This window comes from Clostridium sp. BSD9I1 (genome assembly GCF_900185645.1).
In the GTDB taxonomy this organism is placed as follows: domain Bacteria; phylum Bacillota; class Clostridia; order Clostridiales; family Clostridiaceae; genus Clostridium_AK.
On record NZ_FYAM01000023.1, the window covers coordinates 864,337 to 922,007 of the forward strand.

Annotated in this window: 61 protein-coding genes, 1 other RNA gene and 1 riboswitch (2 of these 63 only partly in view); of the genes, 19 read left to right on the forward strand and 43 right to left on the reverse strand. The window is 31.5% G+C overall.

The features are described from left to right. The 6 genes from rsxA to BSD9I1_RS11805 form a co-directional block, all read right to left on the reverse strand. Positions 1-361 carry the 5' portion of an electron transport complex subunit RsxA gene (gene rsxA / locus BSD9I1_RS11780; protein ID WP_186430474.1) on the reverse strand. It extends 215 nt beyond the left edge of the window, so 361 of the gene's 576 nt are visible here — the first part of the coding sequence; the start codon lies at positions 359-361; its stop codon lies beyond the left edge, outside the window. Between the two features lie 53 nt (positions 362-414). Then, a complete protein-coding gene (gene rsxE, locus BSD9I1_RS11785; protein WP_207755315.1) occupies positions 415-1,011 on the reverse strand; it encodes an electron transport complex subunit RsxE in 597 nt (198 codons plus the stop codon). Positions 1,012-1,022: 11 nt separating this feature from the next. After that, positions 1,023-1,592: an RnfABCDGE type electron transport complex subunit G gene (locus BSD9I1_RS11790; protein WP_186430475.1), complete on the reverse strand. Its 570-nt coding sequence runs from the start codon at positions 1,590-1,592 to the stop codon at positions 1,023-1,025. 1 nt (position 1,593) lies between these two features. After that, positions 1,594-2,523, reverse strand: coding sequence for an RnfABCDGE type electron transport complex subunit D (locus BSD9I1_RS11795; RefSeq protein ID WP_186430476.1), 930 nt, complete (start codon positions 2,521-2,523; stop codon positions 1,594-1,596). Between the two features lie 30 nt (positions 2,524-2,553). Further along, the gene (gene rsxC / locus BSD9I1_RS11800; protein ID WP_035308800.1) at positions 2,554-3,873 is read right to left on the reverse strand and encodes an electron transport complex subunit RsxC; all 1,320 of its coding nucleotides are present in this window, start codon (positions 3,871-3,873) and stop codon (positions 2,554-2,556) included. Positions 3,874-4,166: 293 nt separating this feature from the next. Next, positions 4,167-5,009: a PhzF family phenazine biosynthesis protein gene (locus BSD9I1_RS11805; RefSeq protein ID WP_186430477.1), complete on the reverse strand. Its 843-nt coding sequence runs from the start codon at positions 5,007-5,009 to the stop codon at positions 4,167-4,169. Positions 5,010-5,158: 149 nt separating this feature from the next. On the opposite strand from BSD9I1_RS11805, the gene BSD9I1_RS11810 reads away from it, so the two are divergent. Next, positions 5,159-5,932, forward strand: a complete 774-nt coding sequence (locus tag BSD9I1_RS11810; RefSeq protein WP_186430478.1) for a threonine/serine exporter family protein — start codon at positions 5,159-5,161, stop codon at positions 5,930-5,932. Beyond that, positions 5,933-6,388: a threonine/serine exporter family protein gene (locus BSD9I1_RS11815; RefSeq protein ID WP_186430479.1), complete on the forward strand. Its 456-nt coding sequence runs from the start codon at positions 5,933-5,935 to the stop codon at positions 6,386-6,388. It abuts the gene before it with no gap. A 10-nt stretch (positions 6,389-6,398) separates the two neighbouring features. Here the strand turns inward: BSD9I1_RS11815 and BSD9I1_RS11820 are convergent, their stop codons facing one another. After that, a complete protein-coding gene (locus BSD9I1_RS11820; protein WP_035308808.1) occupies positions 6,399-6,668 on the reverse strand; it encodes a metal-sensitive transcriptional regulator in 270 nt (89 codons plus the stop codon). 148 nt (positions 6,669-6,816) lie between these two features. Between BSD9I1_RS11820 and BSD9I1_RS11825 the strand changes: the two genes are divergently transcribed. Further along, positions 6,817-7,293: a DUF4883 family protein gene (locus tag BSD9I1_RS11825; RefSeq protein WP_186430480.1), complete on the forward strand. Its 477-nt coding sequence runs from the start codon at positions 6,817-6,819 to the stop codon at positions 7,291-7,293. Positions 7,294-7,650: 357 nt separating this feature from the next. Here BSD9I1_RS11825 and BSD9I1_RS11830 read toward each other — a convergent pair whose 3' ends face one another. From BSD9I1_RS11830 to BSD9I1_RS11870, 9 genes are all read right to left on the reverse strand, one after another. Then, positions 7,651-9,066 carry an aminopeptidase gene (locus tag BSD9I1_RS11830; protein ID WP_373419351.1) on the reverse strand — a complete coding sequence of 472 codons (1,416 nt, stop codon included), beginning with the start codon at positions 9,064-9,066 and terminating at the stop codon, positions 7,651-7,653. A gap of 94 nt (positions 9,067-9,160) precedes the next feature. Continuing rightward, positions 9,161-10,102, reverse strand: a complete 942-nt coding sequence (locus BSD9I1_RS11835; protein WP_186430482.1) for a magnesium transporter CorA family protein — start codon at positions 10,100-10,102, stop codon at positions 9,161-9,163. A gap of 5 nt (positions 10,103-10,107) precedes the next feature. After that, positions 10,108-10,659: a 5-formyltetrahydrofolate cyclo-ligase gene (locus tag BSD9I1_RS11840; protein ID WP_186430483.1), complete on the reverse strand. Its 552-nt coding sequence runs from the start codon at positions 10,657-10,659 to the stop codon at positions 10,108-10,110. Beyond that, positions 10,649-11,578, reverse strand: coding sequence for an HPr(Ser) kinase/phosphatase (hprK, locus tag BSD9I1_RS11845; RefSeq protein ID WP_186430484.1), 930 nt, complete (start codon positions 11,576-11,578; stop codon positions 10,649-10,651). The genes BSD9I1_RS11840 and hprK overlap by 11 nt, the downstream gene beginning before the upstream one ends. Before the next feature lie 145 nt (positions 11,579-11,723). Next, on the reverse strand, positions 11,724-12,695 hold the full coding sequence (gene glpX, locus BSD9I1_RS11850; protein ID WP_035308818.1) for a class II fructose-bisphosphatase: 972 nt from the start codon (positions 12,693-12,695) through the stop codon (positions 11,724-11,726). 252 nt (positions 12,696-12,947) lie between these two features. Next, a non-coding RNA gene (ssrS, locus tag BSD9I1_RS11855) (6S RNA) lies at positions 12,948-13,145 on the reverse strand. A 52-nt stretch (positions 13,146-13,197) separates the two neighbouring features. Next, the gene (locus BSD9I1_RS11860; RefSeq protein ID WP_186430485.1) at positions 13,198-13,758 is read right to left on the reverse strand and encodes a flavodoxin family protein; all 561 of its coding nucleotides are present in this window, start codon (positions 13,756-13,758) and stop codon (positions 13,198-13,200) included. A 25-nt stretch (positions 13,759-13,783) separates the two neighbouring features. Then, positions 13,784-14,182: a hypothetical protein gene (locus BSD9I1_RS11865; RefSeq protein ID WP_186430486.1), complete on the reverse strand. Its 399-nt coding sequence runs from the start codon at positions 14,180-14,182 to the stop codon at positions 13,784-13,786. A gap of 46 nt (positions 14,183-14,228) precedes the next feature. Then, positions 14,229-15,401 carry an FprA family A-type flavoprotein gene (locus BSD9I1_RS11870; protein WP_186430487.1) on the reverse strand — a complete coding sequence of 391 codons (1,173 nt, stop codon included), beginning with the start codon at positions 15,399-15,401 and terminating at the stop codon, positions 14,229-14,231. Positions 15,402-15,699: 298 nt separating this feature from the next. Between BSD9I1_RS11870 and BSD9I1_RS11875 the strand changes: the two genes are divergently transcribed. From BSD9I1_RS11875 to BSD9I1_RS11900, 6 genes are all read left to right on the forward strand, one after another. Then, positions 15,700-16,836: an aldo/keto reductase gene (locus tag BSD9I1_RS11875; protein WP_186430488.1), complete on the forward strand. Its 1,137-nt coding sequence runs from the start codon at positions 15,700-15,702 to the stop codon at positions 16,834-16,836. Between the two features lie 103 nt (positions 16,837-16,939). Beyond that, the gene (locus BSD9I1_RS11880) at positions 16,940-17,233 is read left to right on the forward strand and encodes a hypothetical protein (protein WP_035308830.1); all 294 of its coding nucleotides are present in this window, start codon (positions 16,940-16,942) and stop codon (positions 17,231-17,233) included. Positions 17,234-17,399: 166 nt separating this feature from the next. Beyond that, on the forward strand, positions 17,400-17,630 hold the full coding sequence (locus BSD9I1_RS11885) for a hypothetical protein (protein ID WP_186430489.1): 231 nt from the start codon (positions 17,400-17,402) through the stop codon (positions 17,628-17,630). Continuing rightward, positions 17,611-17,925, forward strand: coding sequence for a YbjQ family protein (locus BSD9I1_RS11890; protein ID WP_186430490.1), 315 nt, complete (start codon positions 17,611-17,613; stop codon positions 17,923-17,925). The genes BSD9I1_RS11885 and BSD9I1_RS11890 overlap by 20 nt, the downstream gene beginning before the upstream one ends. Before the next feature lie 68 nt (positions 17,926-17,993). After that, complete coding sequence (locus BSD9I1_RS11895) at positions 17,994-18,467, forward strand: MarR family transcriptional regulator (protein WP_186430491.1); 474 nt, start codon at positions 17,994-17,996, stop codon at positions 18,465-18,467. 156 nt (positions 18,468-18,623) lie between these two features. After that, complete coding sequence (locus BSD9I1_RS11900; protein WP_186430492.1) at positions 18,624-19,883, forward strand: MFS transporter; 1,260 nt, start codon at positions 18,624-18,626, stop codon at positions 19,881-19,883. A 555-nt stretch (positions 19,884-20,438) separates the two neighbouring features. Here BSD9I1_RS11900 and BSD9I1_RS11905 read toward each other — a convergent pair. The 18 genes from BSD9I1_RS11905 to BSD9I1_RS11990 all read right to left on the reverse strand — a co-directional run bounded on the left by BSD9I1_RS11905 (position 20,439) and on the right by BSD9I1_RS11990 (position 37,201). Beyond that, positions 20,439-20,936 (reverse strand): ECF transporter S component, encoded by a 498-nt coding sequence (locus tag BSD9I1_RS11905; protein ID WP_186430493.1) that lies wholly within the window; start codon positions 20,934-20,936, stop codon positions 20,439-20,441. A gap of 194 nt (positions 20,937-21,130) precedes the next feature. Then, positions 21,131-21,454 carry an energy-coupling factor ABC transporter substrate-binding protein gene (locus BSD9I1_RS11910; RefSeq protein ID WP_186430494.1) on the reverse strand — a complete coding sequence of 108 codons (324 nt, stop codon included), beginning with the start codon at positions 21,452-21,454 and terminating at the stop codon, positions 21,131-21,133. After that, a complete protein-coding gene (locus BSD9I1_RS11915; protein WP_186430495.1) occupies positions 21,454-22,206 on the reverse strand; it encodes an energy-coupling factor ABC transporter permease in 753 nt (250 codons plus the stop codon). The genes BSD9I1_RS11910 and BSD9I1_RS11915 overlap by 1 nt, the downstream gene beginning before the upstream one ends. Before the next feature lie 69 nt (positions 22,207-22,275). Then, positions 22,276-23,097 carry an energy-coupling factor ABC transporter ATP-binding protein gene (locus BSD9I1_RS11920; protein WP_035308844.1) on the reverse strand — a complete coding sequence of 274 codons (822 nt, stop codon included), beginning with the start codon at positions 23,095-23,097 and terminating at the stop codon, positions 22,276-22,278. A 12-nt stretch (positions 23,098-23,109) separates the two neighbouring features. Next, entirely contained in the window at positions 23,110-24,012 is a 903-nt protein-coding gene (gene cbiQ / locus BSD9I1_RS11925) for a cobalt ECF transporter T component CbiQ (protein WP_186430496.1), read from the reverse strand. Positions 24,013-24,214: 202 nt separating this feature from the next. After that, positions 24,215-24,384, reverse strand: a riboswitch (cobalamin riboswitch). Between the two features lie 191 nt (positions 24,385-24,575). Continuing rightward, entirely contained in the window at positions 24,576-24,971 is a 396-nt protein-coding gene (locus BSD9I1_RS11930) for a hypothetical protein (protein WP_035308848.1), read from the reverse strand. Positions 24,972-25,229: 258 nt separating this feature from the next. After that, the gene (locus BSD9I1_RS11935) at positions 25,230-25,874 is read right to left on the reverse strand and encodes a V-type ATP synthase subunit D (protein ID WP_035308854.1); all 645 of its coding nucleotides are present in this window, start codon (positions 25,872-25,874) and stop codon (positions 25,230-25,232) included. 14 nt (positions 25,875-25,888) lie between these two features. Further along, complete coding sequence (locus tag BSD9I1_RS11940) at positions 25,889-27,280, reverse strand: V-type ATP synthase subunit B (protein WP_035308857.1); 1,392 nt, start codon at positions 27,278-27,280, stop codon at positions 25,889-25,891. Continuing rightward, entirely contained in the window at positions 27,273-28,991 is a 1,719-nt protein-coding gene (locus BSD9I1_RS11945; protein ID WP_242966481.1) for a V-type ATP synthase subunit A, read from the reverse strand. The genes BSD9I1_RS11940 and BSD9I1_RS11945 overlap by 8 nt, the downstream gene beginning before the upstream one ends. A gap of 72 nt (positions 28,992-29,063) precedes the next feature. After that, positions 29,064-29,378 (reverse strand): V-type ATP synthase subunit F, encoded by a 315-nt coding sequence (locus tag BSD9I1_RS11950; protein ID WP_186430498.1) that lies wholly within the window; start codon positions 29,376-29,378, stop codon positions 29,064-29,066. Further along, positions 29,365-30,366: a V-type ATP synthase subunit C gene (locus BSD9I1_RS11955; RefSeq protein WP_186430499.1), complete on the reverse strand. Its 1,002-nt coding sequence runs from the start codon at positions 30,364-30,366 to the stop codon at positions 29,365-29,367. Before BSD9I1_RS11955 ends, BSD9I1_RS11950 begins: the two co-directional genes overlap by 14 nt. Positions 30,367-30,381: 15 nt before the next feature. Beyond that, entirely contained in the window at positions 30,382-30,987 is a 606-nt protein-coding gene (locus tag BSD9I1_RS11960) for a V-type ATP synthase subunit E (protein ID WP_186430500.1), read from the reverse strand. 44 nt (positions 30,988-31,031) lie between these two features. Continuing rightward, positions 31,032-31,538 carry a V-type ATP synthase subunit K gene (locus tag BSD9I1_RS11965; RefSeq protein WP_186430501.1) on the reverse strand — a complete coding sequence of 169 codons (507 nt, stop codon included), beginning with the start codon at positions 31,536-31,538 and terminating at the stop codon, positions 31,032-31,034. A 12-nt stretch (positions 31,539-31,550) separates the two neighbouring features. Next, the gene (locus BSD9I1_RS11970) at positions 31,551-33,518 is read right to left on the reverse strand and encodes a V-type ATP synthase subunit I (RefSeq protein WP_186430502.1); all 1,968 of its coding nucleotides are present in this window, start codon (positions 33,516-33,518) and stop codon (positions 31,551-31,553) included. Then, positions 33,505-33,831 (reverse strand): ATPase, encoded by a 327-nt coding sequence (locus BSD9I1_RS11975; protein WP_186430503.1) that lies wholly within the window; start codon positions 33,829-33,831, stop codon positions 33,505-33,507. The genes BSD9I1_RS11970 and BSD9I1_RS11975 overlap by 14 nt, the downstream gene beginning before the upstream one ends. 302 nt (positions 33,832-34,133) lie before the next feature. Then, on the reverse strand, positions 34,134-35,828 hold the full coding sequence (locus BSD9I1_RS11980; RefSeq protein ID WP_186430504.1) for a B12-binding domain-containing radical SAM protein: 1,695 nt from the start codon (positions 35,826-35,828) through the stop codon (positions 34,134-34,136). Positions 35,829-35,856: 28 nt separating this feature from the next. Continuing rightward, a complete protein-coding gene (locus BSD9I1_RS11985) occupies positions 35,857-36,357 on the reverse strand; it encodes a hypothetical protein (RefSeq protein ID WP_035308870.1) in 501 nt (166 codons plus the stop codon). A 103-nt stretch (positions 36,358-36,460) separates the two neighbouring features. Continuing rightward, positions 36,461-37,201 (reverse strand): zinc dependent phospholipase C family protein, encoded by a 741-nt coding sequence (locus BSD9I1_RS11990; RefSeq protein ID WP_035308872.1) that lies wholly within the window; start codon positions 37,199-37,201, stop codon positions 36,461-36,463. Positions 37,202-37,510: 309 nt separating this feature from the next. Between BSD9I1_RS11990 and BSD9I1_RS11995 the strand changes: the two genes are divergently transcribed. Together BSD9I1_RS11995 and spoVB are read left to right on the forward strand one after the other, a co-directional pair. Further along, positions 37,511-38,758: a dicarboxylate/amino acid:cation symporter gene (locus tag BSD9I1_RS11995; RefSeq protein WP_186430505.1), complete on the forward strand. Its 1,248-nt coding sequence runs from the start codon at positions 37,511-37,513 to the stop codon at positions 38,756-38,758. Positions 38,759-38,890: 132 nt separating this feature from the next. Next, positions 38,891-40,384: a stage V sporulation protein B gene (gene spoVB, locus BSD9I1_RS12000; protein ID WP_186430506.1), complete on the forward strand. Its 1,494-nt coding sequence runs from the start codon at positions 38,891-38,893 to the stop codon at positions 40,382-40,384. A gap of 76 nt (positions 40,385-40,460) precedes the next feature. Here the strand turns inward: spoVB and BSD9I1_RS12005 are convergent, their stop codons facing one another. Beyond that, complete coding sequence (locus BSD9I1_RS12005) at positions 40,461-41,003, reverse strand: recombinase family protein (RefSeq protein ID WP_186430507.1); 543 nt, start codon at positions 41,001-41,003, stop codon at positions 40,461-40,463. A gap of 181 nt (positions 41,004-41,184) precedes the next feature. On the opposite strand from BSD9I1_RS12005, the gene BSD9I1_RS12010 reads away from it, so the two are divergent. The 4 genes from BSD9I1_RS12010 (at position 41,185) to fetB (ending at position 44,693) form a co-directional block, all read left to right on the forward strand. Continuing rightward, entirely contained in the window at positions 41,185-42,624 is a 1,440-nt protein-coding gene (locus tag BSD9I1_RS12010; RefSeq protein WP_186430508.1) for a SulP family inorganic anion transporter, read from the forward strand. 202 nt (positions 42,625-42,826) lie between these two features. Then, positions 42,827-43,267 carry a MarR family winged helix-turn-helix transcriptional regulator gene (locus tag BSD9I1_RS12015; protein WP_186430509.1) on the forward strand — a complete coding sequence of 147 codons (441 nt, stop codon included), beginning with the start codon at positions 42,827-42,829 and terminating at the stop codon, positions 43,265-43,267. Between the two features lie 14 nt (positions 43,268-43,281). Then, positions 43,282-43,938, forward strand: a complete 657-nt coding sequence (locus BSD9I1_RS12020) for an ATP-binding cassette domain-containing protein (protein WP_186430510.1) — start codon at positions 43,282-43,284, stop codon at positions 43,936-43,938. Then, positions 43,935-44,693 carry an iron export ABC transporter permease subunit FetB gene (fetB, locus tag BSD9I1_RS12025; protein WP_186430511.1) on the forward strand — a complete coding sequence of 253 codons (759 nt, stop codon included), beginning with the start codon at positions 43,935-43,937 and terminating at the stop codon, positions 44,691-44,693. The genes BSD9I1_RS12020 and fetB overlap by 4 nt, the downstream gene beginning before the upstream one ends. Before the next feature lie 124 nt (positions 44,694-44,817). Here the strand turns inward: fetB and BSD9I1_RS12030 are convergent, their stop codons facing one another. The 5 genes from BSD9I1_RS12030 to BSD9I1_RS12050 all read right to left on the reverse strand — a co-directional run bounded on the left by BSD9I1_RS12030 (position 44,818) and on the right by BSD9I1_RS12050 (position 51,256). After that, positions 44,818-46,425, reverse strand: coding sequence for a polysaccharide biosynthesis protein (locus tag BSD9I1_RS12030; RefSeq protein ID WP_186430512.1), 1,608 nt, complete (start codon positions 46,423-46,425; stop codon positions 44,818-44,820). Between the two features lie 25 nt (positions 46,426-46,450). Further along, positions 46,451-47,425 (reverse strand): RluA family pseudouridine synthase, encoded by a 975-nt coding sequence (locus tag BSD9I1_RS12035; RefSeq protein WP_186430513.1) that lies wholly within the window; start codon positions 47,423-47,425, stop codon positions 46,451-46,453. 4 nt (positions 47,426-47,429) lie between these two features. After that, complete coding sequence (locus tag BSD9I1_RS12040) at positions 47,430-48,620, reverse strand: M20 family metallopeptidase (RefSeq protein ID WP_186430514.1); 1,191 nt, start codon at positions 48,618-48,620, stop codon at positions 47,430-47,432. A 171-nt stretch (positions 48,621-48,791) separates the two neighbouring features. After that, entirely contained in the window at positions 48,792-49,091 is a 300-nt protein-coding gene (locus BSD9I1_RS12045; RefSeq protein WP_186430515.1) for a hypothetical protein, read from the reverse strand. A gap of 158 nt (positions 49,092-49,249) precedes the next feature. Further along, positions 49,250-51,256, reverse strand: coding sequence for an ATP-dependent helicase (locus BSD9I1_RS12050; protein ID WP_186430516.1), 2,007 nt, complete (start codon positions 51,254-51,256; stop codon positions 49,250-49,252). Between the two features lie 134 nt (positions 51,257-51,390). On the opposite strand from BSD9I1_RS12050, the gene BSD9I1_RS12055 reads away from it, so the two are divergent. Further along, a complete protein-coding gene (locus tag BSD9I1_RS12055) occupies positions 51,391-52,875 on the forward strand; it encodes a nicotinate phosphoribosyltransferase (RefSeq protein WP_186430517.1) in 1,485 nt (494 codons plus the stop codon). A gap of 75 nt (positions 52,876-52,950) precedes the next feature. Here BSD9I1_RS12055 and BSD9I1_RS12060 read toward each other — a convergent pair whose 3' ends face one another. Beyond that, positions 52,951-53,175, reverse strand: a complete 225-nt coding sequence (locus tag BSD9I1_RS12060) for a hypothetical protein (protein WP_035308898.1) — start codon at positions 53,173-53,175, stop codon at positions 52,951-52,953. Between the two features lie 226 nt (positions 53,176-53,401). Between BSD9I1_RS12060 and BSD9I1_RS12065 the strand changes: the two genes are divergently transcribed. Continuing rightward, on the forward strand, positions 53,402-53,746 hold the full coding sequence (locus BSD9I1_RS12065) for a hypothetical protein (protein WP_186430518.1): 345 nt from the start codon (positions 53,402-53,404) through the stop codon (positions 53,744-53,746). A gap of 252 nt (positions 53,747-53,998) precedes the next feature. Here the strand turns inward: BSD9I1_RS12065 and BSD9I1_RS12070 are convergent, their stop codons facing one another. Beyond that, positions 53,999-54,595 carry a CoA pyrophosphatase gene (locus BSD9I1_RS12070; protein WP_186430519.1) on the reverse strand — a complete coding sequence of 199 codons (597 nt, stop codon included), beginning with the start codon at positions 54,593-54,595 and terminating at the stop codon, positions 53,999-54,001. Positions 54,596-54,733: 138 nt separating this feature from the next. Here BSD9I1_RS12070 and BSD9I1_RS12075 point away from each other — a divergent pair, with 138 nt between their 5' ends. Continuing rightward, entirely contained in the window at positions 54,734-56,002 is a 1,269-nt protein-coding gene (locus BSD9I1_RS12075; protein WP_186430520.1) for a D-alanyl-D-alanine carboxypeptidase family protein, read from the forward strand. Between the two features lie 36 nt (positions 56,003-56,038). Here BSD9I1_RS12075 and BSD9I1_RS12080 read toward each other — a convergent pair whose 3' ends face one another. Further along, on the reverse strand, positions 56,039-57,166 hold the full coding sequence (locus tag BSD9I1_RS12080) for an aminopeptidase (protein ID WP_186430521.1): 1,128 nt from the start codon (positions 57,164-57,166) through the stop codon (positions 56,039-56,041). Between the two features lie 121 nt (positions 57,167-57,287). On the opposite strand from BSD9I1_RS12080, the gene BSD9I1_RS12085 reads away from it, so the two are divergent. Then, positions 57,288-57,671 carry the 5' end (the start) of an MBL fold metallo-hydrolase RNA specificity domain-containing protein gene (locus tag BSD9I1_RS12085; RefSeq protein WP_186430522.1) on the forward strand. It continues 1,002 nt past the right edge of the window, so 384 of the gene's 1,386 nt are visible here — the first part of the coding sequence; its start codon is at positions 57,288-57,290; the stop codon falls past the right edge of the window.

Consider the following 57,671-nt stretch of genomic DNA (forward strand, 5'->3'; position numbering starts at 1 on the left):
TAAGAGCCATACCAAGTACGGCACAGTTTGTAGTTATAAGTGGTAAGAATATACCTAAACTCTTGTAAAGGTCAGGGCTCATCTTCTTTATAACCATTTCAACAAACTGAACTAAAGATGCTATAACTAGTATAAATGCTAGTGTTGATAAATATGATAATCCTAGTGGTATTAATATAAATCTTTCAACTAAGAAAGTCATCATTGCTGCTAATACCATAACGAAAGTAACCGCAGCTCCCATACCTGCTGATGTTTCTACCTTCTTAGAAACTCCAAGAAATGGACATATTCCTAAGAATCTAGATAAAACGAAGTTATTAACTAATAGTGCACTTATAAATATAGTAAATATACTCATTTTTCTTCCGACACCTTCCTTTTTTTAGAGTAAGGACTGAAGGCAAAGCTAAATTATTTAGCTTTTGCCTTCTTTAATTTTCTATTGTTTAATAGAGCCATAAGTATTCCAAGTGTAATAAATGCACCTGGCGCAAGTACCATTATTAAAGCAGGCTGAAACGCTGCAGGTGTAACTTGAACGTTAAATACCTTTCCTGTTCCAAGTAGCTCTCTTATTAATCCTAGTACAGTTAATGATACTGTGAATCCAAGTCCCATACCTAATCCATCAAATAAAGCTGCTCCTACTCCGTTCTTAGAAGCATATGCCTCTGCTCTACCAAGTATAATACAGTTAACAACTATAAGTGGTATAAATATACCAAGTGATTTATTTAATGCTGGTAAATATGCTTGAAGTACAAATTGAAGTACTGTAACAAACGTAGCAATTACAGTTATAAAAGCTGGTATACGTATTTCTCCTGGAATTATCTTTCTAAGTGCAGAAATAGCCATATTAGTTCCTATTAAAACTGCAGTAGTAGAAAGTCCCATACCAAGTCCATTTATAGCACTGGATGTAACTGCTAGTGTTGGACACATACCAAGAACTTGCATGAAAGTTGCATTTTCTTTTATTATACCATTATATAATCTTTCACTCATTAATCCCACGATTAGTTTCCTCCTTTCAAGTTAGCATCAAAGAATTTAATAGCCTCATTAACTCCAGATGTAACTGCTCTTGAAGTTATTGTTGCACCAGTAATTGCTTCTATTTGATTATCTGATGATGGTGCTGCCTTTACAACTGTTAATTCTTTTGCTGGTTTTCCTGAAAATTGTCCAGAGAACTTTGGTTCTGGAGCAAGCGCACCAAGACCTGGAGTTTCTGCATGTTCTAATATCTTAATTCCGGAAACTTTTCCATCTGTAGTTATTCCAACCATTGTTTTAACAGCTCCCGCATATCCTTTAGGTGATACTGTTATAGTATATCCTTTTACATCTGCTCCTGATTTTCCTTCAGTTACAGATGAAATTGTTCCTGTAAATTCAACTCCAGTTTTATCAACAAATTCTGTTGCTTCTGGAAGTATTGCTTTATTTGCTTCATCAACTGCTTTTTTAGCTTGAACAGCTATTGGTTCTTTAGTTACTTCACTTATACCGCCAAGTATAAGTCCACATATTGCAGCTATAGCTAACAATACTAAACCTAATTTTAAACTGCTATTCTTCTTCATTTTATTTCTCCTTTCCAAAAGTTCTTGGAACTGTCCATCTCTCAATAAGTGGAACGAACAAGTTCATTACTAGTATTGAATAGGATACACCTTCTGGATATCCACCAAATATACGGATAAGACCAGTAATTACTCCACAACCAATACCAAATATTATTCTACCACGTGGTGTAATTGGAGAAGTTGCATAATCTGTTGCCATGAAGAATGCTCCAAGCATTAATCCACCTGCAAATAATTCATATACAGGGTTTGCAGATCTTCCTGCAATTGCAGTCATAATGAAAGTAGTAGCTATAAATGTAACTGGAGCTCTCCAATCAATTATTCTTTTAGCAAATAAGTAAGCTGCACCAAGAATTATTGCTAGTGCTGAGGTTTCACCAATACATCCACCAACATTTCCTATAAATACATTCATTAAGCTAGGTGCTTGACCAGTTGCTTCAATTCCTTTTAAGAAAGCAAGTGGTGTAGCTGTTGTTGATCCATCTAATGTCCAAGTAGTCATTGCTACTGGCCAAGATGCAAGTAAAAACGCTCTTGCAAGTAATGCTGGATTTACGATATTTTGACCTATTCCACCGAAAAATTGTTTACCTATTATAATTGCAACGAAGCCACCAATCACTGGCAACCAAAGTGGAACGGATGCTGGTAAGTTGAATGCTAATAATAATCCTGTTACAACGGCACTTAAATCACTTATAGTTACTTTTCTATGAGTAGCCTTCTGCCATATATATTCAGCAGCTACACAAGAAAGTACTGAAGCAAGTATTACTAAAAGTCCCTGAAGTTTAAAGAAGTATACTCCTGCAGCAGTCGCTGGAAGTAAAGCTATAACAACATCTCTCATTATGCTCTGAGTTGTATCTTTCGCACGTATATGTGGAGATGAAGATACGGTATACATTGTTGTTTCGGACATTTATATTCACCTCTTATTTAAATTTTTAATTTATTTCTTTTTTGGAGTTTTACAAACGACCTTTTTACCGGAACGTATTCTTTGTAATAAATGACGTCTTGCTGGACAAGTAAATGAACAACAACCACATTCTATACAATCTCTTCCATCATATTGATCGAACATTTCATAGTTCTGCATGGAAGCTGATGCTGCAAGTGTTGTTGGCATTAAGTTCATAGGACAAACTTGTACACACTTTCCGCAATTTATACAGTTAGATTCTTCTTCTACAGTTGCTACCTTTTTAGTTAAGCAAAGTATTCCTGAGCTTCCCTTTGTTGCTGGAGCATCTAAAGTATACATTGCAATTCCCATCATAGGACCACCAGATATTATCTTAGTTGGTTCTTCTACAAATCCACCAGCAAATTCTACTAGTTCTTTCATTGAAGTTCCAATTTTAAATCTGATATTTTTTGGTTCTTTTATTGCATCACCAGTTACAGTTACAACTCTTGAAGTAAGTGGCTTACCATTTACTACAGCATTGTATATTTCATAAATTGTATCAACATTTTGTACAACACATCCTGCATCTGCTGGAAGTGCGCCTGATGGTACTTCTCTCTTTGTTAAAGAATAAATTAACTGTTTTTCAGCTCCTTGAGGATACTTAGTTTTAACAGCTTTTACTTCTATTCCTGTTCCTTGTGCTGCATCACTCATAGCTTTTATAGCATTTGGCTTATTATCTTCTATTCCTATATAGCCTTTTGCACCTGGGAATAACTTTAGAACTATTTTTAATCCTTCTATTATTTCCTTAGTGTACTCAAGCATCATTCTGTGGTCACAAGTTAAATATGGTTCACATTCTGCAGCATTTACTACTATGAACTCTATTTTCTTGTCAGCTGGTGGCATAAGTTTTACATGAGTTGGGAATGTAGCTCCACCCATACCTACTATACCTGCTTCTTTAATGATTTCAATTATTTCTTCTTTTGATAACTTTGCATAATCAGCATTTGGCTTTATTGTATCTACTTCTTCATAAAGTCCATCGTTTTCAATAACTACTGCTGAAATCTTAGCTGCGTTAAAGTTTGATACTTGCACAATATTCTTAACAGTACCAGATACACTGCTGTGAATATTTGCAGATACAAATCCTTTAGCTTCTCCTATTTTTTGTCCTACTAAAACCCTATCACCTTTTTTCACTAGTGGTTCAGCAGGTGCACCAATGTGCTGTGACATTGGTATAACAACGTCTCCCTTTGGTAAATACTCTTCTATTTGTTTGTTTTCTGTATAATGTTTACCATGAGGGGGATGTACTCCGTTTTTAAAAGTTAATAATTCCATAAAGACCCTCCATTCTTTAAATTCTATATGAAATACAATATAAACATTAAGTTTTTTGAGCACACAAATACTCATTTATATACTAATTTGTTCCGCGAAATATGTCAATAGTTTTTGAACAACTTTTAAATTAGTTCATTGGATACATAGGCAATACTTCTCAGACATAATATTATTCTGCAATAATGTGTAAATTCCTCTCCAAATAATGAAAATGAATAATTTTTTTTGTCGTTTCAAATGTATGAATAGTAACTAACTTAAGATTATTTCGACAATTGCATAATACCCATTTATATCTCAATATGCTTTTCATCATACAGCACAGCTGATCCGCCTATATAAGAAATGCCTTCTTCTATTTTTACATCTACTATACCTGGCTTGTCTAATATATATCCCTGTTCTACACTAAAAACTTCTATTTCTTCATCATAAAACTTACTTAAATAAATTCCTAGTGCCCCGGCTGCCACCCCTGTAATTGGATCTTCAGGTATACCAAACAATGGATTAAACTGCCTTGCATGTATAAGATTATTTTTATCTAATACATCAAAGGTAAAAGGATAAAATCCTTTAGAATTTGTTATACGTGATATTTCCTTTAACTTTTCAAAGTCTGGTTTTATATCGAAAAGCATATCTCGATTTTTAAGAGGTATAATTATTTTAGGTGTTCCTACAGATATTACTTTAATAGGAAGGTTTTCCTCCTTATTTTCATAAGGTATATTAAACGCTTCAAATATTATGCTTTCTTCTATACAAATATCATTTATAAAAGGCTTTGATTGCTCCATATAAATTTTAGAGTTATTAATAAATACTTTTAATTTACCAGCCTTAGTATGCATATATACCTCTGATTCTTCGACTTCATTTAATACTTGCATACAGTGAAAAGCTGCTATAGTTCCATGACCACATAAGTTGGTTTCAACTTCTGGAGTAAAATACTTAAGCTCAAAGTTCTTGCAATCTATCTTGCTTATAAAGGTAGTTTCTGAGAATCCAACCTCTTTAGCTATACTTTGCATTTCTTCATCCTTAAGCCCATTATTTATAACTACACCTGCAGGATTTCCTCCATTTTCAGATGATGTAAAAGACTTTACAAGAAAAACTTTTATCATTTACCTCTACTCCCTTTTTTATGATTTTACATACTATTTTATTAATTCATAATTTTATTAATTAGTCAATATTTTTTGTAGTTTTTTATATTCTTTTTAAAGAATTATGCTATAATTGGATTGAATTTTATTATTAGGATGGCGATAAAATGGATATAAATAAATTAGTACATTTAACTTCCTTTGCTGGTGAAATAATGCTGGAAAACGGAGCCGAAACTTACAGGGTAGAAGAAACTATGGAACGTATGTGCAATGCCTATGGTGTACAAGACGTTAATAGTTTTGTAACTCCTACAGGAATAATGATATCTATAACAGATATAGATGGAAAAATCTATTCTAAAGTGAGTAGAGTCAGGCATCGTAAAGTGGATTTAGATAAAATATCCAAAATAAATGATTTATCTAGACAAATATGCAGTAAAAATCTTCCCTTAAATATAGTAGACGATAATTTAACAACTATAAATAACGGACAAGACTACGAACGAAACTTAGTTATATTTTCTTCCTCTATATCTGCTGGATTTTTTACTTTATTATATGGAGGAGATTTTAACGATTTTTGTATTTCTATGATTATTGGATTTACCATACAAGTACTTTCTAGAACTCTAAGCAAAATTGGAACTAACTCCTTCTTTATAAATGCTATAGGTGGTGCTGCTGCCTCTTTTATTGCACTAGCAAGCACTTCATTACATATAGGAAATAATACTGATAAGATTGTAATAGGCTCTCTTATGTTATTAGTTCCAGGTCTTACAATAACCAATGCCATAAGGGATACTATAGCAGGAGATTTAGTGGCAGGAACTTCTAGAATTATAGAAGCATTTTTGATAGCAGTTGCAATTGCCGTTGGAAGCGGACTCGTGTTCTCATTCTGGATATCTTATTTTGGGGGAGGGTCTATATAAATGAATTTATTTTTGCCTTCTTTTTATTCTTTCATTGCAACACTGGCATTTTCAGTTTTATTTAATATAAAAGGAAAAAACACTTGGCTAGCTGCCCTAGGGGGAGGACTAAGTTGGTTTTTTTATATTCTTGCATTAAAATATACTGTTTCTCAGCCTCTAGCCTTCTTTTATGCTTCTGTAGCTGTAGCTATATATTCTGAAATAATGGCAAGAGTACGAAAATGCCCAGTCACTATATTTATAATCTGCGGCATACTTCCACTAGTTCCTGGAGGTGGCATGTATTATACTATGCTTGCTTCAGTAGAAGGAAATGTAACTAAATCCTTAAACACAGGACTTTCAACTCTTACAATAGCAGGTGCTATTGCCGTTGGAGTGATTTTAGTTTCATCATTAACTAGACTTATAACATTTTATTATAATAAAAAAAGTAATTGTGCTAAAGTGTAATTTAGCACAATTACTTCATAAACATTGTTAACGTACTTACCAAATCATCTACTGCTCTTTCATCATTACTTAAAGCTTCGCAGTTTCCTAAACAATTCTTAGCATAGTTTTGAAGAACCATGGCTCCAGCCTTATTTATTGCTGATCTTACTGCAGCAATTTGTATTAATATTTCCTTACAACTTGCATCATTATCTATCATCTTTTCTATGCCCTTTACTTGGCCTTCTATTCTTTTAAGTCTATTTTGAATGTCCTTTTTAGCATTATCACTTGCCATTGTTATCACCTCATTTAAATACCCCTCCGGGTATTCACATTATATCATTTCTTATATGTGCCTTCAACTAAATTTTATGTTTTAAAAGTAATAAAACCTATTTTCATCTCATATGATGTTTAATGAAAACAAGGTAAAGGTGGATTAAATGAAAAGAAAATTTTATTATATAGTTTTATCTATTATAATTATGATTTTTGCTAGTTCATGTTCCAAATACTATTATTACAAGGGTAAAGAAACTAACCGCTATTATACAAATCTTTTATCTGAAGGAATTAACTTAAATGACTCTTATAGATGCACAATAACTGATACTTCTTTTTATAAGGAAAAGGAACTATCTTCAGAGGATTTAAAGGTAATACCTAATTTTATTTCAAGCCTTGATGAAAAATTCTTTATAGATAAGCCTAAAAATCTTCCTAAAAAACCTTTGTATAAGATATTCATTACCATTTCTAACGAAAAATATGTAATAAACGTATATAATAAAGATTTAGTTTCAGTATACCCCTGGGATGGATTTTATGAAATGGATTTTATAAATATGAGTAAAGTACCTTATTCCTACAACCTATACAATATATCTAATTATATGATTCCTAGAGATAGCAATAAATAAGGAAGCAAGAGGATAAAACTATTCTACCCTCTTGCTTTATATTAGAATATTCTGAATAATAGTATTGTATTTTGATATATTCTATGTTATACTGTATACAAGAAGAAGATAAAACTTCTTCTTGCAAATCCTAACTTATAAGGTTATGGTAAAAACAAGGACAATCTGTTATCTGTCTAAATTAGTCTTAGTCATTAGTTACACTCTTAAAATTGAAACCTCTATAGGAAAAGGTGATAAGAATTCAAATTGAATCAAGTTTTTTTAATAAGTTAGGATTTGCTTAACCACCAATTAGTGACATTTAACTAATTGGTGGTTTTAATTTTTGAAATCTACTATTTATACAAATGCCTTTTATGCTTCTACAAGGAACGCATAGTATCCTCTCATAGCTTCATATATATCAGCTTTACTTGCTACTTCCCAAGGTGCATGCATATTATGAAGTGCTACTCCACAATCTATTACTTCCATATTATACTCTGCAAGAATATATGCTATGGTTCCTCCGCCGCCTTGATCTACCTTTCCAAGTTCTGAAGTCTGCCAAGATACGTTATGTTTATCCATTATATTTCTAATTTCTGCTACATATTCAGCATTAGCATCATTAGATCCTGATTTTCCTCTAGCACCAGTGTATTTATTAAACACTAATCCTTTTCCAAAATAAGCTGAATTCTTCTTTTCCATTACAGATGGGAAATTCGGATCAAATGCTGCACTTACATCTGAAGATAACATTTTTGAATTATTAAGCGCACGTCTAACTTTTAATTCATTGTAATCTCCAGCTAAATTCATTACTTCCGCTACAGTGTTTTCAAAGAATTTAGAATGCATTCCTGTAGCACCAACACTTCCTATTTCCTCTTTATCTACTAAAAGAGTAACACATGTCTTTTTAGGATTTTCCATATCCATCATAGCTTCAAAGGATGTATATGAACATACTCTATCATCATGTCCATAAGCCATAACCATACTTCTATCTAATCCGTAATCCCTTGCTTTTCCTGCAGGAACTACTTCTAATTCCGCGGATACAAAATCTTCTTCTGTTATATCATATTTTTCGTTTAAAAGTTTTAATATATTTCTCTTTACTCTATCCTTTACATCCTTACTTTCAATAGGCATACTTCCTACAAGTATATTTAAATCTTCTCCATCTATTGCTTTGCCAAGCTTTTTCTCTAACTGCTCTCCAGCTAAATGAATTAAAAGGTCGGAGACTCCTATTACTGGATCATTATCATCTTCTCCTATAACCACATTTACTACTGTACCATCCTTTTTAGCTATAACACCATGAATAGCAAGCGGAAGAGTTACCCACTGATATTTCTTTATTCCACCATAATAATGAGTTTCAAACATTGCTAAATCAGTATCTTCATAAAGTGGATTTTGCTTTAAATCTAGTCTTGGAGAATCCACATGAGCTCCTAATATATTCATACCCTTTTCTATAGGTTCACTTCCAATGATAAATAATGCTAAAGTTTTATCTTTATTATTAGCATATACTTTATCTCCTGCTTTAAGGCTTCCACTGTTTTTTATAATTTCTTCTAAATTCTTGTAACCCTTTTCTTCTGCAAGTGTTGCAAGTTCAATTACACATTCTCTTTCAGTTTTACACTTAGACATAAATTTCTTATATCTTTCACTTAGCGCAAATACCTTTTCTAAGTCTTCTTTGCTGTATTTGTCCCAAGCATATTCATATTTTTTTACTAAATCTTTTTCCATAGTTTTTCTGCCCATAGGTAATCAAGGGCAGATCCACCTCCCTTTTCCTCTAATCTTTACTTTTTCCATTATATCATAATAGATAAATATTTTAAAATTTGTGGCTAAGTCAAAGCCACTTTTTTCTTTTAAATAAATATATAAGTAAAAGTGCTATCACAACCATGATTATAAGCAAATAATAAAAACCATAGTTTATAAGCATAAATGGAATATGCCGCACATTCATCCCATATACACTTGTAATTAAGTTTAAAGGTAGAAATATTGTAGCTATTAAGGTAAATATTTTCATAAGTTCATTGGTTTTATTAGACATTTCAGATTCGAAGGCTTCCCTTGCTAACGCTAAATCTTGAACTAAGCTTTCTAGTGACATCATAAGCTTATCTATTTTTGTATTTAAGCTTTGAAAGTATTTCATGTTAGCATCTTTAATTATAGAATTATCATTACTTAAAAGTGAATCTCCTATATACCTTAATGGACTTAAATACTTTCTAATTTTATATACTTGTCTTCTTAAATTTATAAGATCATTTAACTGTCTATGCTCAGGATTTTTAAGTATTCTTATTTCTATTTTGTCACTTTGCTCCTCTAATTTAGATATAACATTATAGTTTTTTACTATTATTCTATCTAAGATGTAATATAGTATAAGCTGAGGATCAGCATTTCCTTTAAGCAACAAACAATTTTTTTCCTTCCTTATGTCTTCTATAAGGAGCTCTAAAAGTTCTAGTTTTTCCTTAAAAGTAGTGATTATATAATTATTGCTCAAAAAAATATATAATTCTCTAGAATGAACACCTTCATCATAATAATCAAATATGTTAAGAACTATAAATATGTAGTCCTTAAAAAATTCTATTTTTGTCCCCTTATTAAAATCTTTGCATTCATTTATAGACTCTTCTTCTAAAGCAAATCTTTGTTTAATCTCTAATAATTCATCTACATAACAATTTAGCCATAAGTTGGAACCTGGACTGTCTAACAGTTTATTTTCTACTATTTTAAACTTATCTTCTATGTTAAAAGCTATCATATTATTCACCCATTAGTTATTATTCCATCCACCTTAACATCCCATTCATTCATTGGTATATAATCTACTATTTGCATTTCATAAGCTAGGGCAATTTTAGGAGTATCTTTTTTTAATTTTATCAAAAATCTATCATAAAATGCTGCTCCATAGCCCATTCTGCCTCCGTTCTTATCAAAGGCTACTCCAGGAATTAACGCCAAATCTATTTCCTCTTCATTTATTTTATTTTCGAAGTTTTCTGGTTCTAGTATTCCATACTTTCCTGATTTTAAATCATCATATTTTTTTATTTCTACTGCATACATACCTTCACTCTTAGATAAAACTTTAGGCACGCATACTCTTTTCCCTTGAGATAATGCCCGCTTTATTATTTCATGAGTATTTACTTCAGTTTTATAACTTACAAATATAAAAATACATCTTGCTTCATTGTATACAGGGCTGTCTATTAGAGAATTAAATATGCCTTTATCATATTTAATCCTTTCACTTAAATCTATATTATCTCTTTTTTCTAATATGATTTTTCTTAATTCTTTTTTATCTACCATTCTTATTCCTCCTCATTACTTCTTCATCCATTCTCATGCTTATAGTATCTACTGGAGTTATAGTACTGCTTAAACTATATCTATGACTAACTGCCGCCGCTTCTATAATAACTGCAATATTTCTTCCCGGTCTTATAGGAAGTGTTATTTTCTTTACATCAGTATTTAATATTTTCACACTTTCCCTATCTATTCCAAGCCTATCATAATTCTGCTCTGGCTTCCATTGTTCTAAGTGTATTATAAGCCCAACGGTTTTTGCCTCTAAAACTGAACTTAATCCATATAGTGCAGGGATATCTATTATGCCTACTCCTCTAACTTCTATCATTCCAGATGTTATATATGGAGATGTACCTATAAGCTTACCTTCTATTTCTTTTATATCTACAGCATCATCTGCCACTAGTCTATGACCTCTTTTTATCAATTCTAGTGCCGTTTCACTTTTACCTATTCCGCTTTCTCCGGTAATTAATATTCCTATACCGTATACGTCTACAAGTACTCCATGGAGTCTGGTTTCTGGTGCTAATTTCCCATCTAAATACCCCATAAGATTACTTATAAACCTAGTAGAAATACTATTTGTCTTAAGTGCCCATCTATTATATTCCTTTGCACCTTCTTTAAATTCATCATGAGGGTCCAGCTCCCTAGTAAATATAGAACAAGGAGTTTCAAATTGAAAAAACTTTTTAAGTCTTTTATTTCTTAGATCCGTGTTCATTACATCTAAAAAGCTCCATTCTGCCTTACCTATAATTTGCACCCTATCATTTGCAAAATAGCTGTAAAACCCTGAAAATTGAAGTCCTGGTCTATTTATATCACTAGTAGTTATTTCTATATTTTTTTTACCTTCATTTATTACTTCTAATTGCAAGTCCTTTATTAAATCCTCTACTGTAACTGGCATATCATTTCCTCCCTGGCATTTGATTTTAACTTAAATTATACCATAATAGGTTTATACTGAATGTGATTTTGGACAAAAATTTAAGGAAACTTTGCATAATGCAAAGTTTCCTTAAATTGAGGCTATCTTTTTTCAATTATAAACATTAAATATATAAATTACTTTTTGAAAGCTGATGATGTGCTTCTATAAATCTTATAGTACCTGTTTTAGCTCTCATTACTACAGAGTGAGTAGTTGCAAAGCTCTTTTTAGAATAAACTACTCCCTTTAATAAGTCACAATCTGTTATTCCAGTAGCTGCAAAATATACATCATCACTTTTTACTAAATCATCTATAAAAAGCACTTTATCTAAATCAGCGATTCCCATAGCTTGGCATCTTTTTACTTCATCTTCATTATAAGCAACAAGCTTGGCCTGCATATCTCCGCCCATACATTTTATTGCTGCTGCAGAAATAACTCCTTCAGGAGCTCCACCTGTACCCATCATTAAATCTATTCCTGTATTTTCAAAACCACAAGCAAGTACCGCTGCTATATCTCCATCTGAGAAAAGTTTAACTCTTGCTCCTAGCTCTCTTGCATCTTTTATTATGTCTGAATGTCTTTCTCTTTCCTGCACCATTACTGTAAGCTCTGTTACATCCTTATTAAGTGCCATTGCCACATTTATTATATTTTCTTTATTAGATTTATCTATATCAATAACTCCCTTTGCTCCAGCCCCTACTGCAATTTTTTTCATATACATATCTGGAGCATGAAGTAAACTTCCCTTAGGTCCCATAGCTACTACTGCAATAGAATTAGGAAGTCCTTTAGCTATAAGTGATGTTCCATCTAATGGATCAACAGCTATGTCCATCTCTGGCATAGTTTCATCTCCTATTCCAACTTCTTGTCCTATATATAACATAGGTGCATTATCCAGCTCTCCTTCTCCTATAACTACAGTACCTCTTATAGGCATAAGCCCAAATGCTTTTTCCATACCATCTACCGCTGCTTGATCTGCTGCAATCTTATCTCCTCTACCCATATATTTTGCTGAGGCTAGTGCTGCAGCTTCCGTTACTCTTATAAGTCCCATTGCTATATCTTGATTTTTCACGTTAGTTCCTCCTATTTATATAAGTATTAATTTATTACAATATAGTATAGTACAATCTCTATTTGATATACTTTATCTTATTTAAATACTTGTTAAAAAGTATTTAAGCTACACTTTATGTAAATATTATAACACATATCTCAATTTACTCAACACTTATTTTGCTTTTTTAATCACATTTAAATTAATTTGATATAGCCGCAAAAAATAAAAAGCCAGAAGTTATATAACTTCTGACTTGTGAAAATCAAGTTTTATCCCAACATGCCGTTAAACTTACTCTTCATACCCGCCCTCTCGCAGGTGGGTCCTTTTCATCAACCTTCTGCCTACTACAATTTAGCTAATCCAATTATCAGCGTCAGCAGCTTGGCATTACTTTGAATCTTAAAGGTCCCTTTCAAATAATGTCGGTTGAACAACTAAATCTCACGCGCATCTCAGGACTACAATATTATTATAGCATTATCTATAAAATTTTCAAGGATTTTTGCAAACGTTTTTATAATTTTTTATCATTAAATTTAGCAGCTTTCTCATAAACTTCCTGTAGCAATTTTTCATTATCCTTTACAGTAAGTTTATCAGTGCTTTCTACGTATATTTTTTCTTCTACCTTCGCATCCATGGCTGCCATAGCAAATATAAGAGTTTCTTCTACAGGTCTAAACATATCAGGCCATGAACTTCCTCCTGTTGCAAGTATTACTCCTCTTTTAGGCTTTATATCAGTTCTGTCTTTTCTTATATATTTCTTACTCCAATATACCTGAAGCCTATCTATAAGTGCCTTTAAGGGTGCAGTCACTCCAGAAAAATACATAGGAGTCGCTATTACAATTACATCACTCTTCTTTATCTTATCATAAATTTCAATCATGTCATCCTTAATAGCACAACTTTCTACCTTATAGCAATACTTACAGTCTATACAAGCACCTATCTTTTTATCATAAACTTCAATTATTTCTTTATTTCCCTCTAATCCCTCTAAGAACTTCTCCATAAGATTGTGAGTATTTCCTTTTTTATTGGGAGAAGCTGAAAAAACTAGTATATTCATATGTTGTTCCTTCCCTTAGTACATTTTATAGTTCTAATTCATCTAGTACTTTTTCTATATCTACTTCTTTGTCTTCTGTAACAACTGCTATAAATTCTGTATATGCATCTTCTTCATCAATTTCTACATCATAGGATACAAACTGTACTTTTAGACCTTTTTCTTCCATGAGCCCTTCTATTATATCAGATACATTATCTACAGCTATTTCATTTAAGTAAGGTACATAATAGTCATAGAATTTTTCTTCATCTTCATCGTCTTCACATTCCTCTTCTGCATAAGCTTGTGCTGCAGATAATTCATCTTCATCAAAATCATAAAAAAATCTTACTACAAATATTTCATTATCCTTATGCTCTATTTGTTCTACTTCGCTTAATTCACTGACTAAAAGGTACTTAACTATATCATCTCTTTCCATTTGTAATACATCTCCTTCTTATTTAAAAATATAATTATATATTGTACTAAAGCTTATCAATAAATCTATCCACAAATTCATCTGCCATTTTGTATTCATCTTCATTTGGCACAAATTTAAATTTAAATCCCTCTACTACATTTAGCTTTAATCCCTTCATTCTATCCATCATAAGCTGAACACCTTCTCCACTCCAACCATAAGAACCAAAGGCTGATGCAGCCTTTCCCCTATTAGTTATTGCGGATACTTCAGACAATACATCCCAAACAGGCTTCACCGCATCTTGATTTATAGTAGGAGAACCAAATATAACTCCTTTTACACTTTCTATGGCCTCAATTGATTCATTAACTCCAAAGGTTGTTATTTCATGTAGTTCAGATTTAATTCCCTTTTCATTTAATTTATCATTTATATATTTCGCCATAATTTCTGTATTTCCATAAGCTGAAATATAAAGCACCACTGCAGTTTTAGCCTTTGGTGCATCAGTAGATGCCAGTGTCCTATAAGTTTCTATACTTTTAGAAATATCTTCCCCAGTATGTATAGGACCATGACTAGTGCAAACCATATCTAAATCTAAGTCTTTAATCTTATCAAGTCCAGACAACACAAATTTTTTAAAAGGAGCCATTATAACTTTAAAGTAGTGCTCTACTTCTCCCTCATAATCTTCTTCGTATCCTTCTATTACATTGTGTTTTGGACAATAATGACATCCTAAGAAGTCACAGCTAAATAACACCTTTTGCTCTTTTGCATAAGTAAAGAATGTATCCGGCCAGTGAAGATTAGGAGCCGATATAAACTTTAATGTTGTTTTACCAAGACTTAATTCTTCTGGAATTAACATTATATCTAAATCTTTATTTATTATGTCCTTCAAATATACCGAGCCTGCCCTGGATGCTATTATCTTAGCATCTGGATAGACTTCATGAAGCTTTGATATTGTACCGCTGTGATCTAATTCTGTATGCTGAGATATTATATAATCAACCTTTTTGTCCCCTATAATTTCCTTAACGTTTACCATGAATTCTTCAAAAAAGCCCTCTTTTACAGCGTCAATTATAGCAACCTTCTCATCATTTATTAAATAGGCATTATAGGTAGTTCCATATTCTGTCTTCATTATTATGTCGAATACTTTTAAATCTGGATCTTTTACGCCTATCCAATATATATTTTCTTTTAAATTTATGTTGTTCATTTTTCATATCCTCCTTGACCCCTATGCTATATACCCATGTATAATTTCAAGGAAATTTTCATTTAATATTATATATAGCTAAAAGCTTACTTGAAATTCTTTCCTTAAAATCATTGTATCATATTTCCTCAAAAAATAAATAATCCTGGAAATTATTAATTAATATTTAATGTTATTTTGTCTATTTAAAAAAGTTTTATTCTATTACATTTCCAAGGTTAATATTCATAATTAATTAAATATATTATATAATAACAATTGATACGTTTTTCAAAATTATAGAAAGAAGGGTTAATTTATGCTTTATAGAAAATTTGGAAGAGAAGACTTTATAGTATCTTCATTAGGCTTTGGGTGTATGAGATTTCCAACAATAAATAATAACGATGAGCTTATAGATGAAGAAAAATCCATAGAGATGTTAAGATATGCAATAGATAATGGAGTGAATTATGTGGATACTGCCTATCCTTATCACAAAGGACAAAGTGAGATACTTGTAGGCAAGGCTCTTAAAGATGGATATAGAGAAAGAGTTAAGCTTGCTACTAAATCTCCTGTTTGGCTTACAGAAAGCTATGAAGATTTTTATAAATATTTAAATGAGCAGCTTGAAAAGCTTCAAACAAGTTATATAGATATGTATTTATTACATGCTCTTAATAAAGAAAGATGGGAAGCCATTCTTAAGTTAGATGTGCTAAAGTTTTTGGATGAGGCTAAAGAAAAAGGACTCATAAAACATCCCGGATTTTCCTTCCATGGTGATTTGGATACATTTAAACAAATTGTGGACTCCTATGACTGGAGCTTTTGCCAGATACAATACAATATACTAGATGTAGATTATCAAGCTGGAGTAGAAGGGCTAAAATATGCTGCATCTAAAGGGCTGGCAGTTATTATAATGGAACCTTTAAAAGGTGGTAAACTTGCGGTAACTCCTCCAGATGAGATTCAAGACTTATGGAATAAATCTAAAATGAAAAGACCCCCTGTTCATTGGGCACTTAAATGGCTGTGGAACCAACCAGAAGTCACCCTTATATTAAGTGGTATGAGTTCATTAGATCAAGTTATGGATAACATAAGCTATGCTGAAGATTCAGAAATAGACTCACTTTCAGATGAAGAGCTTAAAATAGTAGATGAAGTCCGCGATACTTATAATAACTTAATTAAAATAAATTGCACCAAATGTGGATACTGTATGCCTTGCCCTCAAGGTGTAGATATACCATTAAATTTTTCAATTTACAACGATAGACACATATACAATGATTTAAAAAGCTCATTAAAAAAATATGAAGACCTACACGAAAATAAAAAAGCTTCTTCCTGCATAGAATGTGGCAAATGCCAACCTCTATGTCCTCAAAGCTTACCAATAATTGATACACTAAAAAAACTGCACGGAGAACTAGCTCCAAATTAACAGATTATTAATGAATTCTTCATAGTGCTTATACCTATATTTCTACAAAATATGATATATTATATATAGGGTTTTAAATTATACCTAAAAGAAGGGGATGTAAATGGAATATTTTAATAAAGGTTATGGAATGGAAAAAGGTTTGATGAGGATATTAAAAATTTTAGGATTTTTATTTTTAACTTATTTCATAATCCGCGGCTTATTTATATTAATTCCAGTGGGGATATTGATATACGCTGCCTATAAAGGAATAAAGTTCATACAGTCAAAATTTAAAGGCTTTAAAAAGACAGAAAGCATAAATGAAGAAGCATTCGAGGTATATAAAGTCAGTAATGAATATTTATATAATACCGAAGTAATTGACGTGGAATACGAAGAAATAAATAAGTAAATAATAAGAATGGCAAGACATCTTGCCATTCTTATTATTTTAAAGAAAATTAAATTATATAAGCTAAAAATAATTATATCAAAACTATCTTTTTTTGAAATAGTATGCATGAAGAACTTAAACATATGCTATGATTAATGTATATAACTAAGTTAGGAGAGATAATTTGAAAAAAGGATTTATACCTGTAATTATAATTACTATAATAGCAGCTGCCTTCCTAATATTATATGCCCTAGGCATTACTATGGGGCTTTTGGATAGCAACATGCCCTTTATAGCAGTCATATTTGTTGCAGTGATATTTGCGGTACTTTTGATAATGCTGGCAATCACTCTAATTGAAAGAATAAAAGAAATTAAAGGAGAAGATAAAGATGATATTAGTAAATACTGATTTTATAACTGGAAAGAATATAGAAACGCTATCTATAGTAAAAGGATCTACAATTCAATCTAAACATTTAGGCAAGGACATCATGAGCGGCTTTAAAACTTTGGTTGGCGGAGAATTAAAGGCTTATAGCGAAATGATGGATGAGGCAAGAGCTATTGCCACAAAAAGAATGGTTGAAGAAGCAGAGAACCTAGGAGCAGACGGAATAATAAATATACGATATGCCTCCAGTGCCGTAGTACAAGGAGCAGCAGAAGTTATAGTTTATGGAACAGCAGTAAAATTTAAACTTTAATATTGCTGAAATAGAAACAAAATTTCAATATAATATTGTTAATACACCAACAAGTTGGAGGACAGTCCATGAACAAAGAAGAACAGGTCATAATTGGTCTCAGGGAATTATTTAACAAAATGGCTTGGCTTAATAAGTTTAAGATGGAAGAGAGTCTTAAGGGGTATAAGCCTTCTGAAGTACATTACATTGAATGTATTGGAAGAAATGTAGATTCCAACGTGACAAAACTTGCGGAGTCCCTTTATATGACTAGAGGCGCCATAAGCAAAATGACCAAGAAACTCATAGAAAAAGGCATTATCCAAAGCTACCGGAAGCCGGATAACAAGAAAGAAATTTATTTCCGGCTTACTGAACAAGGGCAAAGAATTTTTAAAGTCCATGAAAAGCTGCACAAAGAGTTTCAAGAGCGGGATAAAGCCGTATTTGAGCAGGTAACCGACGAACAGTTTGACAGTATGCTCAGATTCGTAGAAAAGTATAGTAGGCATTTGGATGCAGAAATAAAAAAACTGGGTATAGATGTTAAGTCGGAATAAATTTGAATATTGAAAATGAAACCCCAGGCAGCCTAACTCTATTGAGAACGGGCTGCATTTTTATCGATACAGTTTTGTTGACACGGAAACAAAATCATGATAGGATAAATATGTTTCCGAGGAAACAAAACACTAACTTTTGAGAGGAGAATTTTAATGTTCAAATTTAAATCATACAATGGACAGCGTGCAGAACAAACCATAGATAAACATGCATTGATTTTTGGTCTTATCTCTGTATTTCTTTGCGGAATAGGCTTCACTATAATATCACCTGTCGTCCCCTTCTTAGTACAGCCTTATACAAGCAATCCGGGAGAACAAGCTATAGTTGTTACCCTTCTTACCTCTGTTTATGCAGTCTGCGTGTTTTTCGCAGCCCCTGGACTTGGAGCTTTGAGCGACAAATATGGTCGTCGTCCAGTGCTATTAGTATGCCTTTTGGGTTCTACAATCGGGTACCTTATTTTTGGCATAGGAGGAGCTCTATGGATACTATTTTCTGGGCGTATAATAGATGGTATAACAGGAGGTACCATAAGCACTATCTTCGCATATTTCGCAGATATCATTCCTCCAGAGCAGAGAACCAAATACTTTGGATGGATAAGTGCAACTGTAGGTGTAGGCACCGTCATTGGCCCAACTCTAGGCGGATTACTTGCCAAGTTTGGTTATTCTGTACCCTTGTATTTTGGAGCAATAATAACTTTATTGAATGTTGTTTACGGATTCTTTTTTATGCCTGAAAGTCTTGACAAGAATAATAGACTGAAAGAAATTACCTTTGTAAGACTGAATCCATTTACACAACTTGCAAGCATACTTTCCATGAAAAACTTACAAAAGCTGTTTGTCTCAGCGTTCTTGCTTTGGATACCCAACGGATCTTTACAAGCAGTTTTTTCACAATTTACAATAGATACTTTCAGTTGGAAGCCAGTACTAATCGGGCTTATGTTTTCAATTATGGGCTTCCAAGACATCATTTCACAAGGTTTCATAATGCCAAAGCTCTTGATAAAATTTAGTGATAAAAAGATAGCAATTCTTGGAATGGCTTCGGAAATTATAGGCTACAGTCTTATTGCGCTATCTGCTTTGTTCTCATTTTATCCTCTTTTTATCGCTGGAATGTTTATATTTGGTTTTGGTGATTCGATCTTTGGGCCTTCATTCAATGGGATGCTGTCCAAGTCTGTGGATTCTAGTGAGCAAGGAAGAATTCAAGGAGGCAGCCAATCTATTCAGGCTTTAGCAAAAATGATTGGTCCTATCATTGGAGGTCAAATTTATGTATCACTTGGTCATGCCGCACCCGCTTTTATGGGTATGTTCCTTATAGCAGCGGCAATACCAGTTTTATATAAGACAACGCATAATAACAGAATTTCAGAACTTATCGACAATTTCTAAACCCCTATTTGTCTACAGTCTAAGGCGTACTAATAAGATTGCTACGCCTTTTGCCTTGAGAACGGCTAATATGTATAAATCTAAAACTAACCCGCCTAAACTCGCTGTCGCTCAGACAGTAGACGGCTCTTAACGGTATTTTAAATTTATAAATAAAGCCATTCTATAAAAAATTTCTTATAAAAAATAGAATAATTAATATCTTACGACCTATCGGTCTGCGGGCTTACCAGCCCTTTCATAAGTTCTAATTTATCAAAAGGAACTTTCGCCAAAACGAAATTCCTTCCTTTAGTACAGTAAGCATGAAGATATTTTTAATGTTAAATTTAGTATGGGTTCTGCATTGTAGAAAGCATTGAACAAGCAATTAGAAGCTCTTTATCTCTCAATTTAAATCACCGTAAAGAACTTTCTACTGTCTGAGCGGCAGCGAGTTTAGAAAGTTTAGGCGATTGAAATTGAGAGATATCAGAGCTTCTTTGCGTAGTGAACCCTTTCTTAAATGCAGAACCCATACGGAAGATTTAACATTAAAAATGTCGTAATATCCCTTTAATGAGTTGCTTTTACTGATGAGAAGTTTCCTGCTTTAGATAATATCTTTACTACAGAAAATGCTATTACTCCATCTACTATATGGTGAAGTATTGTTCCTACCCCTACAGCTATAAGTATTTTTTCCATTGTAAAGCCAAATGGAATAACTACTAAAGCTTCTAATATTCCATGAACTGGAGCTGTAATAGCTACAACTTTTGAGTAAGAAACTCCTTTTTTAAGAAGATAAGCTCCAAACATTCCTACAAATGTATGCATAAAAGCTCTTGACGCTACAACTGCACCTTTAGTAATTAAGAATCCTATTGCCGACCCTATTCCAACCATAGCCGCTGGCACAGGTCCTAAAAACATTGCCAAAAACATTGGAACATGGGATGCTAATGTAGCTGAAAATGGTCCTACAGTTACAGCCAATACCCCAAAAGAAATTGGTATTACTATAGCAAGTGCAGTAAGAAGCGCTGCATAAACTAAATTTTTAAGATTCATATTAATCCCTCCATTTGTTTACTAGTGTATATACAGTAGTATACACTAGTAATTTGCACTTGTAAATATCCTATTATAAATATTTTGTAGTGAATTATTTCTAAAAAACCACTAGTTTAATAGTTAAACTAGTGGTTTTTTATTTATCATCCAGAGGCAAGTGGACTCACTTGCCTCTGGATGTATATATAACTTTATGCAGTTTTACTCTTGTGAATTTCTTTTTTATTTCTCTCAACGAATCTTCCCATGAAGAAGGCTAGTATCCCCACTCCAATACCTGTTTGTACGCAAAACAATAAACTCTCAATTTCTCCTGGCAATTCTCCACCAATCCAAGTTTCCATAACAGGTGTGAACCAAGGCTCATATTCTGTACCTGTAATCTCTGCAACTACTTGACTTCCTGCATCATCAGAGCCACCAAATTCAGCACCCTCTAATGCAAATAATGGTATAACAGCAATTAGTACAGCGATAACTAATAAAGTGGTAATTTTCTTTTTAGTATTTGACATTAATTTTCACCTCTCTTTAAGAATCCAATACCTGTTAGCTCGGATTTTGCATATGTTTCAAGCCCAATTATAATAGCAACAGTTAAGATACCTTCTACAATTGCTAGTGGAAGCTGTGTTGGTGCAAATACTGCAAGGAACTTAGCTGCAGATGCTGCTATACCACCGTTTTGAGATGGATATGCAATTGCAAGCTGAATACTAGTTACGCAATATGTAAATAAGTCACCTATTGCCGCTGCTAGAAAAATACCTACATTCTTGTTGATGTTCATTTTTTTACATAGTTTATAAATCCCATAGGAAACTATCGGACCTGCAATAGCCATAGAAAATGTATTAGCACCAAGAGTAGTCAATCCACCATGAGCAAGCATAATTGCTTGGAAAATTAGTACAATAATGCCTAAGATACTAACTGCAGTTGGACCAAATAAAATTGCGCCTAGCCCAGTACCCGTCATATGTGAACAACTTCCTGTTACTGATGGTATCTTTAAAGATGAAAGTAAAAATATGAATGCACCTGCCATAGCAATCATAGTTATGGATTTACGATCCTCCTCCATTTTTTTCTTAATTGACATATAACCTTTTATTAAGAACGGAAGAGATATAACTCCCCATAAAATACAGAATTTTGGTGGAAGATATCCTTCCATAATGTGCATTGCGCTTGCTACTGGAACTATTCCGAATGTTAATGCAAAAACTGCTACTAATGCAACAATTTTATTTTCTTTTTTGTTCATCTTATTTTTCCCCCTCAGGTTATTTAAATTTATATCAATACTAGACTGAAATCTCTAAAGATATCTATTTTAGAGAATTTTCTTCAATTCCTGTGTACTTTTAGGATAATCTTTTGCATCTTTTAATATTTGTTTTTCTACAAGCAATTCATAAACCTCCATCATAGTTGGCTGTTTCAGATTTGCTTTTTTCAAAATCGATCTATTTTGAAAAATTTCTAAAGGTGCTCCATCTGCAATAATTTTCCCTTGAGAGAATACAAGGATTCTTTCAGCCCATCTGTAAGCAAAATCTACATCATGGGTTGAAATCAGCATTGTCTTCCCCTCAGATCCAAGCTTGGCTAGAACTTCTTCTAACATCAATGCATTCAAAGGGTCAAGAGCTGCAGTTGGTTCATCAAAGATAATAATTTCAGGTTTCATAGCAATGATATCTGCAATGCTAACACGCTTCTTTTCACCACCGCTCAAATAGTGCGGCGGACGCTCCTTAAAATCTGATATATTCATGTATGCTAGTGCTTCCTCAACACGTTTCTTCACTTCTTCTTTAGGAAGTTTTAAATTCATTGGCCCGAATCCAACCTCTGCCATAACCGTAGATGCTATTATTTGATTATCTGCATCTTGAAATACTATTCCGATATTCTTTCTAAGTTCTTTTAAATTCTTTTTATTGATGATTGTACCACGGTAAACGATTTTTCCATGTTCCGGTGTAAATACACCATTTACATTCAAGAAAAATGTAGATTTCCCAGATCCATTGGAACCAATTACAGCAATTTTCTCACCTTCATATATATCCATACTTACGCCGTTTAATGCAGGTTTTCCATTTCCATAAGTGTAGTGCATATCTTCAATTTTTAATATTATTTTTCTCATTATTGTTCCTTTCTATCTTGTAAAGCTCCATAGTAAAATCAAAAAAATTACAAATTCTACTGCTCCGACAATCTGTATTGTTTCTACCGGTTTATCTTCCCTCCAAAATATAAGATCTCCATCATAGCATCTAGCCTCCATAGCATTATAATAATTAGCTGCCTTTTTCAGCGAAATAACTAGCATATTACTTGCAATGCTTCCAAATGTGTAGCAGGCAGTTTTAAAATCACAATAGCCATGGCGAGATTCTGCTGAATTTTTCATTTTAATATGAACATCCATTAAAATGAAAATGTAACGGTAAATGATATCCATCAGCTCTATAATAATCTTCGGTACATGCGCCTTCCTAAACACATAAATAATCTCAGATGATGGAGTGGATAGTGTCATCATCTGCAATGCACTTACAGCTGCAAAAACCTTCATAATCAGAAAAATCGCTTCCTTAAGTTTTGCCTGAGATGTAAACACATAGAAAAAACCAAGATTTATATTATACTCACCAATTGGCTGTTTTGAAAAATCAATGGCAATACTAAAGGTACCGACAATGATAAACGCCATTGGAATTGCCAGCACAGATAAATATTCATGTATTGAAATTTTTCCTTTTACAATGCTCAGATAGGACATTGAAATAATAACTGCGACTGATACATATGGATTGTCCAATGCTATACAAAGAATCAGTAGGCCAATAGAAAGGCATACTTTAAAAGTTGGATTCCAATGTCTAATTTTAGAAGCATGAGCATAAAAATCAATTAAAAATCCCTCACCATACTTATGTCCAATTCTATGGCTATGCTTATGAGTGTTATCCCCTTTAGTGTAAACATCACGATATTTAAATTTAAATAAAAAAATACCCATCACAAACATAACACACAAAATAATAATTTTTTCCATTTAACACCTCTCTGAAATTTTAGCCTTGTCCGCTTTAGAAACACCAAAACAATCGAATTTTTACCATACTTTCAAATCCATTCTAAACTTCCACTAACTTGTATTAAAATAAAAAAGTCTTCTTAACTCAATAGTTAAGAAGACAAAAAGATCATCACGATTATCAAAACGCATCGCAAACACCCCCTATCCTTCGTAGAGTTAATTGTGTATTATTATAGGCAGGTATTCTGACTTAAGTATCATTGCCTTTATAACCTTCCCAGTTTCCCAGTGGTATTATATAAAGACTCCTCTTTTACAGCGGCGAGACCGTGCAGGATTTTCACCTGACTTCCCTTTTAATTCATAACCTATAACTATATATCAATTTTAACTTTAATATACACCATATTATGGTTTAAATCAAGTATAAAAAAATAATTATAGGCACCTTACTATCTTTTAATGATATATATTTTTAAATTTTCTAATTTGATATATTACACAATTTCTAATATTAGCCTCTGACAGAAAAGAGCATCTATAGATTTGATTTAAACAAATCTATAGATGCTCCACTATTACGCATTTTGCTCTTCTATATTTTTAACCCCAATATTAAAGAATCTCCAATTGCCATCTTCTTCTTCATAGCCTTTACAATATATACATCCTTCTTTAAAATCATAACCAACTTTATTAAGTTCTTCATGATTTTCACGAGTATTTCTTACATCATTTAAATCCTCAACTTTTATCTTTAACATATTCCCTTTATTAGTTTTTACTAATGCTTCAAATTGTGGGAGCGTTCCCTCTTCTTTAATGGAGTATATATCAACTATTTTTAAATTCATACCCTCTTCTATAGTTAACTTATCTTTATACCTTCCCCAGCCTTCAGCTAATGTGGTATAATCTCCTATTTTAAAAATACTTTCCCCTATCATACATGATTTAACCTTGTCCATAACCATCTGTAATCCCCCCTGCAAATTAATTTTGATGTAATATCATTATACAACCATTGTTAAATAATCGTCAATGGTTTTGTTTGAATTTTCTTAATATTAATATTAAGTTTAAAATTCAAACCCATTTTGAGTTTAATATTATTATATTTTAGAAATATTAATTTAAGAATCAAAAATATATTTTTTATAATATTACTTATAACAATACAAAAACACACATGATATTTTATAACATGTGTGTTTTTATAAATTGATATTGCATTATAGTCCATTTTTTTCTTCCATCATAGTCTTTACCTTCATAAGTCTTGTTAAGTTACTTCTTTCATTTTCATCAAGTTTCATGCGTATATATTTAATGGTTTCATGCAAATCAGGTATAGTTCTGTATTCTAGGGCATTAACCCTTCTTCTAGTCTTTTCTATTTCGTCTGCCATAAGCTGACATGACTTTTCTACTTCTGCAAGCTCTAACAGCTTAGGAAGTATAGAATATAACTTTTCTATAGCTCCATCTAACTCTGCAGATGTATTTGCAAAACCATAAGGATATATACTGCCTTCTTGATTTTCCATTTTTCGCTTAAATTTCATTACAGGTACATTAACACTCATAATATTTCTTTTAGTTACTTCTAAAGAAATACTTTCCATAGGATAGGCTATTGCTTCTTCAAGGAATTCTGAAGACATAACAGCTCTTGCCATTACAAAATTCTTTAATGATTTTTGTAATTCTTCTTCTACACTTTTCCTTAGTTCGTTATTATATTTTATAAGGTCTATAAATCTCCTCATAAGCTCATCTTGCTTATCTTTTAAAAGTTTATGTCCTCTGGTTGCTGTTACCAATCTCTTTTTTAGTGTGGTGAGCTCCATTCTAGTAGGATTGACATTTAATCTCATAAGTTATCATTCCTCTATTCTTCAATCTTATTTTCTTGCTTTGGTAGATATTTTTCAAGATATTCATCTCTAATTCTCTTAAGCTCACCTTTTGGAAGTATGGATAGCAGCTTCCATCCTAGATCTAATGTTTCTTCTATTGTTCTATTTGTATTAAATCCTTGAGATACATATTCCTTTTCAAATCCATCTGCAAATTTAGCAAATGACTTATCAGTATCTGAAAGTGCAGATTCACCAAGTATTACAGACAATTCTTTTGCTTGCTTACCTTGAGCATATGCAGAAAATAACTGGTTCATTGTATCTGCATGATCTTCTCTAGTTTTTCCCTTTCCAATTCCTTTATCCTTCAATCTTGACAGGGATGGAAGTACATCTATTGGAGGCATAACTCCCTTTTTATAAAGTTCACGACTTAATATTATCTGTCCTTCTGTTATATATCCTGTTAAGTCAGGAATTGGATGAGTCTTATCGTCTTCAGGCATAGTAAGAATAGGAATTTGTGTTATTGAACCTTCACTACCTTTTATTCTACCTGCTCTTTCATATAGTGTTGCTAAGTCTGTATACAAGTATCCTGGATATCCACGTCTTCCTGGAACTTCTTTTCTTGCTGCAGAAACTTCTCGAAGAGCTTCACAGTAATTTGTTATATCTGTCATTATTACAAGTACATGCATTCCTCTTTCATATGCCAAGTATTCTGCAGTTGTAAGCGCCATTCTTGGTGTAGCAATTCTCTCAATTGCTGGGTCATTAGCTAAATTCATGAAAAGCACTGATCTATCTATAGCACCAGTCTTTGTAAACTCATCTACAAAGAACTGAGCTTCTTCAAAGGTTATACCAATAGCTGCAAACACAACAGCGAACTTAGACTCAGAACCAAGTACCTTTGCCTGTCTTGCTATTTGTGCAGCTAGGTCTGCATGCGGAAGTCCAGATGCAGAAAACACTGGTAGTTTTTGTCCTCTTACTAAAGTATTTAATCCATCTATAGCAGATATACCAGTTTGAATAAATTCGGATGGATAATTTCTAGATACGGGGTTTATAGGTATTCCATTTATATCATTTCGTACTTCTGGTATTATCTTAGGGCCATCATCTTTAGGTCTTCCAAGTCCATCAAAGACTCTACCAAGCATATCTTCAGATAGACCTATTTCTAGTGGTTTCCCTAAAAATCTTACCTTACTTCCCTTTAAGTTTATACCTGAAGAACCCTCAAATAACTGCACTAGAGCTTTATCTTGATTTATTTCTAGTACTTTACCTCTTCGCATTTCACCTGTATGCATTTGTATTTCTACCAATTCATCATAGGTTACATTTTCTACACCATCTACCAGCATCAAAGGTCCTACTACTTCTTTTACAGTTCTATATTCTCTAAGCATCTAAAATTCCTCCTTTGCTGATAAGATCATCCATAACAGCTGTTAACTCTTTGGAAATATCATCGATTTTATCTAAGTTTTCTTCTATTATATACTTAGATCTTGCTATTTTATCTCTAATTTCAAGATTTAATATATCTTTTAGATATACTCCTGCTTTTAGTGCTCTTTGTGCCTCATCACCAAACTGAAGTACTAATTTCAACATTTTATATTGTTTATCTAATGATGCATATGTATCTGCATCATGAAAAGCATTTTGTTGTAAATAGTCTTCTCTTATAGATCTTGCTGTTTCTAGTTTTAATCTATCGGACTCTGATAAAGCATCAATACCAACAAGTCTTACTATTTCCTCTAAACTAGATTCTTCTTGAAGCAGTGCCATAGCCTTAGTTCTTAGTTCTGTCCAGTCTTCCGCTACATTTTCATCTAGCCATCCTCCAACTCTATCTGCATATAGAGAGTATGAATTCAACCAGTTTATAGCTGGGAAGTGTCTTCTATAGGCCAATTGAGAATCTAGACCCCAAAACACCTTAACTATTCTAAGAGTTGCTTGAGTAACAGGTTCTGAAAGGTCTCCTCCTGGAGGAGATACTGCTCCTATGGCTGTAAGAGCTCCTTCTCTACCATCTTTACCTAGGCAAATAACATTACCTGCTCTTTCATAGAATTCCGCAAGTCTTGAACCTAAATAAGCTGGATATCCTTCATCACCTGGCATCTCTTCAAGTCTTCCTGACATTTCTCTTAGAGCTTCTGCCCATCTAGATGTAGAATCTGCCATTAAAGCTATGGAATATCCCATATCTCTAAAGTATTCGCCTATGGTTATACCTGTATATATAGAAGCTTCTCTTGCAGCAACAGGCATATTAGATGTATTTGCAATAAGAACTGTTCTTTTCATCAATGGTTCTCCAGTTTTAGGATCTCTTAACTCTGGGAACTCATTTAAAACGTCTGTCATTTCATTTCCACGTTCTCCACAGCCTATATATACAACCATTTGTGCATCTGCCCATTTTGCTAATTGGTGTTGTACTACTGTTTTACCACTTCCGAAAGGACCGGGCACACAAGCTGTTCCCCCTTTGGTTACAGGGAAAAAGGTATCTATTACTCTTTGGCCTGTTATCATTGGAGCAGAAGGATTTAGTTTTCTGGCATAAGGTCTCCCTTTTCTAACTGGCCATTTTTGCATCATAGCTAAATCTACAACGCCCTTTTCCGTTTGAATTTCACCTATTTTATCTACAATGGTATAATCTCCTTCATTTACAGAAATTATTTTTCCCTTCACTCCATAAGGCACCATTATTTTATGTTCTATTATAGAAGTTTCCTGTACAACTCCTACTATATCTCCTGCTTCTACTTCATCTCCAGCAGCTTTAACAGGCGTAAAATGCCAAATCTTTTTTCTATCTAATGCAAACACTTCTACTCCTCTAGCTAAGAATGCTCCTGCTTGTTCTTCTATAGCATTAAGAGGTCTTTGTATTCCATCAAACATTGCCTCAATAAGACCTGGACCTAATTCAACACTTAAAGGAGCTCCTGTTGAAACTACTGGTGCACCTGGTCCTAGTCCTGAAGTTTCTTCATATACCTGAATAGACGCTTTATCGCCTCTCATTTCTATTATTTCACCTATAAGACGCTCATTTCCAACTCTAACCACGTCAAATAAGTTTGCTTCATCCATACCCTCAGCAAGAACTAAAGGTCCTGAAACTTTTACAACTCTTCCAGTCTTCAAGCCTACCTACCTACCTTCCTATAAAATATTCACTCCAACTGCTTTTTCAACATTATCGTTAATCCTCTGCATTCCAATATTTAAGGTACCTTGATTATTAGGAATGAGGATAATGGCAGGAAGTAATTCTCTATTATATCTTTCTATAGTTTCATCTAAGTCCTTAGCTACCTGCTCCGTTATAAAAATAACTCCATATTTTTTAGCTGCTAATGTATCTACAGTTTTTCTAGCTTCATCTGAATCTAATACAGGAAAGACGTCTATTCCTAATGCTTTAAATGCAAGTATAGAATCTTTATCTCCTACTACTCCTATTTTATACATAGACATCACGCAGCCTTTCTCTTATGGTATCTGGTGCTATACCATTTAACTTTCCAACCATTATTATTCTTATAACTTTTATTTCCGTTTCCTTTGCATATATGTATGCAATTAATGGCTCTGCACCAAAACTTACATATTTTGCATCCTTAACATAGTTCATAGTATAATTATCAACAAGTTTTTCAAACAAGTTAAAATCACCTGTATTTAGATAATCCTCTATTCCTAATCTCAATATGTTATAATAATCTGTGTGAGAAACTTTATTAATAAAACTCTCAATAGAATCATTGAAGTTATTCAAAAACACATCTCTATCTAACTTACCATTTTCTACAAATACTTCACTAAAAAAGTTTCTATCTTTATTCTGCTTTTTTATTCTTAAGAAAGCTTTTAAGTTGGTTAAATCTATATTTGTTTTTATATAATCAATTATAGCTTTTTCTCCCGTTTCTTTTCCTTTACTATACATGTCTTCATACATGAATTTATCTGCTATAATATCTATTTTTTGAGGATCCTCTGATTCTTCAAAAATCATCAGCGACTTTTCAAAAGTAGATCTCATAAATCCATTTAAATCTCTATAGTTACACTCATCAGAGCATCTTTTTAAAATATCAGCATTAACTGTACCAACAGGGATTAAAAGATAACTTAAATCTTTGCCAAGTAGTTTTCCCTTTATTAGCACCTTTATATTATGGTAATCATATCTTATGCTCATAATATCAATAATTAATTTCTCTGGTGAAATTTCATACATTAGAGCATAAAGTCTTTTTAATTCTTCGCTTAAAAGTATTTCATACTCTTCTGGTCTTTTGATATTTCCCATATGGTTTCCATACTGAGTTTCCTGCAGTAATTTTAAAGCTTCTTCGGGAGATGAACTATCAATAAGTCTATCAATTTTTGACTTATCAAGGAGTTTGGTTTCCAGTGCTCTGAGCCTTGACACCGCTTGTATAAACTTCATGTTATCCATATAACCATATCCTCCTTAATTTGATTTAAATAAAATATCTAAAATCTTATCCTCTAGCTCATCTCTTAATGAAGGCACTAAAGCTTCAAAAGTACAATTTATTTCTATACCATTTTTACAAAGAATAAATCCACCTTTAATATCTCTATCTTCAGAACTTAGTTTAAGTTCTCCTTTTTTACCTTTAGCTCTTAATTCTCCATTGATAAAGTTTATAAGATTTTGATCTATTGTATTTTTGTAATTTCTTGATATCACTATTTCTTCATCACCCTCAATATCCAAGGATAATATGAAATTTCTAACAAATTTATTATATTCATCCTGAGATATTTCCTGTAACTCACTTTCTGCTCTATTGAATACACTTTCTATTAAATCTTGTTTAGCTTTTAACTTCTTATTTCTTATATCTAAATTAGCATTAGATATTATTCTTTCTTTTCTAGTGACAGATTCTATATGACTTTTATTTATTATTAGTTCCTTTTGTTTTTGAGCTTTACTTGTGAGACTGTCAACAGCTTCCTTTTCTGCTTCTTTAGCTTCATTTATAATTTCCTGTGCTTTGCTGTTGGCATCTTCTAATATCTTAGAAATTAAGTTATCTAAATTAGCCACGAAGAACCCTCCTTTACTGTTTATTTAGGCTCTAACTTAAAGTATTAAACCTGTATTCCAACTATCATTATGATTGAAGTAACAAGTGCTATAACTGCATATGTTTCAACCATAGCTGCAAATAATACGCCTTTAAACATGTGTTCTGGCTTCTTCGCTAGTATTGATATACCTGCTGCTGCAGTTTTACCCTGTGCTATAGCTGATTTCCAACCTGCTATTACTATCGGTAATGATGCTAAAAATATTAAGAAACCTGATCCTAATGATACCTGCGCTGCTGTTCCTCCAAGTAATCCTATTTTATTTAATATTATAAGTGTAGTAACGAAACCATAGAAACCCTGTGTTCCTGGTAAAACCTGTAGAATAAGTGCCTGCCCAAACTTATCTGGGTCCTCTGTAATAAGTCCAGAAGCCGCTTCACCTACTATTCCAACTCCCTTTGCTGAACCAATACCTGGAAGTGCTGTAGCTAAGGCTGCACCTAGTAGGGCAAATAATAAACCTCCGTTTTGAGTCATAAATTCTAAAAAAGTTGCAAAATTCATATTAACTTCCTCCTAATCCTTTATTATTCTTATATATTTATTTTTAGTTGTGAATGGCTTAAATTCTTTACCTCCACCACTATAGAACTTTCCAAAGAACTCCAAGTATTGAAGTCTACAAGCATGAACATATGCTCCTAGTACATTTATTGCAAGATTAAATATATGTCCTCCTAGGAATATAACAGTTCCAAATATCCATGCAAATACACCGTTACCTAAAAGACTTACCATTAAATTAAATGATGTTCCTATAAGTCCAGTAGCGAGTCCAAGGGCTAAGAGCCTTGAATAAGATAATATATCTCCTAAATATCCTGTTATTCCATATATTCCATAAAAGCCACCAGCTATTTTACCAACTATACCCTTATTACTTCTTCCCTGTGTAGCTACTAGTCCAACAAGTCCTACAATAGCCATATACTTGCCTATAGTTCCCAACACTGGAATTCCCATGGATGGTCCTATAAAGAGTAAAACTAATCCTGAAATAGTAAGATACCAAAATCCTACATCGAAAAGAGCATCTAATGCCTTACCTGACTTTATCAGTTCATATGCCTTTATACCCAAACCTGTATATAAATGCACAAATCCCATTATTATTGCTAAAATCAATACTGACATAGGTTCTGAAGAAGGATCTAGCCAAAGAGGTTTTATTCCTCCAGGAATAATCATGGTTGTAGCATCACCAAAATAACTTCCATAAACAATTCCCCAAGCTATAGTAGAAATACTGATGCTTTGGAAGAGTTTCATAAATTTTTGAACACCTTTGTCTAAAGGTAAAAGCTTCAATGCTAAAGTTGAGGCTATAAGCATCACTAACCCATAACCCGCATCTGATAGCATCATTCCGAAAAACACAAAGAAGAATGGTGTCATTGCAGGTGTAGGGTCTACCTCTCTATAATTTGGTAAACTATACATAGATGTAATAATTTCATAAGGCTCAACAAATTTATTATTTTTTAATAATATTGGCACATTATCCTCTGACGATGGTTCTCTAAATTCAATAAAGTAATGATCCCCACAGCAGCTTTTTAAAACATCCTCAAACTCTGCTTTCTTTTCCTCAGGAGTCCAACCTTCTATAACCAATACTTTATCTGTTTTTAGAAAATATTCTCCTGATTTTGCCTTATTTTCTTCCATGCTGTAATATTCAAATGCTATTTCTAAATCCTCTATTTTATCACTATATTTTTTTATTTCTTGCTCAATGCCTTTTGCTTCATTTTCAGCCGCTTCAATTTTACTATTATATTCTTTTATTATTCCCTTTGGTGTATTGTCATACCTAAAGTCAAACTTATTTAAATTGTATTTTTTTACTAAATCTTCTGTTAATTCACCCTGTGATTTATGAAATAACACTAGTAAACTTACTTCATCCCTTGTTTCTCCTAACTTTTCAGTATAGGAACTAGAAACTTCACTATTAAACTCTTCAACAAATTTATCAGCTAAATTTTTGTTTACAGTTCCAATAAAATAATTTGATGTTTTTAAGCTCTTCAAATCTGCAAAGGATACATCTAAATTAGTCCAGGGAGTAAGTTCTTCTATTTCACCCTTAAGTTTACTAATTTCATTTTTTAAATCATTTAACTTATTATCAAATTTTTTCAATGTTTCATAAGTTGAAATCCAATTACTTTTTTCAGTAAGTCTTTTAATTTCATCATATCTTAAATGTTTCTTTCCCTTTTTTATGGCCTTAATCCCTTTTTCTCTTGGAACATATCTATCCATAAAATCTAATGAAAATTTAACCTTTGCAAGTTCACTTTGGACTTCAGAAACCTTTATATTATCACTTGCTTCTTCCAGGAATGGCATCTCTTCTATTACTTTTTCCTGAAAACTTACAAACTGCACTCCTTGAAATTTTTGCAAATTTTCTAAAATGGTTTCTTTTTGTGATTGAAAAGCCAATAATGTAAATTTATTCATTTTAACTATTGCCATTATTCATCACTATCCTCTCGACTACTAACTTAATAGCATTTTTTATTTTATCCTCGGATAAATTTATTATATCATCTATATCTTTTTGAGCTTTTTCTTTAATAATTGCAGCTTCTTTTTCACCTTCTTTTATAGCTTCTGACATAATGCTATTTGCTGAAACGTTAGCTTCACTAATTATTCTTTTATATTCCTCGTTGGCTTTTACTTCTGAATCTTTAATAATACTTTTACTCTCTAACTGAGCGTTTTTTATAATTTCTTCTGCCTTTGATTCTGCATTTTTTATATTTTTTACAGCTTCTAATGCCAATCAAATCACCTCCTTAAGTTTATAATAAAAGCATATTTAACTAAATCTTAAAACTTTCTATGTAAAATATTATCACCAGACATTCCCCCAGGGGGTATGTCTGATAATAATATTCTACATCTATAATTATTTTAGTCAATAGTTTTTTAGAATATTTATAAAATTTAGATATAAGAATATTTTATATACTTGTCTGTTTTTTTATATAATATCATATACTTAAAAAATAAACTATACCTTTTTGGTATATTTATTAGATTTTTTTAATTTTTTTGAGGAAATTTTAAATTAACTTTAAAAATTTACTGATAAATAAGACTTGTAACATCTTTAATCATACCATTTCTGTCATCAAACATTATGTAGGTTTCTTTATTATATATATTTCCTTCTTTTATGAGGGATATTATATCAATATAAAATTTTTCAAGCCTAATATTATTTAGCTCTCTGTTATTACTTACATAATCGTCCTCTAGTATTCTTCTCTTAAGTACTTTTTCTTCTTCTTTATCCAAAGCCTTAGTTACGAAATCAGGTATCCATTTCTTTTTAGTGTGATATAAAAACTCATATTTAACTATTTCCTTTAATACAAAACTGTCTGAATTTAGTATACTTTCATTATAATAAATCAAAACCCTATAGTAGTCAACAAATGATATATTTCTGTCAAAGTATCCCTTTAAATAGTAAAATTGACTAAGTGAATAATATAAGTCAAAAGGTTTATCAAATTTTGATAAAAGATACTTTATAGATAGATCAAAATTACCCGAATTATAGTATCTATCCACCATTTCTTCTATCATTTTAAGCTTAATTAACTCCTCATAGGATAAATGATTAGTTTTCAAAATTTCATAGGGAGGAAACGGCGAATATACTATGCCCCATTTATCCGCTTCTTCTCTCATGGAGGACCCCTTTAATAGCTTTAAAAATCCTAACTGAATTTGTTCTGGTTCAATGGAATACAAGTCGTTAAATGATTTTTCAAATGAACTAAAATCTTCTTCAGGAAGCCCTATTATTAAATCTAAATGTTGATGTATATTTTTAATTTTTAAAAGCTCGCATACCTTTTCTTTGATATCTTCAAAATTTGCAGTTCTATTTATATTTTTAAGTACCTGATTATTGGTACTTTGAACTCCTACTTCAAATTGAAATCTATTTTTAGGAGCTTTAGATAATAATTCTATTTCATCCTTTGTTAGTAAATCCCCAGATATTTCAAAATGGAAGGTAGTTTCTCCTTCTTCTTCTATCAAGAACTTCCAAATTGAATACGCAAAGGTATGATCACAATTAAAAGTTCTATCCACAAATTTTACCAAACTAACCTTATTATCTATAAAATACTTTAATTCACTTTTTACTCTTTCAAGGTTTAAAAACCTCACTCCATGAACAGTTGAGGATAGACAGTATTTACAGTTAAAAGGACATCCTCTTGAGGCTTCATAATATACAATCTTATTCTTTAAATCTTCGTCTCTATCATATGGAAATACTATTTTATCCATTTCCATAAGCTCTCTTTTACCTGTATAGATAACTTTACCTTTGTCTTTAAAGTATAGGCCCTTTACGTCTATTATCTGTCTATTATTTAATATACATTCTATAAACTCGTTATATGTTTCTTCGCCTTCTCCTACTATTATATAGTCGCAATTATCTTTCTCTACATAAGAGGCCTCTTCATAAGAAACCTCAGGCCCTCCAAAAAAGATAGTTATATTTTTATCTATAAGCTTTAATAATTTAGAAACTCTGAGTACATATTCCATATTCCATATATAACAAGAAAATCCAACCATGTCTGGTTTCTCTTTCATTATATTTTGCACTATTCTTTCTACTCTATCGTTTATAGAATATTCTTGTAAAATACATTCATAATTTAAATCTTTTGTGTAATTTTTTAAATATCTTACTGCTAAATTGCTATGAATATATTTCGAATTTACTGCTGCTAATATTACTTTCATTCTTTACTTTCCTTTCAAACCATTTATATTATTTCTTTTCTGCTTTTATATAATATATATCTTCGTCTTGCATTTCTTCTATTATGTTAAAATATTCACTTAAAATCTTTAAAGTAGCCTTTTTATTAGAACTCAAAAATATCTTACTATCTTTAAATGTAATCTTTTTTTCTTTTGTCTTAGAAGAAATAATTTTTATATTAAAATTGACTAACTTATTATACCCTTTATTTACATCCCATATGTAAATTTTACCCTTTTCTTTTAGATATTTATTAATATTTTTTATAAGCTCCTTTCTGCTGCTTTCAAAATAAACTTGACTTAAAGTAAAAAGTAGTACACAGTTATCATAATATTTTTCCTCTATTTTATTCTCGTCATATTTTCCATCTATATACTCTATAGTAGGATTAACATTGAACTCCTTATATAAATTATATATTATTCCTGTGTTAGACATACCAATATCCAATAGATTGCCATTAAATAATTCATCTTCTAATTGTAAAGTAATATTTTTCTCCATATATCCACCTCCTTTAAAGATGAATACCTCTTACTTCTAAGGCTTGTCAATTTTATATATAATATTTCTCTATAAAGATTAAAAATCCTCTAATAGAGGATTTTTAATCTGTCTTTTCTAGAAGTTCTTTATAGTCTTTTCTAACTTTTTCTATTTCATCACAAAAATCTAACATAAATCCTGCAGTGGTTCTCTGTGCTTCCTTTAAAGCAACAGATGCGATATTTCCGTATCTTTGCTCTCTATCTTTAATATGAATATTTTTCAAATATGCGTTGTTAGCAATAAATGCATTATTTTTTATATAATCTTCTATATACTTGTATCTCACTACCCCACTATCTGCTACAAAAATAAAGTCATTCATGAGCTTACTTATTATCCATAGTTCAAACTTTCTATGACTTTTTAAAAGTTTATTATTAACATGTTGAGGAACTGTAGTATCTTGTATCAAATGACAAGCTGCTCCAAAATAAAACATACCTTTTTCCATGTTTCCAGCCTCAATATATTCTAATGCATTTGAATAATAACGCCTACATTCTTCTAATGCATTAGAAAATCCGTATAACCCCTTCCCCTTTCTATAATCATAGAAATGATTAGAACTTTTAAAATCCTGATCCGCCCACATAGCCCCTGCATTTATACTACTTATATACTTCTTTAAGAATTCAAATTCCTCTTCATATCCATCATTTTTTAAAATATTTAGCGCCTGTATATCTATAAATTTATGAACAGTGCAATAAGTTTTTAGTACCTTCTTCTTCAAAGGATTTACAGCAAAAAATAATCCTTTCAATGCACCTCCATAGGTTTTTTCAATCTTATTTCTCATATAACTCAACTACTCCTTCTATATTATTTATTATTTTCTTGCATTAAAGTTCCATGTATAGGATTTCCAAAAGACTTTTTATTAAACCTATAAATTAAAAATTTATCAAAATATTCTCAAAGATTTCTCTTAAATAAAATTATCTTCCATAGTATATATTTTGTCAACGCATACTTTTAAATTTTACAATGTAAAAGTAAATGAATTATAGCCCTTATTTTACTTGCATTTTTAGGTGTCTTCCTTTAAAATTATTTGAGGACATGTCTATAATATTAATATGTATTTATGTATTAGGAGGACTTATAAATGAGTACTAAAAAGAAAAGTATTTTTGCAAATTTAGGTGTTTTAATAATTGTTGCTATGTTTGTAGGAATATTAACAGGTCTAATAATGGGAAAATCAGCCCATATGTTTGCACCTTTAGGTGATATATTTATGTCGCTTATTAAAATGGTGGTGGTGCCCTTAGTAGCCTTCTCCATAATAACTGGTGCCGCTTCTATAGGGGACACAAAATCTGCTGGTAAAATAGGAGTTGCAACTTTTTCCTATTATATGATTACCACTTCGGTTGCTGTTATTATAGGACTTGTGTTTGGTGAAATCTTCAAGCCTGGTGCAGGTATTGATGTATCCTCACTTAGTTCTATGTTTTCTAATGAATTTGAAACCAAAGGAGATTTACCTGGTTTTTGGGATACTATTAAAGGTGTTATTCCTGAAAATCCAATTAAAGCTTTAGTAGAAGGAAATATCCTGCAAATTATTTTCTTCAGCTTATTTTTCGGTTTTGGAATTTCTTCTTTAGAAACCGAAAAGAAAACATTTATTGTAAATACATTCACTTATATTACCGATGCTTTAATTTTTATAATCATGAAGGTAATGTACATAGCCCCAATTGGCGTATTTGCATTAATGGCAGATGCCACTGGTACATTTGGGTATGAAATATTAAAGAAGATAGTTTATTTATTTTTAATATATGTATTAGCTTTAATTATTCATAACTTTGGCTTTTACTCATTAAACATAAAATTATTTTCTTCAATGTCACTGAAAAAGTTTTGGTCTTCCATGTATAAGCCTCAATTGGTTGCACTTTCTACAGCTTCATCTATGGCAACGCTGCCTGTAAATATGGAAACTTGTGAACAGGACCTTGGAGTATCAAAACAAACTTCTTCTTTCGTATTGCCTTTAGGCGCTACAATAAATATGGATGGGAATGCAATTTATTATTCACTAGCTGCATGTTTCTTTGCACAAATGTTTAATATAGACCTTGGCCCATCTCAATATATTGCAATAATGTTTACAGCTACCATAGGTTCTATAGGACAAGCCGGTGTTCCAGGACCAACTTTACTAGTTGTTGCAGTTTTACTTGCTGCTAACATTCCTGTAGTTGGACTTCCTATACTATTTGGTGTAGATAGAATATTTGATATGCTTAGAACCGCTGTTAATATAGCCGGAGATGCTTCTTGTGCCGTAATCGTAGATAAGCTTAGAGAATCAGAGGAGTTATCCGCTGCAAATGAAGAGTAATTTTTATACTGTATTATAATTTTTTATAATACAGTATTTTTTTATGCCCATAGTAATTATTCTTAAGGCTTATGAATATTTCCCGAGGCTTAAGAATAATTATTAATGTTAATAATATTGAGGTTATAAGGAATGAAAAAAGATACTTTTTATAGGGATACCCTTACGCTAACAGCAGCTAATATAGCAACCGGGATACTAGGTTTTACATTTGCCATAATACTATCAAGTAAAATTGGCCCTGAAGGCATGGGGCTTTATGGACTAATAATGCCTATATATAATTTATTTATATGTATCATTTCTGGTGGTCTTATAACTGCTATTTCTAAGGTATCTGCAGTGTATTACAGTAAACACGACTTTAAAAACTTAAATAAAACCATCGATACAACTCTATCTTTTGATGGTTTATGGGCACTTATAGTTGTTAGCATTGTATTTGTAAGTTCAAACTATATAAGTACCTATTTAATAAAAGACAGTCGAAGCTTATATGCTATAAAGGTGCTTTGTCCTGCAATGTTATTTATTGCATTTTCTTCAATACTTAAAGGATACTTTTATGGTATATCTAAAGTTAAAATTCCTGCATATATTGATGTATTTGAAAAGTTTATGAGAACAATAGTTATAATAGTTATATTTGGCACCTATGCTTTATCAACGGATATTTCCAGTAAAGTAACTTTTGCCTATGTTGCTTTAGCAATTGGCGAAGGGATAAGTACTACTTTGCTCTATGTATCTTATAAAATACATAAAGTAAAGCCCTCTAATAATATGCAGTCTTCAGAAGGACGGGCTCAGCTTCTATTTAACGTACTTATTATATCTATACCTTTGTGTTTAAATGCTTTTTCATCCACAGCACTATCCACTGTTTCTACTTTAATAGTTCCCAGAAGATTAATTGCTACTGGAATGGACTATAGTACAGCACTATCCTTAATTGGCAAATTCACAGGAATGAGCTTAAGCATAATATTTTTCCCTATGGTTGTTATAAACTCCGTGTCTACAATACTTATTCCAGACATATCCAAAAGCATTAGTAATAAAGATTATTGGGGTACAGAAACTAGAGTTATGAGTGTACTTAAGATTGCATTTTTATTAGGATTATCTACCTTGATTATATGCAACACTATTCCAAATGAACTGGGAAGCTTACTCTTTAAAAGACAAGATCTAGGCAGCTTTATAGCCATTTCTGCTTTAGTTGCACCTTTAGTTTATGTAAGCACAACAACTTATGGTATATTAAACGGGCTGGGGAAACAAGGTATTTTACTTAGAAACTCTCTTATTATTTCTGTCATAGAACTTATAAGTCTTTATATTTTTATAGGAATACCTTCTATAAACATATATGGCTTTGTAATAACCTTTATTATAACTTCATTCTTAACACTTATAATTAACATGTTTGAAATAAGAAAACATCTTAATATTGACTTTAATAAAAATAATTTTGTTATAAGTATACTACTGTGCATATTGTTTTATTTTATATTAAATATTTTAAAAAACATTTTACCAGAAACCCTGTCTATGAAGTATCTAATCATAACTCTTACAGGTTTTTTGTTAATATTTTTTGATTTTAAACTCTCTAAGAAATAAAATGAAATCATATGATTTTCAAGGGAATCCATTTGGCTTCCCTTGTTTTTCTTTATGCATAAATATATATTAACTATTAATTTTCCAAATATCTATATAAAGTTGACTTGCTAATTCCTGTCTCATCTTTTATTTCTGCCAGGCTATATTTCTTGCTTTGATACATAACAATGGCGCGTTTTACATTTTCGTCAGGTTTCCTCGGACGGCCGCCGTGGACTCCCTTTTGTTTTGCTTCATATAACCCTTCTTTTGTTTTTTCACTTGTGACATCGCTTTGGAAATCAACAAGATACTTTACAATATCAGTGAATCTATATCCATTCGGATTACTGGTATCAATTTTCTCAGTAAGAGACTGAAGATAGGCACCTTTACTTTCAATTGCTTCCAAGAGTTCAACCAAATGCCTTGTTGAATCAGCAAATACAAAAAGTTTTGTAACAACTACCCTATCATCTGCTTTTAGCATATCTAATGCACTTTCCAGCTGGATTCTTTTTTTAGCTGACGAATGTTCTTCAGCAATAATTGCTACGCAATTTGCTTCCTTTAGGATTTTTAGTTGATTTTCGCAATTTAAATCTCCTTGATATGGTCTCATATATCCGATTATCATACATATTCTCCTAGCTCATAAGATATTTCTTTTATTATAACACAATCTATATTAAAGTTTATCCGAAAAAGTTTCAAAATGGTTGGTTTTTGGAACGATATGTGCTAGAATGTTACTTGCATGCAAAATTTAGAGTTCATAAAGTTTTATATTAAAAACAATATATGAGGTGAATAAATTAATGATTAAAGATTTAAAGAAAGAATGGTTTGGCAATGTCAAAGGAGATATCTTGGCAGGGATTGTTGTTTGCTTAGCTTTATTTCCAGAGGTTATTGGTTTTATGATTGTTGCCGGAGTGGACCCAATTGTTGGGGTGTACGCAACATTCTTTATCACAGCAATTGCAGCATTTTTCGGCGGACGAACAGGCATGATTTCCGCAGCCGCAGGCTCGGTTGCATTAGTATTAGCACATTTAGTAGCTCAGTATGGAATCGAATATTTATTTGCTGCAACAATTTTAGCAGGTGTTGTTCAAGCAATTTTAGGTTTCTTTAAAATTGGAACTTTGATGCGTTATATTCCAAAGCCAGTCATGATTGGTTTTGTAAACGCATTAGGTATTATGATGTTCACATCCCAACTGGATCATTTTAAAGGAAATTTGATTTTACCTGTACTTGGAATTATAGGGGTCATAATTATTTTCATATTCCCAAAAATAACGAAAAAGATTCCTTCACCAATTGTGTCAATTTTAGTTATTTCTCTAATTGTTATAGGATTAGATTTAGATGTAAAAATGCTAGGTGACTTAGGCGAAATTTCAAGCAAACTCCCAAGCTTTAGAATCCCAAAGGTGCCTATGACACTAGAAACACTAAAAATTATTTTTCCTACTTCTCTTTCTGTGGCAATTGTTGGATTAGTAGAATCTCTATTAACTGCACAATTAGTGGATGAAATAACAGGAGAAGATAGTAATAAAAACATCGAGTCAACAAGTCAAGGTTTAGGAAATATTGTTTCTGGTTTCTTCGGTGGAATCGCTGGTTGTGGTATGATTGGACAAACAATCATCAATATTAATTACGGTGGAATTGGTCGTTTAGCCACATTTCTATCCGGTTTTTTCATGTTGATGTCAGTTGTATTGTTTAGTAATGTGGTTATGCAAATTCCTATAATTGCTTTAGCATCAGTAATGGTTGTAGTTTCATTTGAAACAATTAACTGGGAATCAATCAAGCGTTTAAACGTTGTACCAAAGAGCGAAGTTTTTACAATGATTTTAACAGTTGTAATTGTATTATCAACACATAACTTAGCATATGGTGTGGTTATAGGTACATTAATGAGTGCAGTTTTCGCAGCATTCAAAATGTCAAATATTCATGTAGAACAAGGTACTGAAAAAGATGCTCATCATTATAAAGTACACGGACATCTTTACTTCGCATCAGCTGAAAAGTTTCTTGATTTCTTTGCAGGTGAAATGAACCACCAAGATGAAGTAATAATTGACATAAGTACAATGACATTATGGGATTCAACAGCAGTTGAAGTAATTGATAAATTGATTAATAAAAATAAAAATAATGGTATTAAAACAACTTTTATCGGTGCTAACAAACAAAGTGAAGAACTACTTAAAAAAGTTTCAAAAAACATTGCATAAACAATATGAATGTTAATATAATTATTGGAATTTATTTGGTATTAGTGTGTAATATTCATAAACTCCGTACCAATTTAAGAAGCATTTGAATTATAAGATGCTTCTTTTTTTAATAATTTTCATTGTATAACACTTCAAATAATGTTATACTACACATATATTTCGATGGTCGTAATATACGATGTAAGAAGAAGGTGAACTAATGGATGAAAATCAACTAATGCACAAACTCATAGATATTTTTGAATACAAAAACTCTTATCAGCTTAAGAGTTCTAATATTCAGCCACAAGATATGTACGTACTGGAAAGGATATATTTCCTGGAAAAAGTGAAAATAAGGGACATATCAAAGCAGTATGATATACCTCCCTCCACTCTTACAGGAATTATTGACAGATTAGAATCTAAAAAGTATATAGAAAGAATCAGAAGTACTGAAGACAGACGCGCTATCGAGCTTGTTGTGACTGAACTCGGAAAACAAGTTGTAAAAGGACATGTTAAAGAAGATAAACTATTTTCATTAAATTTTTTTAATACTCTACAGGAGGATAAAAAACAGCTATTTAAAGAATTACTAGCTGAATTGCTTACAAATGTAAAAAAGGAAAGTTTATTCAATGAAAATAACATTTATTGATTGGGGGGATTATCTTGTCATTATTAGAATTTCAAAATGTATTTTTTATTGATGATAATAAAACCATATTGAAAAACATAACAATTCCCATTTATCAAGGGGATTATATTTCTGTTGTTGGGTCATCTGGCAGTGGCAAAAGTACATTTCTTAAATTGTGCTGTCATTTGAAAAGTCCAACAGAAGGTAAAATCATATATAAAAACAAATCTATTATGGAACACAACCCTATGGAATTAAGAAAAAATATTGCATATTGCTTCCAAACTCCATATATCTTTGGCGATACTGTTATGGATAATATTTCTTTCCCATACTCTATAAGAGGGAGCAAGGTGAATTTACAAAGAGTAGAAGAACTTTTTCTTCTCTTTAATCTTGATAAAGAATATTTAACAAAAGATATAAAAAACCTGTCTGGAGGCGAAAAGCAAAGAATTGCACTAATTAGAACATTATTATTTAAACCAGAGATTCTGCTTTTAGATGAAGTAACATCTGCACTTGATGCTGGTAATACTCTCATTGTTGAAAGTGTAATAAAATCATTGAACCAGGATGGTACAACCATTATCTGGATAACCCATAACCCTGAACAAAGTAAAAGAACTGCAAATAAAATATTAACCATTGAATATGGCGGAATTAAGTCACTGGAGGTGCTAAAATGAGTAACAGTTTGATGAATTCTTCCTCACTTTTAATTTCCTCATCACTTGTGCTAGTGGCATTATTATTTTCCTACGCTCAGAAGTTAAAACTTGAAAAAGAAATTATAATAAGTGTTATCAGAGCAATACTGCAGTTAGTTATTGTTGGATATTTACTTAATTATATTTTTGGACTTAAAAACCCAACATTTACAACTCTCCTACTTTTATTTATGACTTTTAATGCCGCTTATAATGCTGCAAAAAGAGGTAAAGCAATAAAAAACGGACTTCTAATATCATTTATATCAATATCATTAGGAACTATAATTACCTTATCTATTCTTGTATTTTCTGGAGCCATCAGGTATGAGCCTTATCAGATTATTCCTGTAAGTGGAATGATTATAAGTAATGCTATGATAGCCTTAGGCTTGTGCTACAGACAATTAACCTCTGATTTTAAAAATAAAAGAGAAGAAATTGAAACAAAACTTTCCCTCGGTGCAGATATTTTGCCGTCATCTATAGAAATAATCAGAGACTCAATAAAAACTGGTATGCTTCCAACAATTGATTCAGCAAAAACACTTGGAATTGTATCGCTGCCTGGTATGATGACAGGACTTATACTTGCTGGCACTTCACCTGTAGAGGCAATCAAATATCAGATTATGGTAACATTTATGCTGCTTTCAACAACTTCAATATCTTCTTTTGTAGCATGTTATTTATCCTATAAAAATTTCTTCAACAAAAGAAAACAGTTAGTTTGATAATAAGCCCATATTGCAGATTACAATATGGGCTTATGCATATATACTTACCAATTAAAATATTATTTATTTAGCATTTCACATAAAGAAATTTTTAATGCTCTGGAGCATTAAAAATGTCGTACTACTTTATTTTTTTCAGTAATACATTAGGTATAAGTTTCAAAGCTTTTCTAGGTAATATATTAAAATCTTCCTTTGAAATTCCAACTGTAACAATCAATCCAAATAGATAGGAGTAGGCTCCAATTATTATTGATATTATAGCACTTATTGATATCGCTAAATAATTGCTTCCAAACAATTTAAAAACACTGTAAAAAGCAATGTATACAATAAATACAACAGCACCCATAAACGAAGATGCTACCAATGGTTTTAGAGCTGGTCTTAAAAACTTGAATTTTAATCTTAAGGACTTTTGAAGCATATTGTGATTTAGAATTATAGGAATTATATATCCAACAATACTTCCATATATAGCCCCTAAAATATTTATACTTGGTATAGATATCAAGAAGTAGTTTACTAAAATTTTAACTAATATACCTATAAAGGAATATAAAGTAGATGTATAAAGCTTACCTATACTCTGAAGTATAGTTGTTTGAATTTGCATTATTGACATTAGAACAAGAACCACAGAACCATACGCCATTAAATAAGATCCTTGTCCAAATCTAAGCATTTCAAATATTTGCGTACTTAGCACAGAAAGTCCAAAGGCCGCTGGAATAGCTATTAAAAAGCACATTTTAAATGCGTATTTAATCTTACTTTTTACGCCATGTCTATCTTCTACAGCTACTGCTCCAGATAAAGCCGGAAGTATTGCTGCTGCAAGAGATGATATAATAGCTATTGGCACATTTAAAAGCTGCTGATACTTAACTAAATATCCATATAGTGTGGACGCGTAAGCTTCAGAAACTCCGCCAGCTAATAGCCTTGCCTTTGTATTTCCTAAATCAACTAAATTACCTGCATAAGTCATCCCTACGCATACTGTAATTGGAAGTCCGTAATGTATAATTTTTCTAAGTATGTTCTTAGAACTATATCTCTTTATATTTGCTTCAATATATCCTTTAGGAACCTTAATTTTCTTATGTCTTTCATAATACCATATAAGATAAGCTGCAGAAATAAATGCTCCAAGAGAAGTTCCTATTGTTGCTCCTGCACAGGCTGCTTCAATACCGTACTTTACTAAAAGCGCTGCAAATACCAATGAAAAAATAGTATTTATTATTTGTTCTATAACCTGTGATACTGCTGTAGGTGTCATATTATGCAATCCTTGAAAATACCCTCTATATGCTGAAGCTATTGAAGTAAATAATATAGAAGGTGCTAAAGCCAATATTGATAAATAGGCCTTTTCAAAGTTTACTAAATTTGCCAAAGGCCTTGCTAAAGCTATCATTAGTACTGCCATTATTATTCCTATTAAAAGTAATATTAATCTTGCTATCTTAAAACTTCTTACTGCATCCCTATAGTTTTTTACGGCAGTAAGTTCAGATATTAGTTTTGATATTGCAACTGGTATACCTGAATTAGTTAAAACAAATATGAATACATATACAGAATAAGCTGCTCCATATACACCATATCCTTCATCGGTTATTATTACTCTTAAAAAAGGTATGTATAAAAGAGATATTATCTTTACCATCATTCCTGCTGCAGAGAGTATTGCAAACCCCTTAGCAGTAGATTGCTCTTTCATATTTTACTTCTCCTATCTTCTCTACTTAAAACTTAAATACATCATTTTTTATTTTTTTAAGTACTGGAGGTAGTGTTTCTGCTATAGTTTTATTTTCCATATAAGCAAGTTTATCCTTACAATTTTTAAAGATAACCTTATATGCATAAAGATATTGATAATTCAATCCATATTTGTTATTGAAAAAACTATTCAGTTTACTATCCTTGCTATATTTCACATCTCCAACTATAGGATTGCCTAATTCACTTAAATGTGCTCTTAACTGATGACTTCTTCCTGTTATTAAATCTATTTCTATAAAAGAAAAAGTTCCGCAGCTTTGAATTGTCTTTACTTCCATAGCTATTTTCTTAGAATTTGGCACCTCTTTTGTATATACTTTAGATACATTACTATCTTCATTCTTCAATATATATCCTTCATATATTCCATCTTTTATTCTTCCTGCTACCAATGCTTCATAGTATTTCTTTATATCTCTTTCTCTTATCATCTCATTCAAAAGTTTAAGACTTTCATAATTTTTACCAAATATTACTATACCAGAAGTATTTCTATCCAATCTATTGCATGGAGCTGGCGTAAAAGTAAGCTCTTTTTCTGGGATATAATCTCCCTTATCATACAAATAAGATAATATATAATCAGTTAATGTATCCTCTCCATTCTTTTTATCAGAATGAACAAGTATACCAGGCCACTTTTCTACAAGTATCATGTTTTCATCTTCATAGGTAATCTTTAACTTACTGAACTTAGTAGCTTCTACCTTTTGAAAATTCAACTTCTTTTTAGTATCTGCGGAGGATATATAAGTTACTTCTACCATATCCCCTTCTTCTAAAGTATATTTTTCTTTAGCTTTTTTACCATTTACCCTTACGTCGCCTTTTCTTATTGCTTTGTATATAGCACTTAAAGGTACATCCTTTAACCATTTTCTTAAAAACTTATCCAGTCTTTGCTGCGCTTCGTTAGATCCAATTTCTGCTTTCATATTTTTACTCCTTATCTATTGTGTTTAAGTAATCCCATGCAAATTTACTTTGAAGAGCAGCAGCTAAAGCCAAACTCTCCTCATCTACATCAAATAAACTTCCATGTGCTGGGTGAATTATTCCCTTTGATTCGTTTCTTACACCTAAATTATAAAATACCCCTGGTCTCTCCATTGAAAAATATGCAAAACTCTCCACTCCCATACTTGGTGCGTCTAAGTCTAATATATCCTTCTTATCCATTACTTCTTCAGCACTTTTAAGAAAACTTTTAGCCATATCATCATTATTATATAGACATGGATAACTTTCTTCCATTTCTATAGTACATTCTCCCCTTAAGGATTTAACCATGCCTTCTACAATTTCTTTAAATCTCTCTCTTACATAATATCTATGCTCAGTTTTCATAGTTCTTATAGTACCCTTGAAGTATACTTCCTCTGGAATTATGTTATTGGCAGTTCCTCCCTGAATGCATCCTACAGTTACAACTCCTGGTGAAGTAGGTGGTAATTCCCTACTTATTATGGATTGTAAATTTACAATAACACTACTTGCAATAAATATAGGATCTATAGTTGTATCAGGACGAGCCCCATGTCCACCTCTTCCTATTATCTTTACCTTAAATGAATCTGACGCTGCATTTACTGCTCCCATTTTCACCCCTATTTTACCACAAGGAATATTTTCATCTACATGAAGTCCTACAACTCCATCTACATGCGGATTTTCCATTACTCCTTCTTTTATCATGAGTAATGCTCCTCCAGTTGTTTCTTCTGCAGGTTCAAAAAATAACTTAACATTACCTTGTAACTTATCCCTTAGCTCATTTAATATTAATGCTGCTCCCATAAGAATCGCAGTGTGTGCATCATGTCCACAAGCATGCATTTTCCCTAATGTTTTTGATGCATAGGGCACTTCTTTTCTATCTTCTAATGGCAGTGCATCCATATCAGCCCTAAGAGCTATAGTTTTGTTCCCTTTCCCTCTTATAATTGCACATATCCCAGACTTTGCTACCTTATTATACTCTATACAATTTTGCTGTAAAAACTCTTCTATATATTTAGTAGTATTACAAAGATCATAATCTAGTTCAGGATTCATGTGAAAATTTCTTCTCCATTTTATAAGATCTTCTTTAATTTGTTCTGCTCTTTGCAAAAAATTTATATCTACCATATTAATTTTTACACCTACCTTTAGTTTATCTAATAATCTAAAAAATATAATATGTATAATGTTATAACTTTCTAAAATTACTTACTAGTTTTTGTGCATTTTAAAAGCTCATATCCATAGAATATGAGCTTAATTAAAATTATATAACATTATTTCCAATTATTCAACAAACTACTCTACTAATCTTATTACTTCAGCGTTGTCTTTTATATATGGTAAATTCTTCATAACAGCATATACATATTTAAAAGATTCCCTCGGACCATTAAAAATCTGATTTTTAGGCATTTCCTTAAAATATAGTATGTTGCACCATACGTCTATAAAATCATTTTTATTTACAAAGCAATTTCCCTCTGAATGTCTTACCACAAATCCATCTTTATACTTTTCTATTATTTCTATGTCATTTATTTCTTCTCTTGTTATTAATCCTGATACATCTTCCCACATAGTTTTAAATGAAATCATAACTTTTCCTCCTGGATATTTTAAAAATATACACTTCATTTACTATACTATTCTCGATAATAGTATAACATATATTTTTTATATGTCAATTAATAATCCTGTTATAGGTTTATTTATATATCACAAATTGGATAAACCATGTTAAGTTCAACCATTACTTATACATTTTTATGTTTTATTAGACTTAACATCTTATTTTCTACAACATTTTTAATGCTAATTTGTCTTTTTATATTATTTTTAAATAATATACTTATGAAGTTTTCATCTACCTTATCTATTATACCTTCACCTAAATATATATGTTTGACATTTTCACCACCTTTATACATGGGATTATTACATATATCCTTCTCTAATCCACATTCCCCTATAAATTTAGAAAGATTACAATACTGTCCTTTATACACTTCAGGAATGCATAATGTTAGATACTTTTTTGTTCTTGTAACCCCTACATAAAAAATCCTTCTTTCTTCCTCTAAGTTTTCTCCGCTACCGTTTTTATGGGGAATATTACCTTCAATACAATTGACTATAAAAACACACTCAAACTCCATTCCCTTTACTCCATGTATGCTGCTTAAGGTAACAGCATTCGAACTTTCCTTAGGTAATTCGCCTCTTCCCTTTTCTATATAATTTATAAACTCCTCTATAGTGGTAAAATCCTCTGACGAACTTTTAAGCATATCTATAAAATCCTTTAATTCCTCTTTATCTTTTTTGGTTTTTTTAACATAACTTTCAATATAATCTTCATAATTTAAGGAACACACTACATACTCTATTGCATCAATTGGAGTCATATTTTTCATCTTATTAATCTTCTTTTGTAAATCTCTTATAATTTTCAGTTTAAATATGGGCAATCTATAGCCTGCAAGTATTTCAAAACAACTTTCTCTTAAAGGATTTTTATTTAAATTATGTATATCAACTTTACTTATATATCTAAGAGGCCTATTTATAATATTTATAAAACTTTCCCTATCATAAGGATTTATGGCTAATTTCAGGTAAGAGATTATATCTTTGCACAAAAAATGATTAAAAAAGTTATAATTTTTATCTAATAACTTGAATGGAATACCTTGTTTTAGAAAAACATCTATCAAACTTAAGCTCTCATTATTTGTTCTATATAGTACTGCTATATCATTATATTCAATCTTTTTATCCTTTATAAAATCTTTTATATCTTTAGCTACCTTGATTGATTCTTCTCTTTCATTCCTACAAGTAAGTACATTAATATCACCTATATCTTTTCTAAAGGCTTCTATTATTTTTTCATTCCTTAATTTATTGTTTTTAATAAATGTTCTTGAAAAATCTACCACATTAAGTACGCTTCTATAATTCTTATGTAAGTATACCTTTTCTCCATTTTCAAAATACTTATCAAAATAAACCATACATCCCGGGTTTGAACCTCTAAATCCATATATACATTGATCTTCATCACCTACTGCAAATATAGAATTATTTCTATTTAACATTTTTAAAATACTGAGTTGAATATTATCGCAATCCTGAAACTCATCTATAAGTATGTACTTAAATTTATTTTTATAATAATTGCACAGTACTGCATCTTGTTCAAGTAAATTTTTACACATAACCTGCAAATCTTCAAAATCTATTAGTCCATTTTCCTTTTTATATTTTTCATACTCATTATAGCAATCATAAAAGACTTCTTTGTCCCCTGTATACTTAACCTCATCTAGGCTCATTTCGCTGCTCTTATAAAGGTATATGCTATTGATTATTCCTTTTAATTTTTCCTCATTAATAGTTTCTGTGTATTTTCTTAAGGTATAATCTATAATTTTTAGACACTGATCTCCCGTTATAATTCGGGGCTTATTTGAATTTCTATATAATATCCTATAAAATAAGCTGTGAAATGTTCCAAAAAATGCGGGGACTTCTAGATTATTATTGCTTACATATCTTAGATACATATTTTTTGCTGCAGCTTTTGTAAAAGTTATTACTATAATATTTTCTCCCTTTACCCCTTCAGAGTTTATTAGATATTCTATCCTATTTATAATAACAGTGGTTTTTCCCGAACCTGGAGGCGCTACTATAAGTAAGTTTCTTTTTTTACTTTTCACTGCATCAAATTGCCATTGGTCTAAATTACAGCTAGACATTTTACTCACCTTCATTTTTATATAAGCATTTTTAACAATTACCTTGTAAAAAAATATTTCAAGGTATAAAATAGTAATAATTATTTATATTATTAACAAAAATATTAATTTATAACATATAAGGAGTTAACACTATGGAGTACATAAAAAACTTTAACGTTAGAAATGATAGAAACCTTACCATGTTAGTAGATTTCTATGAACTTACCATGGGCAATGCATACTTAGAAAATGATTTAGGAAATAAAATAGCTTATTTTGATATGTTTTTTAGAAGAGTACCTGATGGTGGTGGATATTGCATAATGGCAGGTATTCAGCAGCTAATAGAGTACCTTTCTAATTTATCCTTTACTCATGACGATATAGAGTATTTGAGAAGCAAAACTATTTTTTCCGAAGAGTTTTTAAACTATCTTGAAAACTTTAAATTTTCTTGTGATGTATGGGCAGTGCCAGAAGGCAACCCGGTATTCCCTAATGAGCCTTTAGTAACAGTTCGCGGTCCTATTCTACAAGCTCAATTTGTAGAAACAATGATTTTACTTTCTATAAATCATCAAACACTAATTGCTACTAAAGCCAATAGAATATGCAGAGCTGCAGATGGTCGTACAGTTATGGAATTTGGTTCTCGTCGTGCTCAAGGATATGACGGAGCTATATATGGAGCTCGTGCAGCAATGATTGGTGGATGTAATTCTACCGCTTGTACAATAGCTGAGCAAATGTTTGGAGTTCCATCTTCTGGGACTATGGCTCACAGTTGGATACAGCTTTTCCCTACTGAATATGATGCTTTTAAAGCTTGGGCTAAGGTTTACCCAGACAACTGTACATTTTTAGTAGATACCTATAATGTATTAAAATCTGGTATTCCAAATGCTATTAAAGTTTTTGATGAAGTTTTAAAACCTCAAGGTTTTAGACCAAAAGGAATTAGAATAGATAGTGGGGATATAACTTATCTTACTAAAAATTGTAGAGAAATGCTTGATGATGCTGGATATAGTGATGTGAAAATAATCGTATCCAATTCATTAGATGAATATATAATAGACTCAGTTTTACGTCAAGGTGCTCCTATAGATGGATTTGGCGTTGGCGAAAGACTTATAACAGCAAAATCCGAACCTGTATTTGGAGGAGTATATAAACTTGTAGCTATAGAAGACGGGGATAATATAGTTCCTAGAATCAAGATAAGTGAAAACGAAGAAAAAATAACAAACCCTGGATTCAAAAGAATATATAGAATATTTGATAAGGATACTGATAAAGCTATTGCTGACCTTATAACTCTTCATGATGAAAATATAGAAGAGCAAGAATCCTTAATGTTATTTGATCCTGTTTATACTTGGAAAAAGAAGAAGATTACTAATTTTTATGCCAAAGAGCTTATGGTTCAAATATTTGACAAAGGAAATCTTGTATATGATTCTCCTTCTGTAACTGAAATTAAACAGATAGTAGATAAGGAAACTGAGAAGTTATGGCACGAAGTATTAAGGTTTGAAAATCCTCATAACTACTATGTGGATTTATCTACAAAGCTTTGGTCCTTAAAGCATAACCTTATTAATAAATACTCCAATATATATATGGAGAATAAATAAAATAAAGGGAAGTTGGATTAATCCCGCTTCCCTTTATTTTATTTAATATCCCCTAATTATTAATTATTATCTTCATTAAACCATATATTCTTCTTGCATTTCCCTGTAATAATCTTTAATGAAGTCCAGCTCCCTTTCTTTAAAAAACATGTCATCAAACTCTTCTATTGATTTAACTTTATAATTTGATAACGTTTTAAAAGGACATATGCCCTCATTTTCCTTTAAATTATATAAAGCACAATCTTTAAAACATTCTTCTTTATTATCACAAGTTGATAAAAAAGTACATTCCCCCACTTGATTTTCCCCCTATTCCCACATTAATAATATAGTAATTAGATACCAATTAATTGGAATCTCTATTGTTTAAATAAATTATACACCAATATTTAGAAAATTTAAATAATAAATTGATAATTCACAGAATTTTTTATTATTTTATTAAAAAAGTTGCTGCTGGGTACATAATTTTATAACAATAATATAAACTAATTGTAATACCTAGAATTAAGAGGTGATAATTATGAACTTTTCAACCATATCCTTATCTTATATATTCCTGGGAATATTTGTTATAGCTATTTTATTTTATGTTTACTTTAAATTTGTACTTATAAAAAGTTCTGACAAAAGTCCTGATAAGGATAAAATAATTGGTACTATGAAAAAACCTGAAGTTTGGCATGAGAGAAACAAAAGAATGAGTTACATTGCTTTATTTTGGTCTGTAATTTCACTAGCAGTATTTGTATTTTTGAAATATTTATATAAGTCCCCTATTATACCTAGCTTTATGATTTTTATTTACTTAGGAGTTATAGTTTTATCCTCAGTACTTTTTCTTCCCAGAAAAACACGCTCGAAATAATCATTATTCTCTAGCCCCTAATATCTGTAGTGATATTTTTAATGTTGAATAAAGTATAGGATTTGCATTGTATAAATTATTGAATAAGCTCTAAACCGGCTTTATTTCTAAATTTAAAATACCGTATAGAGCCTTCTATTGTTTGAGTGAAACGAGTTTAGAAGGCCTAGGTATTTTAAATTTAAAAATATTAGAGCCTTTTTGCGCAGCGAACGATTTCCTAAATGCAAATCTCTTACTCTAGTTTCAACATTATCTTATAATATCAATAAATCTTTTAATTATAAGTGCTGTAAATCCCCAAATTACATATTCATTATATTTATAAAAATATTGCTCCCGCTTTCCCTTTGAAAACTTGTAGTTTTTCCCACCTACTATAAGATGATATGGGAAATTATCGGGGAACTCTGGAATTAAATCTATATCATATTTCTCAGGCTCATTACTTAAAAAGAAATCCACTGGAACTTTAAATATCTTATGTACTTCATCTTTACTCCACTGAAAATCACATCTCTTTAATATTCCTACAAATGGATATATCACTTGATTATAAGGGCTAACAAAATAATCCATAGCACCTATTACTTTCATATCTTCTTTACCTATATTCAACTCTTCCATGGTTTCCCTAATTGCTGCCTCCATAGGTGATTCACCAGGCTCTATTTTGCCTCCAGGCAGGGATACATCCCCAGGCTGAGAAGTTAGTGTTAAAGCTCTTACTTCAAATACTATACTCGGTGCCTCTTCCTCTGTAATACATATCATCACTGCATACTTATTATAATTTCCTATTAAATCTGCCTGTCTGTTTTTAAATATTGATTCTATATTTGATATCATAATTGGAACTCCTTCCTTTAACCTATATAATTACTTATTAATATTATATACTAATTTAAGTTTGTCAAATACACCGCTCCATGTTATACTTAATGGGTATTACACTTAATAATATACAGCAAAAAAACACTATAGAAAATGGAGAGATGTACGTTGAAAAAGAGATTTTCATTTATTCTTTCATGTATTTTATCACTTTCTATAAGTACTCAGGTTTTTGCAGCTGCTAAAGATATGCCTTCAATATATGGTAAAGCTGCTATTACCATGGATGCCGATACTGGAGAAATAATATATGCAAAATCTGCAGATAACAAAATGTATCCAGCAAGTACTACAAAACTTTTGACAGCTCTACTATTAGCTGAACATAAAGATAAAGGTGATAATCTTACATATACCCAGTCTGCAAAAATACAACCTGAATATTCCCTTGATAAAAATATGCACCCTATCGCTGTTGGTGAAACTATGACTGGCGCCGATGCTATGGATGGACTTTTACTTTACTCAGGGAATGATGTTGCTTATATGATAGCAGACAACGTTGCAGGAAATGCTAAAAACTTCGAAAATATGATGAATGAAGAAATAAAAAAATTAGGACTTAAAAACACATATTTTGTTACACCTAATGGTCTTCATGATGCAAATCATTACACCACTGCATATGACTTAACTGTTATAGCAAGAGCTGCCTACAAAAATCCATGGGTTAGAGAATCTATGGCAAAAAAGACAAGTACTATTCGTACTTCTGCTGGCACCGTGCTTATAATTGAAAATAGAAATAAAAACTTAGGTGTTGATGGTAATGTAGGTGGAAAAACAGGTTATACTTCTCCTGCCGGAAGATGCTTAGTAGCTGTTTATGAAAGAGGCGGACGAAAACTTGTTGGTGTAATTATGAATTCAGTATATGATAGTCAAGACTCTTATGTGTTCAAAGATATGAAAAAAGTTATTGATTGGAGCTATGAAGCAAAGAAGACTGTTATATATCCTAAAGGAACTGCATTAAAAACTGAAACTATTACATACAAACCTCTTGGTTTCTTTGGTCCAGAGAAAAAGATAGATGTTCCTCTTATCGTAAAAGAGGATGTAACAATATATGAAAATGAAGTGAACAAGAAGGATAACGAAAAGATATTCAAGTTAAATAAGTTAAATCCTTGGTCTTTAGATGAAGACACTAAACTTGGAACTCTTACTTTAAAACAAAGAGAAGCTTCAAAAGACTACAGCTTATATACAAACGTATCTAAAGGAACGTTACTTAAGCAAAATATTCTTTTATATACTTTTGCATTAATAAGTGTAATAGCTGTTTTAGTATTAGTTGCTGTTGTCATAAAGCTAATTTCCAATAAAAAAAGAAGAAAAAAACGTCCTAAATATTATTAAAGCTAAAAGAGAGTACTTTCAAGTACTCTCTTATTTTTATAAATTATATTTCAGAAGTATATCCTTTTTAAATTCTCCATTTTCGTAAAATAATTCTCCGTCAGCGTATATTTTGCCGCCATTTCTCATATCACAAAGCATATCCCAATGAATAGTGGATCTATTTTTTCCACCAGCTTCAGGCATAGAGTCTCCTAATGCCATATGAATAGTTCCACCTATTTTTTCATCAAAGAGCATATTTCTTGTAAACTTCTTTATACCGTAATTTGTTCCTATGGCAACTTCTCCAAAGAAGGAAGACCCTTCATCAGTATTTATAAGTTCCTTTAAAAGTTCCTCTCCTTTTTTAGCTGTTGCTTCTACAACTTTTCCTTGCTCTACTTTAAGTACTATTCCTTCTATTTCCTTTCCAGCATATATACCAGGAAAACTAAAGGTTATAACTCCATTTATTCCATCCTCTACTGGTGACGTAAATATTTCCCCATCAGGGAAATTTGCCTTACCATCGCAATTTATCCACTTTCTATTTTCAATATTTACTTTAATATCTGTTCCTTCAGAAATCATATGAAGCTCTTTTTTAGTGTCTAAATATTTTACCCATCTTTCCTGATCTCTGCTTATCTTCTTCCACTCTGCCACAGGGTCATCATAATCTAGAAGCCCTGCCCCATATACAAAATCTTCATATTCAAAAATGTTCATGGAAGCCTCTTGAGCATCTGCATGAGTTGGAAATTGCGTTCCACACCATCTAAGTGTTCCATCTCCACATCTTTCTGAATATATCCTTCTCCAGCTGGATGCACCCTTTGAAGAATACTTTATTTTTTCTGATGGAATATTAGAATTAGCCTTAGTATTTTGACTTCCCCAAGCAGTTAACCATACATCTGCCTTTTCTATAGCACATTTTTGTATGTAGTTTTCCTCTAAAAGTTGTTCATTTGATGCATGCTTAAGCTTTATATATTTTGCTTCCTGTGAGTCTATTAAAGTTTCTACATGAGCCCCTGCCTTCACAGCCTCTTTAACTACTTCTACCATCCATGGAGTTGCCACATCATCACATTGTACTAGTACAAAATCTCCTGGCTTTACTTCTGTAGAATAATTCACTAAAAGTTTTGCTAACTTATTTAATCTTATATCTCTCATATTATTTCCTCCCAATACAAATATTTCCCCATTATTTTATCATAAAAAAGATTTTAACACTATAAATACACAAGATTTAGGTAATACTATACTTTACCGGAAGTTTTAAGGAGGTTTTAAATTGAATATAGAGTTTTATGGAGCTGCAGGATGCGTTACAGGCTCCTCACATATATTACATATCAAAGATAAAAAAGTATTACTAGATTGCGGTATGTTTCAAGGAAAAGATGAAAAAGAACGAAGTAACTTTGCATTTAGCTTCAACCCACAGGATATAGATTTTGTAATATTAAGCCATGCTCATATAGATCATAGCGGAAGAATACCGATACTTTATAAACAAGGTTTTAAAGGAGAAATTTTATGCACTGAAGGTACAAAGGATTTATGTAACATAATGCTTCAAGATAGCGGACACATTCAAGAAATGGAAACAGAATGGCTTAACAGAAAACGCAGACGTAAAGCTCTGCCAGAGGTGACTCCCCTTTATACCGAAATT

Coding starts and splice junctions, on each gene's coding strand:
- rsxE (WP_207755315.1), bottom strand. CDS start 1,011: ATGAGTGAAAGATTATATAATGGTATAATAAAAGAAAATGCAACTTTC.
- BSD9I1_RS11790 (WP_186430475.1), bottom strand. CDS start 1,592: ATGAAGAAGAATAGCAGTTTAAAATTAGGTTTAGTATTGTTAGCTATA.
- BSD9I1_RS11795 (WP_186430476.1), bottom strand. CDS start 2,523: ATGTCCGAAACAACAATGTATACCGTATCTTCATCTCCACATATACGT.
- rsxC (WP_035308800.1), bottom strand. CDS start 3,873: ATGGAATTATTAACTTTTAAAAACGGAGTACATCCCCCTCATGGTAAA.
- BSD9I1_RS11805 (WP_186430477.1), bottom strand. CDS start 5,009: ATGATAAAAGTTTTTCTTGTAAAGTCTTTTACATCATCTGAAAATGGA.
- BSD9I1_RS11810 (WP_186430478.1), top strand. CDS start 5,159: ATGGATATAAATAAATTAGTACATTTAACTTCCTTTGCTGGTGAAATA.
- BSD9I1_RS11815 (WP_186430479.1), top strand. CDS start 5,933: ATGAATTTATTTTTGCCTTCTTTTTATTCTTTCATTGCAACACTGGCA.
- BSD9I1_RS11820 (WP_035308808.1), bottom strand. CDS start 6,668: ATGGCAAGTGATAATGCTAAAAAGGACATTCAAAATAGACTTAAAAGA.
- BSD9I1_RS11825 (WP_186430480.1), top strand. CDS start 6,817: ATGAAAAGAAAATTTTATTATATAGTTTTATCTATTATAATTATGATT.
- BSD9I1_RS11830 (WP_373419351.1), bottom strand. CDS start 9,066: ATGGGCAGAAAAACTATGGAAAAAGATTTAGTAAAAAAATATGAATAT.
- BSD9I1_RS11835 (WP_186430482.1), bottom strand. CDS start 10,102: ATGATAGCTTTTAACATAGAAGATAAGTTTAAAATAGTAGAAAATAAA.
- BSD9I1_RS11840 (WP_186430483.1), bottom strand. CDS start 10,659: ATGGTAGATAAAAAAGAATTAAGAAAAATCATATTAGAAAAAAGAGAT.
- hprK (WP_186430484.1), bottom strand. CDS start 11,578: ATGCCAGTTACAGTAGAGGATTTAATAAAGGACTTGCAATTAGAAGTA.
- BSD9I1_RS11860 (WP_186430485.1), bottom strand. CDS start 13,758: ATGAATATACTAGTTTTTTCAGCTTCTCCCAATAAAAAAGGAAATACT.
- BSD9I1_RS11865 (WP_186430486.1), bottom strand. CDS start 14,182: ATGGAAAGAGATGATATAGTTAAGTACCTTTTAGTCAGTGAATTAAGC.
- BSD9I1_RS11870 (WP_186430487.1), bottom strand. CDS start 15,401: ATGAACAACATAAATTTAAAAGAAAATATATATTGGATAGGCGTAAAA.
- BSD9I1_RS11875 (WP_186430488.1), top strand. CDS start 15,700: ATGCTTTATAGAAAATTTGGAAGAGAAGACTTTATAGTATCTTCATTA.
- BSD9I1_RS11880 (WP_035308830.1), top strand. CDS start 16,940: ATGGAATATTTTAATAAAGGTTATGGAATGGAAAAAGGTTTGATGAGG.
- BSD9I1_RS11890 (WP_186430490.1), top strand. CDS start 17,611: ATGATATTAGTAAATACTGATTTTATAACTGGAAAGAATATAGAAACG.
- BSD9I1_RS11895 (WP_186430491.1), top strand. CDS start 17,994: ATGAACAAAGAAGAACAGGTCATAATTGGTCTCAGGGAATTATTTAAC.
- BSD9I1_RS11900 (WP_186430492.1), top strand. CDS start 18,624: ATGTTCAAATTTAAATCATACAATGGACAGCGTGCAGAACAAACCATA.
- BSD9I1_RS11905 (WP_186430493.1), bottom strand. CDS start 20,936: ATGAATCTTAAAAATTTAGTTTATGCAGCGCTTCTTACTGCACTTGCT.
- BSD9I1_RS11910 (WP_186430494.1), bottom strand. CDS start 21,454: ATGTCAAATACTAAAAAGAAAATTACCACTTTATTAGTTATCGCTGTA.
- BSD9I1_RS11915 (WP_186430495.1), bottom strand. CDS start 22,206: ATGAACAAAAAAGAAAATAAAATTGTTGCATTAGTAGCAGTTTTTGCA.
- BSD9I1_RS11920 (WP_035308844.1), bottom strand. CDS start 23,097: ATGAGAAAAATAATATTAAAAATTGAAGATATGCACTACACTTATGGA.
- cbiQ (WP_186430496.1), bottom strand. CDS start 24,012: ATGGAAAAAATTATTATTTTGTGTGTTATGTTTGTGATGGGTATTTTT.
- BSD9I1_RS11930 (WP_035308848.1), bottom strand. CDS start 24,971: ATGGTTATGGACAAGGTTAAATCATGTATGATAGGGGAAAGTATTTTT.
- BSD9I1_RS11935 (WP_035308854.1), bottom strand. CDS start 25,874: ATGAGATTAAATGTCAATCCTACTAGAATGGAGCTCACCACACTAAAA.
- BSD9I1_RS11940 (WP_035308857.1), bottom strand. CDS start 27,280: ATGCTTAGAGAATATAGAACTGTAAAAGAAGTAGTAGGACCTTTGATG.
- BSD9I1_RS11945 (WP_242966481.1), bottom strand. CDS start 28,991: ATGGATGAAGCAAACTTATTTGACGTGGTTAGAGTTGGAAATGAGCGT.
- BSD9I1_RS11950 (WP_186430498.1), bottom strand. CDS start 29,378: ATGTCTATGTATAAAATAGGAGTAGTAGGAGATAAAGATTCTATACTT.
- BSD9I1_RS11955 (WP_186430499.1), bottom strand. CDS start 30,366: ATGGATAACATGAAGTTTATACAAGCGGTGTCAAGGCTCAGAGCACTG.
- BSD9I1_RS11965 (WP_186430501.1), bottom strand. CDS start 31,538: ATGAATTTTGCAACTTTTTTAGAATTTATGACTCAAAACGGAGGTTTA.
- BSD9I1_RS11970 (WP_186430502.1), bottom strand. CDS start 33,518: ATGGCAATAGTTAAAATGAATAAATTTACATTATTGGCTTTTCAATCA.
- BSD9I1_RS11980 (WP_186430504.1), bottom strand. CDS start 35,828: ATGAAAGTAATATTAGCAGCAGTAAATTCGAAATATATTCATAGCAAT.
- BSD9I1_RS11985 (WP_035308870.1), bottom strand. CDS start 36,357: ATGGAGAAAAATATTACTTTACAATTAGAAGATGAATTATTTAATGGC.
- BSD9I1_RS11990 (WP_035308872.1), bottom strand. CDS start 37,201: ATGAGAAATAAGATTGAAAAAACCTATGGAGGTGCATTGAAAGGATTA.
- BSD9I1_RS11995 (WP_186430505.1), top strand. CDS start 37,511: ATGAGTACTAAAAAGAAAAGTATTTTTGCAAATTTAGGTGTTTTAATA.
- spoVB (WP_186430506.1), top strand. CDS start 38,891: ATGAAAAAAGATACTTTTTATAGGGATACCCTTACGCTAACAGCAGCT.
- BSD9I1_RS12005 (WP_186430507.1), bottom strand. CDS start 41,003: ATGATAATCGGATATATGAGACCATATCAAGGAGATTTAAATTGCGAA.
- BSD9I1_RS12010 (WP_186430508.1), top strand. CDS start 41,185: ATGATTAAAGATTTAAAGAAAGAATGGTTTGGCAATGTCAAAGGAGAT.
- BSD9I1_RS12015 (WP_186430509.1), top strand. CDS start 42,827: ATGGATGAAAATCAACTAATGCACAAACTCATAGATATTTTTGAATAC.
- fetB (WP_186430511.1), top strand. CDS start 43,935: ATGAGTAACAGTTTGATGAATTCTTCCTCACTTTTAATTTCCTCATCA.
- BSD9I1_RS12030 (WP_186430512.1), bottom strand. CDS start 46,425: ATGAAAGAGCAATCTACTGCTAAGGGGTTTGCAATACTCTCTGCAGCA.
- BSD9I1_RS12035 (WP_186430513.1), bottom strand. CDS start 47,425: ATGAAAGCAGAAATTGGATCTAACGAAGCGCAGCAAAGACTGGATAAG.
- BSD9I1_RS12040 (WP_186430514.1), bottom strand. CDS start 48,620: ATGGTAGATATAAATTTTTTGCAAAGAGCAGAACAAATTAAAGAAGAT.
- BSD9I1_RS12045 (WP_186430515.1), bottom strand. CDS start 49,091: ATGATTTCATTTAAAACTATGTGGGAAGATGTATCAGGATTAATAACA.
- BSD9I1_RS12050 (WP_186430516.1), bottom strand. CDS start 51,256: ATGTCTAGCTGTAATTTAGACCAATGGCAATTTGATGCAGTGAAAAGT.
- BSD9I1_RS12055 (WP_186430517.1), top strand. CDS start 51,391: ATGGAGTACATAAAAAACTTTAACGTTAGAAATGATAGAAACCTTACC.
- BSD9I1_RS12065 (WP_186430518.1), top strand. CDS start 53,402: ATGAACTTTTCAACCATATCCTTATCTTATATATTCCTGGGAATATTT.
- BSD9I1_RS12070 (WP_186430519.1), bottom strand. CDS start 54,595: ATGATATCAAATATAGAATCAATATTTAAAAACAGACAGGCAGATTTA.
- BSD9I1_RS12075 (WP_186430520.1), top strand. CDS start 54,734: ATGGAGAGATGTACGTTGAAAAAGAGATTTTCATTTATTCTTTCATGT.
- BSD9I1_RS12080 (WP_186430521.1), bottom strand. CDS start 57,166: ATGAGAGATATAAGATTAAATAAGTTAGCAAAACTTTTAGTGAATTAT.